This window comes from Acidovorax sp. Leaf73 (assembly GCF_916855635.1).
In the GTDB taxonomy this organism is placed as follows: Bacteria; Pseudomonadota; Gammaproteobacteria; order Burkholderiales; family Burkholderiaceae_C; genus Acidovorax; species Acidovorax facilis.
Window position 1 is genome coordinate 225,587 of record NZ_CAKASI010000008.1, and the last position, 57,094, is coordinate 282,680.

Consider the following 57,094-nt stretch of genomic DNA (forward strand, 5'->3'; position numbering starts at 1 on the left):
ATTTATAGCTTGTTGCGCTTGTCAGTAGGGCGGTAGAGCCTGTTTTTGCATGAATCCGCCATGGCCCCCGAGGGAGGTTGGGTCGTACTTGCCATGCAACGCTGCTCAATACACCAGCCTCTCCGGCCGAATCTCCTGCAGGATGGTCGTCGCAATCTCTTCAATCGACTTGGTGGTGGTGGACAACCACCGGATGCCTGCGCGGCGCATCATGGCCTCGGCTTCGGAGACTTCCATGCGGCAGTTCTCGATGCTGGCATAGCGCGAATTGGGGCGGCGCTCGGCGCGGATCTCGGCCAGGCGGTCGGGGCTGATGGTCAGGCCAAAGATCTTGCTGCGAAACGGCACCAGGGCCGGGGGCAGCTGGCGGCGCTCGAAATCCTCGGGGATCAGCGGGTAGTTGGCGGCTTTCAGGCCACATTGCATGGCCAGGTACAGGCTGGTAGGCGTTTTGCCGCTGCGGCTCACCCCCACCAGGATCACATCGGCACCGGCCAGGTCGCGGTTGCTCTGGCCGTCGTCATGGGCCAGGCTGAAGTTGATGGCTTCGATGCGGTCTGTGTATTCCTTGCTGCGGCTCACGTCGCTGAAGCGGCCCACACGGTGGTGCGATTTGATGCCCAGCTCCTGCTCCAGCGGGTGGACGAAGGTGCCAAACATATCGAGCAGCATGCCCTTGCAGCCGTCCTGGATGACCTTGAGCACTTCCATGTTGACCAGCGTGGTGAAGACGATGGGCTTTTTGCCCTCGACTTCTCCGGTGTGGTTGATCTGCCGCACGGCCTGGTGGGCCTTGTCCACGGTGTCGATGAAGGGCAGGCGCACATGGCGCGGCTTCATCTCGAACTGGGCCAGGATGGCGTTGCCGAAGGTTTCGGCGGTGATGCCGGTGCCGTCAGAGACAAAAAATACGGTGCGCGAGTGCATGGAGCCCCTTTTTTTGGATGCGGCTTGCGCCAGCCGGGTTGCCACCCCAAAGAAGTGGTGATTGCCCGATTTGCGTCAGTCGCGTGAAAGCGTCAGCCCGCTGCCAGATGCTCGGGCCTACAATTGTCACAATTATCCAATTCTCACCATGCACCGCGTCGGCCCACAACCACAACGACAAAGCCTCAGGCCGTGCATGGCCGCCTGCCAGGAGCCATCCAGGGCCCGGCACGCAGACCCGGTTTCAACTTCTGGAGCTTTCCCATGTCTGCACTTTTCAGCCCGACCGCCCTGGTCGTACCGTTTGAAAACCTGAGAATGACCGATGTCGAGGTAGTAGGCGGTAAAAACGCCAGCCTCGGCGAGATGATCTCCCAGCTGCCGCAGGGCGTGCGTGTGCCCACGGGCTTTGCCACCACCGCCCACGCGTTCCGCGAGTTCCTAGCCTATGACGGCCTGGCCGAGCGCATCAGCGCCAAGCTCAAGAGCCTGGACACAGAAGACGTGCGCGCCCTTGCACAAGTCGGTGCAGAAATTCGCGCGATGGTCGAGGCCCAGCCCTTCCCGGCCGACCTGCAAAAGGCCATTGCCGACGAATTTGCCAAGCTGAGTGCTGGCAACCCCGCTGCCTCTTTTGCCGTGCGCTCTTCCGCCACGGCCGAGGATTTGCCCGACGCATCGTTTGCCGGCCAGCAGGAAACCTTCCTGAACGTAGTGGGCATCGACGAAGTCATGCACAAGATGAAGGAAGTGTTCGCGTCGCTGTACAACGACCGCGCCATTTCCTACCGTGTGCACAAGGGCTTCGAGCACGATGTGGTGGCCCTGTCGGCCGGTGTGCAGCGCATGGTGCGCTCCGACCTGGGCGCCGCCGGCGTGATGTTCACCATCGACACCGAATCCGGCTTTGAAGACGTGGTTTTCATCACCAGCAGCTACGGCTTGGGCGAGACGGTGGTGCAGGGCGCCGTGAACCCCGACGAGTTCTACGTGCACAAGCCCATGCTCCAGGCAGGCAAGAAGGCGCTGATCCGCCGCAACCTGGGCAGCAAGCTGATCCAGATGGTGTTCTCCAGCGCGGAAGAAAAAGCCGCCAGCGGCAAGCTGGTCAAGACCGTGGATGTGCCCACCGAGCAGCGCAACCGCTACTCGCTGACCGACGCAGACGTGGAGCAACTGGCGCGCTACGCGCTGGTGATCGAGCAGCACTACGGGCGCCCCATGGACATCGAGTGGGGCAAGGACGGCACCGACGGCCAGCTTTACATCCTGCAGGCCCGCCCTGAAACCGTGAAGAGCCAGGCCAAGGGCCAGGCCGAGCTGCGCTACAAGCTCAAGGGCCATGGCACCGTGCTGGCCGAGGGCCGCGCCATTGGCCAGAAGATCGGCACCGGCCCGGTGCGCCTGGTGCACAACATCTCCGAGATGGACAAGGTCCAGCCCGGCGATGTGCTCGTGACCGACATGACCGACCCCAACTGGGAACCCGTGATGAAGCGCGCCAGCGCCATCGTCACCAACCGGGGCGGCCGCACCTGCCACGCCGCCATCATTGCGCGGGAGCTGGGCATTCCGGCCGTCGTGGGCTGTGGCGACGCGACCGAGCGGCTGAAGGACGGCACGCTGGTCACGGTGAGCTGCTCCGAGGGCGACACGGGCAAGATCTATGACGGGCTGCTTGAAACCGAAGTGACCGAAGTGCAGCGCGGCGCGATGCCCCCCATCAAGACCAAGATCATGATGAACGTGGGCAACCCACAGCTGGCCTTTGACTTCTGCCAGCTGCCCAATGAAGGCGTGGGTCTGGCCCGGCTGGAGTTCATCATCAACAACAACATTGGCGTGCACCCCAAGGCCATCCTGGACTACCCCCAGATCGATGCCGACCTGAAGAAGGCCGTGGAGTCCGTGGCCCGTGGCCATGCCAGCCCCAGGGCGTTCTATGTGGACAAGGTCGCCGAAGGCGTGGCCACTATTGCGGCCGCCTTCTGGCCCAAGCCCGTCATCGTGCGCCTCTCGGACTTCAAGTCCAACGAATACCGCAAGCTGATCGGCGGCAGCCGCTACGAGCCCGAGGAAGAAAACCCGATGCTCGGCTTCCGTGGCGCCGCCCGCTACATCAGCGAAGACTTCGGTGAAGCCTTTGCCATGGAGTGCGAGGCGCTCAAGCGCGTGCGCAACGACATGGGCCTGACCAACGTGCAGGTGATGGTGCCGTTTGTGCGCACGCTGGGCCAGGCCGAGCGCGTGACCAAGCTGCTGGCCACCCATGGCCTTCAGCGCGGCAAGGACGATCTCAAGGTCATCATGATGTGCGAAGTGCCGAGCAACGCCATCCTGGCCGAGCGCTTCCTGGAGTTCTTCGACGGCTTCTCCATCGGCTCCAACGACCTGACCCAGCTCACGCTGGGCCTGGACCGTGATTCGGGCCTGGAGCTGCTGGCGCAGGACTTTGATGAGCGCGACCCCGCTGTCGAAGCACTGATTCATCAGGCCATCAAGGCCTGCCTGGCCCAGGGCAAGTACATCGGCATCTGCGGCCAGGGCCCCAGCGACCACCCTGACTTTGCGCAGTGGCTGGCCAAGGAAGGCATTTCGTCGATCTCGCTCAACCCCGACAGCGTGATCGCCACCTGGCAGCAATTGGCAGGCTGACGCTCCGACCGGGCTGCCATGTGCCGACTGCACCACCCGCCACTGCGTCTCTGATGCCGTGCCTGTGATGCAGCCCCCGCAGCAGCACCGGCGTTCTGCAGATGCCGAAATGGCGGGCCCGTTCCCGCCCGATCTGCACGATGTGCGGCACCTCAAGCTCAAGGCCGGCTTGCTGCTGCTATGGGCGCTGGTGTCGTTTGGTGCTACCTATTTCGCCCGGGACCTGCAAGTGCTGGTCTTTGGCGGTTGGCCCCTGGGTTACTGGATTGCGGCGCAGGGGGCAGTGCTGGTGTTCATTGGCATTGTGGTGGTCTATGGCTGGGCCATGAACCGCTTCGAACGGCAGGATGCGGAGCGCCTCGCAGCGGATGCCGTCGCCCTTTCGGACGACGCGGACCGCCCCCACGGCTGACCATGGCTGAAAACAATTCTTCCGACACCGATCGGGCCTATCTGTGGCGGTTGCACCGCATCCTGGCGCTGTATGTGACCGGGGTGCTGGCCTTTCTGGCGCTGATGACCTGGGCAGAGCACCAGGGGCTTTCGCGGCACTGGATCGGGCCGATTTTTCTGTTCCTCACGGTGATGGTCTACGCGGGCATCGGTGTCTATGGCCGAACCACCGACCCCGAGGAATACTACGTGGCGGGTCGGCGCATTCCGCCCATGTACAACGGCATGGCGGCAGCGGCAGACTGGATGAGTGCCGCATCGTTCATCAGTCTGTCGGGGGCGCTTTACCTGCAGGGTTTTTCTGGCACACCGGGGCAGGCCGGGGGGCTGGCCTATCTGCTGGGGTGGACCGGAGGCTTTTGCCTGGTGGCGATGCTGATCGCACCGCACCTGCGCGCCATGGGCCTGTATACCGTGCCCGATTTTTTCCATGTGCGTTTTGGCGGCCGGTGGCCGCGTGTGATTGCGGCGCTGGCGGCAGTGCTCTGTTCGTTCACATACGTGGTGGCGCAGATTTACGGTGTGGGGCTGATCGCTTCGCGCCTGACCGGTGTGCAGTTCGAGATCGGCATCATGCTGGGCCTGGGCGGGGTGCTGCTGTGCTCCTTCCTCGGTGGCATGCGCGCCATCACCTGGACGCAGGTGGCGCAGTATGTGGTGGTGCTGCTGGCGTTCCTGATCCCGGTGTCCTGGCTGGCGTACAAACAATTGGGCAACCCGTTGGCGCCCGCAGTCTATGGCGCGCAGATCAGCAAGATCGCCGACCTGGAAGCGCAGCTGCTCGATTCCCCCGCAGAGCATCAGGTGGTGCAGACCTACCTGCGGCGCGCCCAGGATTTTGAGGCGCGGCTGCGTGATGTGGAAGGCGCCCTGGAGCGGGAGCGCGAGAAAGGGCGGGAGCGCATTCGCGCGCTGCGCACCCAGAACGCTGATGTAGGTTTGATCGTCACGGCCAGCCGCGAGCTGGCGGCCCTGCCGCGCGATGCCGCAGCGGCGCGCGAACGCTGGACCCGCGAAATGCGCGAGAACTACGAGCGTGCGCGTCCCCTGGGCGGCTTGCCCCTGCACAGCCAGGCGTATGTGGGTGACCCGCAGGGCACGCCCGATGAGCAACGCGACTACGAGCTGACGCGCCGCAACTTCCTGGCACTCATGTTCTGCCTGATGGTGGGCACGGCAGGCTTGCCGCACCTGCTCACGCGCTACTACACCTCGCCCACGGTGTCGGCGGCGCGGGCATCGGTGGCGTGGTCGCTGTTTTTCATCGCCTTGCTGTACCTGAGTGCGCCCGCGTTGGCGGTGCTGGTGAAATTCGAGGTCATGCAAAACCTGGTGGGCAGCAGTTTCGAGGCTTTGCCCACCTGGATGGCCCAATGGGCGCGGGTGGACAGCTCGCTGTTATCGGTGGAAGACGTGAACGCTGACGGCATCGTGCAGTTTGGAGAGATCCGGCTGGGGGCCGACCTCATCATGTTGGCCACGCCGGAGCTGGGGGGCTTGCCCTATGTGGTGTCGGGCCTGGTGGCGGCTGGCGGGCTGGCGGCGGCGCTGTCTACCGCTGATGGGCTGCTGCTTACCATCAGCAACGCCCTGGTGCGCGACCTGTATTTTCAGGACGCAAAGCGCCAGGCGTCGCCGGAGCAGCGTGTGATTTTGAGCAAGTTTGCCTTGCTGTCCGTGGCCCTGTCGGCGGCATTTGTAGCGGCGCTCAAACCCTCTGAGATTCTGCCGATGGTGTCGGCGTCGTTCTCGTTGGCGGCTTCGGCCTTTGTGCCGGTGATGGTGCTGGGTATCTTCTGGCGCGGCACCACGCGGCAGGGGGCAGTGGCGGGCATGCTGGCAGGGCTTGGCGTGGCGGTGTACTACCTGCTGTCGCATGTGCCCGCCATGCGCGCGCTGCCCAGCTGGCTGCTGGCAGACGGGCTGTGGTTTGGTATTCAGCCCGTCTCGGCCGGGGTGTTTGGCGTGCCCACCGGCTTGGTAGCGACGGTGGTGGTGAGCTGGCTGACCCGGCCTGCCCCGGCGCTGCCGCGCATCCGGTCCGAGATGTAGGGGGACTTGGGTTGGCAGGCTGGAGTGCCCTGCCCGTGCGCCTGCTAATGGGTTATGCGTAAACCCCGATTACCAAGCCTGCGCAAACGTGAGAATCTGGGACGTAAAAGCTTACCTGTCGGGGTGAGCTTCGGTCACACCACAATGGTTCAGCTCAAGGAGATTCATGGTTCTCGTCAAAACGCAGGCAGGGCAGGAAGCGCTCAAGGATCGGCGCGGTAGCCTCAGCTCACGCCAGCGCTCGGCTTTTATTCTTTTTGACGGAAAGCGCTCTACGGGCGAAATACTGGCGGCCACGGCAGCCATGGGGATCACGCAGGAGGATGTCCAGGCCATGATTGCGCAGGGACTGCTGGCTCCGCTGCCGGGGCAGTCTCTGCCTGCAGCTTTTGCCACCCCGCCTGATGCGACGGCAGAGCCTGCACCTGCCACCGATCTGGGGACGGTGGCGTCGCCGCTGGAGGGCTCCGGGCGCTCACCCAAGGAGCGTTACCAGGCGGCCTACCCGATCGCCACCGAACTGACAGCGGGGCTGGGGCTGCGTGGGTTCCGGTTGAATCTGGCGGTGGAAGGGGCGGGCAGCTTTGAGGATCTGGCGGCGCTGGCACCCAAGATCCGCGAGGCGGTGGGTGACGCCAAATTCAAGCGGCTGGACGAAGCGCTTTTTGATTGAGGCCCCCGGATCCTCTCCCCCGAGAGGCGCACCAGTTTCACGCGTGAAGTGCGGGCACAAAAAAAGCGGCCCCAGGCCGCTTTGTGTTTGGTGCGTCACAGGGCGCAGTGCTCAGCGGCCGACCTTGAGCAGTTCCACATCGAACTTGAGCGTGGCGTTCGGTGGAATCACGCCGCCCGCGCCGCGTGCGCCGTAGCCGAGGGCGGCAGGAATGATCAAGGTGCGCTGGCCACCGATCTTCATGCCTTGCACGCCTTCGTCCCAGCCCTTGATGACCATGCCCGCGCCCAGCGAGAACTCGAAGGGGTCGTTGCGGTCGCGGCTGGAGTCGAACTTGGCACCTTGCTCGCCGTTGTTGTAGAGCCAGCCGGTGTAGTGCACCGACACGTTCTGGCCCTTGGTGGCTTCGGCGCCTTCGCCCACGGTGGTGTCTTCGTATTGCAGGCCGGATGCGGTGGTGGTCAGTGCCATGGGTGAAATTCCTTGTTTGCTATTAAAAAAAGAGCTATTGGCGCTTGATGGTTAAGCGCTAGCAGCATTTTTGAACCCCATTTTAACGAAAGCCCCGCGCGGAGGTCCGGCGGGGCTTTTCCCTGAGTGGGGCGGGGGGGGGGCGGTTTGGCGTCAGGTTTTTTTGGCGCGGCCAGCGACCCAGCGGGTGGCGAAGGCCTGCACGTCCGACAGGCGCTTGAGCAGGTCGGCGCCCGAGGGGGTGACGGTGTAGCCGTCGCTGCCGTGGTCTACAAAACCGGCTTCGCGCAGTTCCTTGATGCGGGTGTTGAGCGTGTTGGGGGTGATGCCCCCCACGCTGTCCTGCAGCAGGCGGAAGGTCTGGGGGTGACCGTCCTTCAGGGCCCACAGCACGCGCAGTGCGTAACGGCATTCGAGCCGCTCGAACAACTGGTTGATGGCGGCATTTTCTTTGGAGCTCATGGACGCTTCTCCTCGCGCAAGTGTTGGATCAAATATTCATTCGGGTGGGCGAATGCCGGGCCCGGTGATGCGCTGAGACTATAGCGCGGAACCCGTTTTGCTACAAGTTTGGTAGCTCAGAACGCACACCACACATGCGCTACACCCCGAAAAACCTGTGTTACAAGTCAAACTGTTGCGGTAGGGCCACGGTTCTGGGAGCCTGTAGGACTTGGAGCGTCGAAAGCGAAAACTGGCCCCAGCGAGGACAGTTTTTGCCGGATTTGCAGCCCCATAGCCCGGCTATGGCGCAAAAAAGGCGGTGTTCTCGAAGAGCGGCGAAGCCAAAAATGGACCGCTGCGGTCCATTCGCCAAGCCTGACAGGCTCCTGGACGGTCATTCCTGACGGCCCAGCCCTGCCAGGTGGCTGACCAGCAACTGTGCGGCCGGGGCCAGCGTCTGGGCGCTGCGGTAACAGATGGCGAAGCGCCGTCGGGCCCAAGGGTCGCTCAGTGGAACCACCCGGATGGGCGCAGTCTGGGCAAAAGGCAGGGCCACTTCGCGCGGCACGACACTGATGGCCAGGTTGGCCCGCACCACCCGCAGTGCCGCATCGAAGTTGGACACCAGCACCCGGTGCGCCAGCATCTTTCCCTCCACGGCCGCAGCGCGCGCCAGCAACACCTGCACGGCGCTCAGTGCGGGCATGCTGACGAATTCATGGTCCAGCACGTCGGCAAAACGCACGCTCTGGTGCTGGGCCACCGGGTGCAGCGCATGGGCCACCACGGCCAGGTGGTCGGTACGGTAGCCGCAGGTTTCCAGGCCTGTAAGGTCGGCCGCATCCCAGCAGATGCCGATGGAGGCACTGCCGTCGCGGATGCCCTGTACGACGTCCGGGCTCACGCGCTCCTCCAGGCTTACCTGGATGTCGCGGTGCGCCGGGTCTTGCAGAAAAGCGGCCACGTCGTCTGCCAGTGATTCGGCCATCACCGAGGCCGTGACCAGCATGCGCACATGGCCCCGCGTGCCGGTGGCATAGGCCGCCATGTCGCGCTCGATCTGGCCCACGCTGGCCAGCATGGTGCGCGCATGCTCCAGCAGGGTTTCGCCCGCCGGGGTGGGCACCACGCCACGGCGTTTGCGCAGTAGCAGGGGCGTGCCCACGGTGTCTTCCAGCTGCGCCAGCCGCTTGCTGATGGCCGAACCCACGATGGACTCCTGCTCGGCCACGCGTGCAATGCTGCGCTGCTCGCACACAGCGGCAAACAGGCGCAGGGTCTGCAGGTCCAGGTCGCGCATGGGCTTGTCTCCAGGTGTTTGATCTTCCTGTTTGGAATCATATGGCTTCCAGAATGTATTTTCTGATTTTTTTGGGAATTTCTAAAATCGACGGCAGAACACCACCCGCCGGAGACAACCAGTGCTGACCCCCTCTACCGCTTCCACCACCCCGGCGCGTGCCACCGTCCGCGAAGTGGGCCTGCGCGACGGCCTTCAAAGCATTGCTACCGTGGTCTCCACCGCGCATAAGATCGAATGGATCAACGCCGCCTACGCCGCTGGCCAGCGCGAGATCGAGGTGGGCTCCTTCGTGCCCGCCCGGCTGCTGCCCCAGCTGGCCGATACGGCCGAGGTGCTGGCCTACGCCAAAACCCTGCCGGGCCTGGTGGCCTCGGTGCTCGTGCCCAACTACAAAGGCGCCGAACGCGCGCTGGAGTGTGGTGCCGACCTAGTGGTGGTGCCCCTGTCCGCCAGCCACGCCCACAGCCTGGCCAACCTGCGCAAGACCCCCGACGAGGTGGTGGCCGAGGTGGCCCGCATTCGCGCGCTGCGCGACGCCAGCGGCAGCCGCACATTGATCGAAGGTGGCGTGGGCACGGCCTTTGGCTGCACCCTGCAGGGCGAGGTGACTGAGAGCGAAGTGCTGCGCCTGATGGTGGCCCTGCTGGATGCGGGGGCCGACCGTGTGAGCCTGGCCGACACCGTGGGCTATGCCGACCCTGCCGCCGTGGCCCGCCTGTTTGAAAAAGCGCGGGCCCTGGTGGGGGACCGCCTCTGCTGTGCCCACTTCCACGACACGCGTGGCATGGGCCTGGCCAACGTCTATGCCGCCTGGCAGGCGGGCATCACCCGCTTTGACGCCTGCCTGGCCGGCATTGGCGGCTGCCCGCACGCGCCGGGCGCCAGTGGCAACGTCACCACCGAAGACCTGGTGTTCATGCTGGATCGCATGGGCATCGCCACTGGCATCGACGTGACCGCGCTGCTCGCGCTGCGCCAGCGCGTGGCCGGATGGCTGGCGGGCGAGACCCTGCATGGCACGCTGTGGCAAGCTGGGCTGCCGCAGAATGCCGCACCCGCCGTGCTACGCGAAGCAGCAACGGCCTGAACCCCTTTTCGGAACGCCCTGAAAATGAACGACGACACATCCGCCTCTCCCTCTTCCCCCCGCCTGCCGCTGGAAGGCCTGCGCGTGGTGGAGTTCACCCACATGGTCATGGGCCCCACCTGCGGCATGGTGCTGGCCGACCTGGGGGCCGAGGTCATCAAGGTCGAGCCCGTGGACGGCGACCGCACGCGCCACCTGCTGGGTGCGGGCGCGGGCTTTTTCCCCATGTTCAACCGCAACAAGAAAAGCATCGCGCTCGACCTGCGCAGCCCCGAGGGCCTGGCGGCGGCGCGCAAGCTCGCGGCATCGGCCGATGTGGTGGCGCAGAACTTCAAGCCCGGCGTGATGACCAAATACGGCCTGGACTACGCGGCGCTGAGCCAGCTCAACCCGCGCCTCATCTACGTCAACCACACCGGCTTTTTGCCCGGCCCGTACGAGCACCGCACAGCGCTCGACGAAGTGGTGCAGATGATGGGCGGCCTGGCCTACATGACCGGCCGCCCCGGCGACCCGCTGCGCGCGGGCAGCAGCGTGAACGACATCATGGGTGGCATGTTCGGCGCGATTGGCGCGATGGCGGCGCTAATGCAGCGCGGCATCACCGGGCGGGGGCAGGAGGTGGACTCGGCCCTGTTCGAGAACAACGTCTTTCTGGTCGGCCAGCACATGATGCAGTACGCCGTCACCGGCAAACCTGCGGCCCCCATGCCCGACCGCATTTCGTCCTGGGCCGTGTACGACGTGTTCAGCGTGAAGGACGGCGGGCAGATCTTTTTGGCCGCGGTGAGCGATGCGCAGTGGCAGACCTTCTGCGACGCCATGGGCTATGCCGACCTGAAGGCCGACACCGGCCTGGCCACCAACAACGACCGCGTACGCGCCCGCCCCACGCTGATGCCCGTGCTGCGCGAGCGGCTGGCGCAGCACACGGCCGATGAACTGGCGGCCATCTTCGAGCGCCACGGCCTGCCGTTTGCACCCATCCGCCGGCCCGAAGAACTGTTTGACGACCCGCACCTGCAAGCCACGGGCGGACTGGCCGACATCACGCTGCCCGATGGCGAACGTGCCGGGCAGACCGCGCAGATCACGCTGATGCCGCTGCGCATGGACGGCCAGCGGCTCGATGTGCGCTTCGACCCGCCGCGCCTGGGCCAGCACACGGCCGAGCTGCTGCAGGGCCTGGGCTACACGGCCGATGAGGTGACCGCGCTGCAGGCCACCGGGGCCATTGCCTGATTTTTCCTTGACGACCGGGGCAGCCCACGCGGCGCAGACCGCAGGCCCCGGATTCCAACCCCACCACCGGAGACAACCGTGCCCCAGCCCACCCCTGCTTTTGACATGCACCGCATCGCGCCCGCTCGCCATGGCGTGCTCACGCGCCGCCAGGCCCTCGCCACCGGCGCCACCGCGCTGGGGGCTGTGGCCTGGGGCCTGCCCCGCCTGGCCCGTGCCCAGGGCGATGGCAAGCCGCTGCGCGTGATCCTGCCGCTGTCGGCGGGCTCGGGGGCCGACGGCGCCATCCGTGCCATCAGCGCCAGCCTGGCCAAGGCGCTGGGCCAGCCCGTGGTCATCGAGAACCTGCCGGGCGCGGGCGGCATCACCGGCACCACGCAGATCGTGCGGGCGCCCAAGGACGGCTCGGTGATCGGCGTGGTGTCCAACAACCACGTGGTCAACCCCAGTGTGTACAAAAACATTCCGTTCGACTCGCTCGCCGACATCACGCCCATCACCATCCTTGGCGCCACGCCCTTTGTGCTGGTGGCCCACCCCTCGGTGCCCGTCAAGACCGTGCAGGAGCTGATCGCGCTGGCCAGGGCCAAGCCCGGCGTCCTCAACTACGGCTCGTCGGGCAACGGCACCATCCTGCACCTGGCCGCAGCCATGTTCGTGGACCAGGCCAAGGTGTCGATCCAGCACATTCCCTACAAGGGCATGGGCCCGCTCATGAACGATGTGCTGGGCGGCCAGGTGCAGTTGGCCGTGGTGGCGGTAGCGCCTGCGGCAGCGCACATCAAGTCGGGAGCGCTGCGCGCCCTGGGCTTGACCACGGCCAGCCGCGTGCCGTCGTTGCCCGGTGTGCCCACCATTGCGGAGCAGGGCTTGCCGGGCTACGAGCTTGACGGCTGGATCGCCCCGGTGGGGCCTGCCGGCCTGCCCAAGGCCGAGCTGCAACGCCTGTACGCCGCCTTCAAGGCCGCGATGGAAATGCCCGAGGCGCGCGATGCGCTCATCGCCCAGGGCTACGAAATCAAGCTTACCCCTCCGGAGCCAGCAGCCGCGTTCTTTCGATCCGAGGTGGCGCGCATGGCGCAGGTCGTGAAAAACGCCCACGTGACGATGGATTGACGCGGGGCTGCGATGCGCGGCGCGTGGGTTGCCCGAAGGGCGTAATCCTGCGTCGCCCGCACGAAGTCGTCTGCCGGGTCAGGCTGCGTTCGGTCGAGCCGAAATTTGAAGATTTTTGGGCGTTAGCGCTTATGTGATAAGCGCTGGTAGCTATGTTTTTTATAGCTATTCATCAACCCTGCGGTGCCGTCAGGGCGCGCTGCCCCGCCGGGTTGTGGTGAAGGTTCTGAAGCTGCGGCTGCTGGTGGCGCAGGCGGAACACCTCCACGGCCTCCACCAGCTGGCGGGCCTGGCCGCTCAGGCTGCCGGCGGCGGCGGCGCTTTCTTCCACCAGGGCAGCGTTTTGCTGGGTGGTTTCATCCATGCGCACGATGGCCTGGGTGACGCGCAGCATGTCGGAGGTCTGGGCCGCGCTCGCCTGGCTGATTTCGTCCATGAGCGCGCTCACGCCCTGGATGGACGAGACGACTTCGCCCATGGTGCTGCCCGCGTTGCGGGCTAGGTCAGAGCCGGCCTGCACGCGCTCCACGCTGGTCTGGATCAGCGCCTTGATCTCGCGCGCGGCGCTGGCACTGCGGGTGGCCAGGTTGCGCACCTCGCTGGCCACCACGGCAAAGCCGCGCCCTTGCTCGCCGGCGCGGGCTGCTTCCACGGCAGCATTGAGCGCCAGGATGTTGGTCTGAAACGCGATGCTGTCGATGACGCCGATGATGTCGGAAATGCGGCGTGAGCTGTCTTGAATGCCCTGAACCACCGTCACCATCTGCGTTACCACGTCGCCACCGCGCTGGGCCACCGATGCGCCGCTCTTGGCCAGCTCGCTGGCACGTTGGGCGTTGGAGGCGTTTTGCTGCACGGTGGCCTGCAGCTGCTGCATCGAAGAGGTGGTTTCGTCCAGCGACGAGGCCTGCTCTTCGGTACGCATGCTCAGGTCCACATTGCCTTGGGCAATCTCGGCGCTGGCACTGGCCACGCCCTCAGCGTTGCTGCGCACTCCCGACACCACGTTTTCCAGGTTCTCCTGCATGGTGCGCAGGGCTTCCAGCAGGCGCGCGGGTTCGTCCTTGCCATCGACCTCGATGGTGGTGGTCAGATCGCCGGCCGCCACCTTGTTGGCCACCGAGACCGCCACCCGCAGCGGGCGCACTACCGAGCGTGTGAGCAGCCAGCCCGCACAGCCGCCCAGGGCTGTGACCAGTGCCAGCGCTACCAGGCTGCTGATGAGCGCACGCCGCGCGCTCAGGGCCGCCTGCTCTGCAATGGTCGCGCTGCTGGCGGCCACCTGCTCGCTCAGTGCGGTGAGCAGCTTGGCCGGGCCCTGGTCGATGTCGGCCACGTCCGCGTCACCCGCAGAGGACACAAAACCGAGCGACTGGAACACCTCAAAACCCTTTCGGTAGCCCTGTGCCATCTGCGCGTGGGCTTGGGTGAATTTCTGCAGCGCTGCCTTTTCCTGCGCATCGGTCAGTTGCGGCTCCAGCGCCTTGGCGGCGTCGGCCACCCGCTTTTCACTGGCCTGGAACGCTGCCCAGTGCAGTTCGCGCTTGCGCGAATCCTCACCCCGCAGCAGGGTGTTCTTCCACTCCTGCACCTGGGTCTTGAACTCGTTTTCCATGCGGCTCACCGCACGTTCCTGGGCCACGCGTTCCTGCACCGTGGTCTCGTAGGTGCCCAGGCTGCTGTACAGGGCCGCAATGCCGAACAGGGCAGCGCCCAGCAGGAGCGCGAGCACCAGGCCCAGTGCGGTGGCCATGCGTGCGCCGATGGAGTGGTTGGACATTTTCATCGGTCAGCTCCCAAGGTTGATCTCGGTTTTCCATCTTGCTGCACGTCGCCTGCAACCTGAAACCGGTATGGCCCGAGGGTGGCGCCCCGCAGCCGCACAGAGGCCTTGTTGCACTTCATGCCTTCAGCTTGAGCAGGTACACCATCACCCGTGCCGTGGTGAGGTCCAGTTCCATGAACTCTGCCAAATCCTTGCCTGTCAGCCAAGAGGGTTCCCAGCGATTGCTTTTGAGCGTGCGCAGCCAGGATTCATGGGCGGTGGCGGCCTCGACGGCGGCCAGCATCTCGGCCATGCGGGCGCTGGGCACCCCTTTGCCGGTGAACACGCCCCGCCAGTTGGCCATGGTGGCATCCAGCCCCTGCTCGCGGAAGGCGGGCAGGCCGAAGGCGCTGCGGCGGGACGACACGCCGATGGCGCGCAGTTTGCCTGCGGCTATCGCATCACTGAATTCGCTGTAGCCCGACAGCCCCACCGCCGCGTTGCCCGACACCAGGGCGTCCACCACTTCAGAGCCACCGGGGAAGGGTTTGTAGACCAGGTCTTCCGGCTTGGCCTTGGAGGCACGGGCCAGCACCCCGGCGAAGATGTGGTCCACCCCACCGGCCGAGCCCCCCGCCACCGGCAGGGCACGCAGGTCGGCGCGCATGGCATCGGCCAGGTCCTTGGTGTTCTTGATAGGGGATTTGGCGGCTACCGCTGCCACCAGGTAATCGCTGGTGAGCCGGGCAATGGGCTGGATGTGGCTCATGTCGACGGCGGGCTTTTGCAGCGCCACGGCACCCACCATCACCATGCCGCCCATCAGCAGGGTGTTGGGGTCGTTGCCGTATTTTTCGGCGTATTTGGCCAGGCCGATGGTGCCGCCCTTGCCGCCAATGTTCTCGTACTCGATCTGGTCCGCCGCGCCTACCGCAGCCAGGGCCACTCCCAGCGCGCGGCCCGTCTGGTCCCAGCCGCCCCCGGGGTTGGCCGGGATCACGATGCGCAGTGTGCCCGCCAGTTTGGGGGCCTTGGGGGCGGTGGGGCGGGCTGCCGTGGCGCTGGCTTGCGCCCATGCGGCCGGGGTCAAAGCGGTCCACGCCGTAGCGGCGAGTGCAGCATGTGCGAGTGCCTTGCGGCGGCTGAGGGGGGTCATGGGGTACCTCGTGAAAACGCGGGGGTGAAAAGCATGTCCTTCACGCAACCGGACAGCAGGGTCGGCTTCTCTGCGCAGCCTCGCCGCAAGAGGGCGGCTTGCAACGCTGCAGGGAAGTCTCCCAATTTTTGATTGGACGTGGTGGCAATGGTCACCATCCAAGCTGTCAGTCTGCTGTCGGGAGTATCAGGGTAAACGCGCTGGGCCTTGCGCAACGGATTGGCCATGAAAAACGCCCTGCGCCGCAATTGCGGGGCAGGGCGTTGTGCTGAACGAATGCTGGGGTTCAGTGTGCCGCTGGCTGGGCAGGGATTACAGCGAGTCGATGAAGCTGCGCAGCTTGTCCGAGCGGCTGGGGTGCTTGAGCTTGCGCAGCGCCTTGGCTTCTATTTGGCGGATGCGTTCGCGCGTCACGTCAAACTGCTTGCCCACTTCTTCCAGCGTGTGGTCGCTGGTCATCTCGATACCGAAGCGCATGCGCAGCACCTTGGCTTCGCGCGGGGTCAGGCCATCCAGGATGTCCTTGACCACGTCGCGCAGGCCGGCCTGCATGGCGGCTTCGATGGGCGCGGTGTTGGCGCCGTCTTCGATGAAGTCGCCCAGGTGGCTGTCGTCGTCGTCCCCGATCGGCGTTTCCATGGAGATCGGCTCTTTGGCGATCTTCATGATCTTGCGGATCTTGTCTTCGGGGATTTCCATCTTGGCCGCCAGGATGGACGCATCGGGCTCAAAACCAAACTCTTGCAAGTGCTGGCGGCTGATGCGGTTCATCTTGTTGATCGTCTCGATCATGTGCACCGGGATACGGATGGTGCGCGCCTGATCGGCAATCGAGCGGGTGATGGCCTGGCGAATCCACCAGGTGGCATACGTCGAGAACTTGTAGCCCCGGCGGTATTCGAACTTGTCCACCGCCTTCATCAGGCCGATGTTGCCTTCCTGGATCAGATCGAGGAACTGCAGGCCACGGTTCGTGTACTTCTTGGCAATCGAGATCACGAGGCGCAGGTTGGCCTCGATCATTTCCTTCTTGGCATCGCGCGAGGTGGCTTCACCTTCGTTCATGCGCTTGTTGATGCCCTTGAGCTCGGCCAGTGGCACCACCACGCGCGACTGCAGGTCCATCAGCTTTTGCTGCAGGTCCTGGATGGGCGGGATGTTGCGCGCAATCACGGCCGACCAGGGCTTGCCAGCAGTGGCCTGCTTTTCGACCCACTGCAGGTTCAGCAGGTTGGGCGGGAAGTCCTTGATGAACGTCTCTTGGGGCATGCCGCACTTGTCCACGATGATGCGGCGCAGCTCGCGTTCCTTCTTGCGCACATCGTCCACCTGGCCACGCACCATGTCGCACAGCTTCTCGATGGTCTTGGCGGTGAAGCGGATGGTCATCAGCTCGGCCGACAGGGCCTGCTGGGCCTTCACGTACGCAGGGGTGCCGTAGCCTTCCTTGTCGTACACCTTATGCACTTTTTCGAACAGCTCGCGCAGCTTGTCGAAGCGCTCCAGAGCCTGCTTCTTGAGTTCTTCGAGCTTCTTGGTCAGCGCCTTGGAGCCACCCTTGCCGTCGTCGTCATCGGCTTCGTCGAATTCGTCGAAGTCTTCTTCGGCCACATAGTCGTCGGCCTCGTTGGGGTTGGAGAAGCCGTCCACGATGGTCGAGATCACGACCTTGCCTTCGCGGATGTCTTCGCCCATGTTCAGGATCTCGGCGATGGTGGCGGGCGATGCGCTGATCGCCTCCATCATGGCCATCAAGCCGCCTTCGATGCGCTTGGCGATTTCGATTTCGCCTTCACGGGTCAGCAGCTCCACGGTGCCCATTTCGCGCATGTACATGCGAACCGGGTCTGTGGTGCGGCCGAACTCCGAGTCCACCGTGGACAGCGCGGCTTCGGCGGCTTCTTCCGCCTCTTCTTCGGTGGCGCCTGCGGGGGCGTTGTCCGTGATGATCAGCGCCTCAGCGTCGGGCGTCTGCTCGTACACCGCCACACCCAGGTCGTTCAGCGTGGTGATGACAGCTTCGAGGGTTTCGGCATCGACCAGCTTGTCGGGCAAGTGGTCGTTGATTTCAACGTGGGTGAGGTAGCCGCGCGTCTTGCCCAGCTTGATCAGGGCCTTCAGGCGCGCACGGCGCTTGGCCATGTCCTCTTCGGACAGGACGGTTTCGTCCAGGCCGAATTCCTTCATCAAGGCGCGTTCCTTCGCCTTGCTGATCTTCATGCGCAGCGGCTTGACCTTCTCAACCGTGGCTGCGGTTTCGGTGGTTTCTTCGACTTCACCTTCCAGGTCGGCCTCGATGTCGGACAGGTCGGTGTCGTCACCGCCTTCGTCGCCAGCGGCCGCAGCCTTGGGCTTGCGTCCGCGCTTGGCGGGGGCTTTGGCTTCGGCGGCACCAGCGGCCTTGGCAGGGCGGCCTGGGCGCTTCTTCGGGGTTTCTTCGTCGTCGGATGCTGCAGCCTTGGCGCGGGCAGGCTTTTTCTTCAGCAATTCATCGGCAGCTTTGGTCAGCTCGGCAGAACTTTTCACAGGCACAGTTTTCACTTTCTTGGCAACCGGGGCGGGCGCGGCGGCAGCTTTTGGAGAAGCAGCCTTGGCCGGGGCTTTGGCAGCGGTTTTGGTGGCAGCCTTTGCGGCGGTACCTGGAGCAGACTTGAGTGGCTTCGCGGACTTTTGAGCGGGCATGGAACAACCTCAGGATCAAAAACGGACACAAAGAAAACGCAAGCGCCTCAGGTCCCGGCGCGGGTGGCAACGCAAAGCTACGAGGGCTTTGCGCTTTGAGGGGAGGCCCTCAGGGGCAAGATGTCTGGGCGATCATTTGGTGTGCAGTCCTTGCGATGGTTGGACGGTTGTGCGCGTTTGTCACGGTGGTCCGGCTCGGAGGTGCTGCTGTCGCTCTTGCCAATAACTAACCCTACATTATACCTTTGGCGCTGATTTCAAGCCGCCTTTGCAGCCACGCCGAGTAAAACCCTGCGCTTTTGTTCCAAACCGCGGTAACGCTCCAGGGCCGTCGGGTCATCAGCCGCTTGGAGCATCAATAGCTTTTGCTGTGCCTCGATGTCCTCAATCTGCATGCGGTTGAGCAGGTCGCGCAGTTCCAGTCGCAGCTCCTGCATTGCGCCTTCGGTCTGGGCGTGCGAGCCCGTCATCACCTTGACGGCCAGCGCTTCGCATTCGTGCTCGCGCAGGCTTTCGCGCAGCACAGCCCAAGCCAAGGGGCCATGTTCATGAAACTGCGCTTCCAGCCAGCTGAACAGCGGGCCGTGGGGGGCGGGCTGCGCGCACAGGGTGGTGTGGTCGTCGTGGGTCAGCTCCTCCAGAAACGCCATGTGCGACAGCAGCAGGCGCGCAGCATGGTCCGCGCGGCTGGCCGTGGGGGTGCGTGGCAGGCGGGGCTGGGGTGGCCAGGGGGAGTCCTTGTCCTTTTTCTTCCAGTTGCTCTTCCAGTCGCCACCCTTGCGGAATGCGGGCCTGTTGTTGCCGTAGCCGCTGCCATTGCCATAGCTGCCTGGATATCCTCCGGCCGGTTCCCCTTGGGGAGGCCACGTTCCGGCATCGGGCGGGGCGTCCCAGGACGGCGGTTCGTGATCGTAGGCCGCCGGGGCCTGCCGGGCTGGGGCACTGCCTGCGCCGGGGTGGCCAGAGTAGCCAGAGTGGGAGGACCGGGGTGCCTCGCGCGACGTGGCCTGGCCCCACAGGTCGGCCAGGTCCTGGGCCTTGAGCTGGGTCAGGTCCGCCAGATCGCTGAGCACCTGGCGCTTGAGCACGCCATCGGGCAGTGCCGTCCACAGCGGGCGGGCGTTGCTGGCCATGTGGGCGCGGCCCTCGGCGGTGGCCAGATCGCAGCCATCACTTGCTGATTCAACCAGGAAGCGGCTGAGAGGCACGGCCTCGCTCACGTGCCGGGCAAAAGCGTCCGTGCCGTTGGCGCGGATGAAGCTGTCGGGATCATGCTCTGCAGGCAAGAAGAGGAATTTGATGCTGCGCGTGTCCGTGGCGTGGGGCAGGGCGCCGTCGAGTGCCTTGCGCGCAGCGCGCCGACCTGCCGCGTCGCCATCGAAGCTGAACACCACCGATTCCGTAAAGCGCAGAAGCTTTTGCACATGCTCAGGTGTGCAGGCCGTGCCCAGCGTGGCCACCGCATTCGGAAAGCCCAGCTGCGCCAGCGCTACCACGTCCATGTAGCCTTCGGTCACCAGCGCGTAGCCGTGCTCGCGGATGGCGGTGCGCGCCTCGAAAAGGCCATACAGTTCGCGCCCCTTGTGAAACACCGGGGTTTCGGGTGAGTTGAGGTACTTGGGCTTGTCATCGCCCAACACCCGCCCGCCAAAGCCGATGCATTCGCCCTTGACGTTGCGGATGGGGAACATCACCCGGTCGCGAAACCGGTCATAGCGCTTGCCGCCATCTTCGTCGTTGACGATGACCAACCCGCTCTCTTCCAGCAGCGGGTCGTCGTATTGCGGAAACACGCTGGCCAGGCTGCGCCAGCCCTCCGGTGCATAGCCCAGGCCATAGCGCTTGGCCACGGTGCCCGAGACGCCGCGGCCTTTGAAGTAGCCGATAGCGCGTTGTGATTCGCGCAGGTGGCGTCGGTAGGCGTCGGCGGCTTTTTCGAGCACATCGGTCAGCGTGGCCTGCTTCTGGCGGGCGGCGGCGGCGCGCTCTTTTTCCTGTGGGGAGATGTCGTCGTCCGGTACCTGCAGGCCCACCTGCTGGGCCAGATCCTGTACCGCCTCGACAAACCCCATACCCGCATGTTCCATGAGGAAACTGATGGCATTGCCGTTCTTTCCACACCCAAAGCAGTGGTAGAACTGCTTGGCGGGGCTGACGCTGAACGAGGGGGATTTTTCGCCGTGGAAGGGGCACAGCCCCATGAAATTGGCGCCACCTTTCTTCAATGGCACGTAGCGGCCCACGATGTCGACCACATCGACGCGGGCAAGCAACTCCTGAATGAAGGACTGTGGGATCGTCACACCCCGTATTGTCCGCGTAAACTATTTGTTACCAGATATTGCAGAAGCGGGGCTTTCGGCATGGCAGTCACGTTGCGGCACCAGGCGGTGGGTGGGGCAGGCACCCCGGCGCAGCACATGCTGCGGCGCCGGGATGTGGCTGCGCTGCTGCCGCTGGTGGCAACAGGCCTGTGGCCCACGCCCGCACAGGCGGCGCCGGTGCTGCGTGTGCTGTCCTGGCCCGGGTATGCCGATCCCGATATCGTGGCGGTTTTCGAGAAGCGCCATGGCGCCAAGGTGGAGATCACCACCGTCGCCTCTGACGATGTGCTGCGTGCCAAGCTGGCCAACCCTCAGGGAGCCGGTTTTGATCTGGTGGCCGCCAATACGGCCGAAATTGCGCGGCTGGTGGCCCGCCGGCTGCTCGCACCGTTGCCCGTGCACAACATCCCCAACACAGAGCGGCAGCTGCCGCGCTTTCGGCAACTGCATGCCATCGCTGGCATTGCGCAGGGTTCGGATGTGTATGCAATGCCCTACACCTATTCAGAGATGGGGCTGATCTACGACCGCCAGCAGATTACTACCCCGCCTGCCTCCATTGCCGTGCTGTGGGACCCCCGCTGGCGCGGGCGCGTGCTGGCATTTGACGGCAGCAGCCACGGTTTTTCGCTGGCTGCGATGTACCGGGGGATGGCGCCGTTCCATATCCCCGCCGCGCAGTTTGGCCCGCTGGCGCGGGATCTGGTGGCCCTGCGCCGCAACGTGCGCTCGTTTTACAGCCTTCCCGAAGAGTCGCTGGAGCTGTTTCGCAAACACCGCATTGCGGTCATGCATGCCAACTATGGCCAGCAGCAGCTCAAGCAGTTGCGGGATGCGGGGCTGGACGTGGGCTACGTGGTACCGCGCGAAGGGGCGTTGGCCTGGCTGGACTGCTGGGCCATCACCCGCCGGTCCACCCAGGTGGCGCTGGCCACCGATTGGATCAACTACATGCTCGACCCCTCCGTCAGCCGCGAACTGACCCGGCGCCAGGGCCTGGCCAACACGCTCGAAGAGCCGCCCGCGCTGTCGGGCGATGCCCCCGCAGGCGCTATTGTGTGGCTGGAGCCCGTGGAGGACGAGGCCCGCCGCGCGCAGCTGTGGCAGCGCATCCTGTCGGGCGACCGACCGAACCGGTTCTGAGCCATGAAAACCCGCATGAAATGGGGCATTGCGCTTCGGCTGGGGATGCTGCTCGCGTCCTTCAGTGTGTTTGCGGCCATTCTTGCGGGTTACTACACCTTTGATTCCAGCCGCGCGCGTCTGCAGGGGCGGGCCGAACAGGCGTTGCTGGCCACCACGCAGGTGCTGGCGCGCCACATGCACGCCGGCTTTGGCACCGTGGCGCGCGACACGGCTTTTCTGGCCAGTGTGGCGGCCATAGAGCAGGACAAGAACGTGCTGGCTGATGTGTTCCGTGCCAGCTTGATCACCCACCCGAGCTACCTGCAGATCCGCTTCATCGGCGTGCAGGACTTTGGCCTGGAGCTCGTACGCATCGACCGGACTGGCGACGCCTGGGTCCGCGCCAGCGAGGACGAACTGCAGGAGAAGGCCCATTTCCCCTTTGTGTTCGAAACCCTGGCGTTGGCGCCGGGCGAGGTCTATGTATCGGAGTTCGGCATCAACCACGAAGGCGCAGCCGATGCCGAGCCGCTGCCCGTGTTCAGCATGGCTTCGCCCGTGGTGCGGGGTGGCCAGGTGCGTGGCGTGGTGGTGGTGCGTGTGGCGGCGCAGCATTTCCTGCGTAGCTTCAACACAGCGCTGCCCGCGCCTTATGGTTTCTTCCTCAGCAACCGCTGGGGCGATTTTCTGGTGCACCCGGACGCCAGCCAGACCTTCGGGTTCGACCGGGGCCAGCGCATCCTGATCCAGGACAGCTTTGCGCCCGTGGCCGCACTGGTCGGGGGCCACCAGGAAGAGGTGGTGCTCAGCCTGCCGGGCACTGACGACGAAGAGGCCCGCGTCTTCTCGTTCGTGCGCATGCCCTTCGGGCGCGAGGAGGAAAAGCGGTTCATGGTGGTGGGGCTCTCGCAACCACTGGCGGCGGTCCAGGGCGAGGTGGTGAACCTGGGCAACAGCATCCTCAAGATTCTGCTGGTGCTGAGTGCCGTGGGGGTGGTGCTGGCGGCGCTGGTTTCACGCGTGGTCACCCAGCCCCTCAAAGCCATGGTGCGCGCCACGCAGGCACTGCCGCAGGGACGTCCCCACGGCGTGCTGCCGGTGGATCGCGAGGACGAGGTGGGTGAGCTGGCGCGCAGCTTTCAAGACATGGAGCAGCAGATCCTGCGCCAGATGACCGAACTCAACGCCAGCCGCGATGCCATGGCCCACCTGGCACACCACGACGCACTCACCGGCCTGCCCAACCGCCGCATGTTCGAGCAGCGCCTGGCGCAGGCGCTGGAGCTGTCGCGCCGCAGCGGGCGTGACTGCGCGCTGCTGTTTGTGGACCTGGATGACTTCAAGGCCATCAATGACGGGAGGGGTCACGCCGTGGGCGACCTGGTGCTGCAGGCCGTGGCCCGCACCATCGTGGGCGCCGTGCGCCAGGCCGACACCGTGGCCCGGCTTGCGGGTGACGAATTCACCGTGCTGTGCGAGAACGTGGATTCCGAAGATGCGGCCCTGCAGATCGCTGCCAAGCTGGAGCAGGCCTTCGAGTCTCCGCTCGACATCGAAGGTCAGCCCTTCCCGGTGCGAGCCAGCATCGGCGTGAGTCTGTTCCCGCGCGACGCGCAGGACGCGCACACGCTGCTGGCCAGCGCCGACGCGGCGATGTACCGTATCAAGCAGAGTCGCCGCCGAAGGGTTTGAGTCAGCCTGGGGCGGTAGGCTGCGTTCTGTTTACATCTCAGCACCGACCCATGACCTCCATCTTTGACCAGCACCTGCCCCGCACCGAAGCCAACTTCGCTGCCCTGTCCCCCCTGTCGTTCATCGAACGCACGGCCGAGGTCTACCCCGACCGTCTGGCCATCGTGCACGGCACGCTGCGCCAGACCTGGGCACAGACCTACGCGCGCTGCCGCCAGCTGGCCAGCGCGCTGACCCAGGCCGGCATTGGCAAGAACGACACCGTGGCCGTGATGCTGCCCAACACCCCACCCATGGTGGAGGCGCACTTTGGCGTGCCCATGGCCGGCGCGGTGCTCAACACCCTCAACACCCGGCTCGACCCGGAGGCCATCGCCTTCATGCTCGACCACGGCGAGGCCAAGGCCGTCATCGTGGACGCGGAGTTCACCGGCACCATGGCTAAGGCACTGGCCCTGCGCACGGGCACTACCCCCATCCGCGTGATCGAGGTGCAGGACGCGCTTTATGGCCCCGCCGTTCAAAGCCTGGGCGGCACCGACTACGAAGCCTTTGTGGCCAGCGGCGATGCGGCCTTTGCCTGGAGCCTGCCCGCCGACGAGTGGGATGCGATTGCGCTGAACTACACCAGCGGCACCACGGGCAACCCCAAGGGCGTGGTCTACCACCACCGGGGCGCCGCCACCAACGCCATTAGCAACGTGCTGGAGTGGGACATGCCCAAACGCGCCGTGTACCTGTGGACGCTGCCCATGTTCCACTGCAACGGCTGGTGCTTTCCGTGGACCATTGCGGCGCGTGCTGGCGTCAACGTTTGCCTGCGCCGGGTGGACGCGCAGGCCATCTTCGACGCCATCCGCAACCACGGTGTCACGCACTACTGCGGCGCGCCCATCGTGCACGGCCTGCTGGTCAACGCGCCCGATGCGATGAAGGTGGGCATCCCCGCAGGCGTCAAGGCCATGGTGGCGGGCGCCGCGCCACCGGCCTCGATGATCGAGGGCATGGAAAAAATGGGGTTCGACCTGACCCATGTGTACGGCCTGACTGAGGTGTATGGCCCCGCCACCGTGTGTGCCAAACACGAAGCCTGGGATGCCCTGGACATTGGCGAGCGCGCCCGCCTCAACGCCCGCCAGGGCGTGCGCTACCACCTGGAGCGCGATGTGCGCGTGCTCGACCCCGAGACCATGCTGCCCGTGCCACAGGACGGCGAAACCATGGGCGAGATCATGTTCAAGGGCAACATCGCCATGAAGGGCTACCTCAAGAACCCCAAGGCGACGGAAGAAGCGTTTGCAGGCGGCTGGTTCCACAGCGGCGACCTGGCCGTGCAGTACCCCGATGGCTACATCAAGATCAAGGACCGCAGCAAGGACATCATCATCTCGGGCGGCGAGAACATCTCGTCCATCGAGGTGGAAGACGTGCTCTACCGCCACCCCGACGTGCTTGCCGCCGCCGTGGTGGCCAAGCCCGACCCCAAGTGGGGCGAGACGCCCTGTGCGTTTGTGGAGCTGAAGGCCGGTGCGAAGACCACGCCCGAGGACATCGTGGCGCACTGCAAGAAGCACCTGGCGGGCTTCAAGGTGCCGCGTGCCGTGGTGTTTGGCGAGCTGCCCAAGACCAGCACGGGCAAGATCCAGAAATTCGAGCTGCGCAAGCAGGCCGGGTCGGCGGCCGCCATCAACGTCTGATCACCCGGCTCAGCCAAAACCGCACGCCAGCGTCTGCCGACCGCCCTCCAGGTTGTATTCGGACTTCCAGTAGTGCCGGTCTTCGATGGCGGTGAACTCCACGCCAGGCCCGGTCGGGTAGGCCTTCGCGAAAGGGCGGCGCAGGATCACGAGCAACTCGCAGCGGGGCGGCCAGTCCGCCACCTCGTCGATGACGTTGCCCTGCGCCAGTTCGGCCTCCAGGATCACGCGCAGCGGGGCGGCCAGCGCGGCGAGAACCTGCTGGCGGCTCATGCGCAGGGCTGGCTGGCGGCTAGGGGCCACGCCGACCGCTGGGTCGCCGCATCGTCCAGCAGCCGCTGCAGCGCCTGCACCTGCCACTGGTGCTCCGGCTCAAACGCCGAGAGGTCTTGCACCGCATACCCGCCATAGGCATACACCGTGGCATAGGCCGCGTAGCTGGCGGCCTCCAGCGCCCGGCCCGCCAGCGCGTTGGCCACGGCGTAGGTGGCCGACACGGCGGCATGGGCCGACCCGTCCAGCGACTGCGAGCCCCGGTGGTGCGAGGCCACCGCTTTCAGCCGCTCTGCTGCGTTGGCCAAAGTGGCCGCATCCACCGTGCCCGCCGTGAACGCGGCCAGCACGTCGAGGCCCTCGATGGCCTCCGGATCTTCCAGCAGATGGCGCACGCGCTGCACACAGGCCAGGCCAAAGGCCAGGCGCAGCGGGGTGTGGGCGTCGCTGGCCAGCCCGCAGTCGGCTGCCAGTTGGGTGAGAGCGGCGTTCATGGTGTGCATCCTTTCCGGCGGCTGATCCATTTACAGAGTTTTGCTATCATTTACATAGCTTTTTGCGCAATCAGGATAAGCGCCAGGGCCTGTTTTTATCAAAATCCTGGCGCTGCACAGCCGGCGCTGGAAATTGTGGCGGCCCGTGGGCCGCGCGTCCAGCCGGGCAGAGGAGGTGGCGGCTTAGCTCGCTATGCCGCAAGGCCCTCCAGCCAGACCCGTGGCGACACGCCCACCTTCTGCGCAAACACGCGCGACAGCGCCGAGGGGTTGGCGTAACCCAGCTCGTTGGCAATCGACTTCAACGACCGTCCGCCGCGCAGATGGGCCTGTGCCAGCGTCAGCCGCCAGTGCGCCAGGTAGTCGGCGGGGGTGTCGCCCACCACCGCCTTGAAGCGGGCCGCAAACGCACTGCGCGACATGCCTGCCTGCGCAGCCATCTGCGCCAGGCTCCATGGCTGGCCCGGCGCATCGTGCAAGGCGGTGAGGGCGCGGGCCAGGGCAGGGTCGGCGAGACCCGTGAGCAGGCCGGGCGGCATGTGCGCCTGCTCAGGGTGGTCCAGCAGCCAGCGCAGCAGTTGCAGCAGCACCACTTCAAACAGCCGGTCGGCCAGCACGCGGTGGCCGCAGCGCAGGCGGTCGGTTTCGGCAAACAGCAGGTCCAGGGACTGCTGCAGCCCATCCACCTTGCCCAGGGGCAGCAGCACCAGCGGGGGCAGGGCGCGGGCCAGCGGGTGGCTGGCACCACCGTCAAAGTCCAGCGCCGCGCAGGTGAAGTCCGAGCCCTCGGTGGGCGCATTGTGAAAAAAATGCTCCAGCGGTCGAGCGTAAAAGAGCAGGCTGGGCTCAGCTACCTCCAGCCGCTCCGGTGGCCCCGCCTGGGGCTGGTGCGTCACCACCATCTCGCCACGGCGCAGCACATGCAGAAACCCGCGCCCGGGCGCCGCCGCAAAGTGGGTCACGCCGCACAGCGGGCCGCTGTGGAACATGTGGGCGCGCACCCGAAAGCGCTCCAGCAGCGACGACAGCCGGTCAAACGGAGCGGGTGCCTGCGTTGGCAGAGGCGTGGTGCAGGTGTCGCGGGCATTCATGGTGATTCTGGATGATTGGGTATGAATAATGGATTTTATGTGTCCAATGGTACGAGCTGACGCTGGACACTGCAAGGGTGCTGAGAACAGGCACCCGGTGCTTAACCCGTTGACCAAGCACCGGCCCTTTAAACCAAACCGTCTTTCATGACCTTCAAGGAAATCCACACCATGTCCGCTAACTCCTCCTCCATTGCCCGCGTCCCCCTGGTTGACCGCACCGCCGCCACCGGCCCCGTGCGCACCGTGCTCGACCAGATCCACGGCGCTTTCGGTGCCACCCCCAACATGTTCCGCGCGGTGGCCAACTCTCCCGCCGCGCTGCAAAGCATGTGGGCCGCCTTTGGTGCGCTGGGTGGCGGCGTGATCGGTGCCGCACTGGGCGAGCAGATCGCCGTGGCCGTGGCCAACCGCAATGCCTGCGACTACTGCCTGGCCGCCCACACCGCGCTGGGCCGCAAGGCAGGCGTGAGCGGCGACGATTTGGCCGCCGCGCAGTCGGGCGAATCCGCCGACCCGCGCACCGCCGCCGTGCTGCGCTTTGCGCTGAAGCTGGTCAATGAACGTGGCCAGGTGGATGCCACCGATGTGCAGGCGCTGCGCGACCACGGCTGGAGCGACGAGCACATCGTCGAGATCGTGGCCCATGTGGCGCTCAACCTGTTCACCAACTACGTGAACGTGGCGCTCGCGGTGCCGGTGGATTTCCCCGGCGTCAAGCTGCGTCCCGCACGCTGAACAAAGGAGCGGCGCGTGTCTTGCCTACGGGCCGGATTGCGCGCTGCCCCCTGGCGCGGCATGTGCCGTGTCAGTGCCATGCGCTGGGGGCAGGGCAGTGGGGCCGGCACTCCCACGTGCCGGACTCCATGTGTGCGCTTTTTGCACGCGTGACCTGCCGCAAAGTCGTTTGTCGGGGCGGCGGGCCTGCCGCACCATGGCCGTTCTCTTGCCACCCTACCCCAAGGAAGCTACCGCCATGACCCCCGCCCGCGACGAGCACGCCATCGACACCCTGCCACGCCTGGAGGCCTTGCTGGGCCCACTCAGCGATGCCTCCGTCCACAAAGAGCTTCCGTATGTGCACCCCGCCTACCGCGCCATGATCGCGGCGTCGCCCTTTGCCGTGCTGGCCACCACCGGCCCTGGCGGGCTGGATGCCTCGCCGCGTGGTGACCCGGCGGGTTTTGTGCAGCTGCAGGACGACAAGACCCTGCTCCTGCCCGAGCGCCGTGGCAACAACCGCGCCGACAGCCTGCGCAACATCGTGGCAGACCCGCGCGTGGCGCTGCTGTTTCTCATCCCCGGCGTGGGCGAAACCCTGCGCGTCAACGGCCACGCGCGCATCAGCGTGGCGCCCGACCTGCTGGTGCGGTTCGTGGTCAACGGCCAGTCGCCCAAATGCGTGATCGTCGTTGATGTGCAAGCCGTGTACTTCCAGTGCGCCCGCGCCATACAGCGCTCGCGCCTGTGGAGCGCTGTACCGCCTGGCACCCCGCGCACGGTGCCGACCCCCGGCGCCATCCTCGCGTCCATCACGCAGGGCCGGTTTGACGGCGCCACCTACGACCGCGAACTGCCCGCGCGCCAGCAAGCCACGTTGTATTGATGGACAAGGTGTGTGCGGGCCAAGGTGCTCCTGTGCCCGAGTGCGCCTGCGAACCAACCTGCACAATGGACACGGCTGGCTCACCAGCCCCTTAAAACGAATTGCGTGTCTGCGACGTACCGAAGCCGTCCAGGCGGAGTTCGTCGAACCCTTGTGCAGCGCTCCGACAAGCTCGGCGTGAGCAGATTGTTGAACGCAGCCGATAGCAGTGGAGGTGCAATGGATTCCGTGCTGTTGATCGTAGCCCTGGGCGCCGTAGCCGCCGGGTTTGTGCAGGGCCTGTCGGGCTTCGGCTTTGGCATGGTCGCCATGTCGTTCTGGGCCTGGACGCTGGAACCCCGCCTGGCCGCCGTGCTGGCCGTGTGCGGCGCGCTCACGGGCCAATTGGTGGCAGCGGCCACCGTGCGCCGGGGTTTTGACCGGGCGCGCCTGCTGCCCTTTGTGCTTGGCGGCCTGGCGGGCATCCCCATCGGCGTGGCTGTGTTGCCCCGCCTGGACATGGATGCGTTCAAGGTCATCCTGGGCACGCTGTTGGTGCTGTGGTGCCCGGCCATGCTGATGGCCAAACAGCTGCCCCGCATTACCCGGGGCGGCCGCGTGGCCGACGCGGTGGTGGGCCTGGCCGGTGGGGTGATGGGTGGCCTGGGCGGCTTCACCGGCGTGCTGCCCACCCTGTGGTGCACCTTGCGCGGTCTGGACAAGGACGTGCAGCGCGCCATCATCCAGAACTTCAACCTGGCCATGCTGCTGGTGACCTTCATCACCTACCTGGCCACCGGCCTGGTCACCCGCGAAGCGCTGCCCCTGCTGGCCATTGTGGTACCCGCCATGCTGGTGCCCACGCTGCTGGGCGCCAAGCTGTACCACGGCATCAGCGAGGCAAGGTTTCGGCAGATTGTGTTGGGGATGCTGACGCTGTCGGGGGTGGCGATGTTGATGGCGGGGGTGCCGAAGGTGCTGGGGCGGCTGGGGTGATGGATGCTCGGAATTCGGCCCCTGTCTCTCTGACTATGCCACCCGCTTTGTGGCCTCAATCAGTGCTTCTGACAGGCTGTAGATTTCATCAAGGCTGGAAATTGGATATCTAGTTTCCTTCTTATCTGCATCAAGAATGCCGATGTATTTCTGAGCCCTATTGAAGTGCAATCGGCAAATGGGCTTTCTGTTGTTGTCGTCCAGCAGAATTCCAAAGTAGCTCTGGGTATCTCGGTGGCCTATGCGGTGCGACTCCACTGCGGTGCGAACGATTGATTTCACAACGAAGAAACCTTCCAGTTCTTCCTCTGTAGTCACCACTCTCAATTCGTCGTCGGCTTCCAAAGGCTCGTTGGAAGGAGAGGGTTCGGGTGGTGCAGGGTTAAAGGCCAGAGGCATGGTGGCCCCAACACCGGTTATTGCCGACTTTAGGCGGTCATTTACGAGGTCTCCGGTGAACTGAGCAATGGCCTTTTGGAGCAAGGGTTGAAACTGCTCCCGGACTTTCGCGTTGATCATCCCGTCATAAACGCGTGAAATGAAGAAGCGCAAAAACTCATCCCCTGGCGCAGCAAACTGAGCGGCGATCTCGCGCTTGATCTGACCGATGTACTTCAGTTCACCGGCTGCGCTGATGATGGATTCCACATCAAATGTAGATTTTGTGAGCTTGGCCAGCTCCGGCGCTGCGTGCTCATCGAGGTCCAGCAGATCAAGCTCCAAAAAAGGTTTCTCATCCATTTTGTTTGGAGCATCCAAGTCGGTGAAAAATTTGTAGACCCGACCATTGGTAAGAATCGAAATGCGCGCCGTGGTGACATGGAAATACCTGAACAACTGGCTTGCATGATTCACGTTGAGCGGTTCGCCAATCTTCTTGCACTCAATGAGCATCTGAATCTGTCCATCCTTCAAGATGGCGTAGTCGATTTTTTCACCCTTCTTTGTACCGACATCACAGATGAATTCAGGCACGACTTCTGTGGGGTCAAAAACGTCGTATCCAAGGACGTTCTTGATGAATGGCATCACGAAGGCATTTTTGGTTGCCTCTTCCGTGGCAATTGATGAGGCTTGCTGACGGATCTTCGCGGCGAGCGCATTCAGACTTTCCATGTACTCCATATTCCCTCCTTGTGTTTGGAGGAATCATGCTATCCGAACTCGGTCAAAAAGCGCCCCTAAAAGAGCGTTCTGGGGTTCCAATTGCAGAACGCTCTCATTTTGATAGCTTCTACCGTTTTCACAGAAAGCGGTAACAAAATTTTATGCTTGAAATTGGGAGATCAATCCCCCATCACCACCCCTTCACGCCGTGGGTCGGCCCCGCCCATCCACAGCTTCTTGCCGTGTGCCTGGCCACGCGTAATGGCCTGCAACCCACTCGTCATATTCATCTCGCGCACCTCGGCGCCGCGTGCGCGTAGGGCTTCGACGGTGGCGGGCGGGAAGCGCTTTTCTTCCAGCAGTGTGGGGCCGTTCATCGAGCCGAAGTTGGGCAGGTTGATGGCCTGCTGGGGCATCAGGCCCCAGTTGAGCACGCCGTAGAGCGTCTTGGCGGTGTAGTGGATGATGGCCGCGCCGCCGGGGCTGCCGCCGCTCATCAGCAGCTCGCCGGTGGCCTTGTCGAACACGAGGGTGGGTGCCATGGACGAGCGGGGGCGTTTGCCGGGCTGCACGCGGTTGGCGATGGGCTGGCCCTGGGCGTCGGTGGGGGCAAAGCTGAAGTCGGTCAGCTCGTTGTTGAGCAAGAAGCCTTTGACCATTTGCCGTGCGCCGAACTGGTCTTCGATGGTGGTGGTCATGGCCACGGCGTTGCCAAAGGCATCGACGATGCTGATGTGGCTGGTGCCGTATTCGGGCTGGTCGGGCATGGGGGCGTAGCTGGTCTTCACGGCGGCCGGGTTGCCGGGCTGGGCGACCTTCATGCTTTGCGTGCCGATGAGCTTGGCGCGCTCGGCCAGGTAGGCGGGGGCGATCAGGCTGGTCCAGCTGCCGCCGGGGGGCTGCACAAAGTCAGGGTCGGCCACGTACAGCGCACGGTCGGCAAAGGCCAGGCGGGCGGCCTCGGTGTACAGGTGCAGCCAGTCGGCGGATGGGATGCCGTCTTGCAGGGGCTTGGCGGCAGCGTCGGTGTTTTTCAGGATGCCCAGGATCTGCCCAATGGCAATGGCGCCCGAGCTGGGCGGCGGGAAGCCGCAGATGCGGAAGTCTTTGGCCTGCACCTGGTAGTCGTGGCACAGCGCTTCGCGCTTTTTGGGTTGGTAGCCGGCCAGGTCGGCCATGCTGAGTTTGCCGGGGTTGGTGGGGTGTTTTTGCACCTTGTCCACGATGGCCTGGGCGATTTCGCCTTCGTGCAGTGCCTTGCTACCTTCGGTGGCTATACGGCGCAGCACGGCGGCCAGCTCGGGGTTGCGCAGGTTCACACCCACATCACGTGCGTCGCCGTCGGCCTTGTAGAAATAGGCGGCAGCCACCGGGTCCTTCTTGAGGTGCGGGTCGGCCTTGACCAGGGTGTTGAGCCGAGCGCTGATTTTGAAGCCGCCTTCGGCCAGGGTGATGGCGGGTTGGAACAGCGTGGCCCAGGGCAGCTTGCCGTGCTGCTTGTGCGCCATCTCCAGCATGCGCACGGTGCCGGGCACGCCGACCGAGCGGCCGCCCACTACGCCATCGTAGAACTGCACGGGTTTGCCGTCGGCGCCGAGAAAGAGTTTTTCGTCCGCAGCGGCGGGGGCAGTCTCGCGGCCGTCGTAGGCCTCCACGGTTTTGCCGGTGCTGTGCAGCAGGAAGGCGCCGCCGCCGATGCCGCTCGATTGCGGCTCCACCAGGGTCAGCACCATCTGCACGGCAATGGCTGCGTCGATGGCGGAACCCCCGGCCTTAAGGATCTGGTAGCCCGCATCCGTGGCCAGCGGGTTGGCGGCGGCCACGGCAAATTTCTCGGTGGCCCAGCCGGGCTTTTCGGTGTAGCCGGACGAGCCTTCGGGCTGGGCGGGCACGGTGTAGGCGAACTGTGACGGGGCGCTGGCGCAGCCTGCCAGCAGCACGGCCGAGGCCAGCAGGCTCAGGCTGAAGGTGATGGCACGAGGGGAGGGGAGGGGGTGCGTGGTGGTTTTGGGCATGGACAACTCCTGGGTGGCGAGAAGCGAAGGGGCGAAGAAGTGGCCATGGTACGCGGACCGGCCGGAGCGACGCCGGGGCGTTACATCGCGCTACAGGCTCCGGAAATTTGGGTGTTTTTAGCCTCTAGCGCTTATCCATAAAGCGCTAATAGCTATAAATATAATAGCATTTAAGCAGCCGTCATGCTGGCTTGGGCCCGGGCCGCCCGTCTTCCACCACAAAGCGGGCGAGCGTGGTGGCGGCACTGTCCGCGCGCAGCGGGTCGTCCAACACGCGCAGGGTGGTGGTCCAGCGCGTGGGCGTGATGTCTGCCAGCCCATAGCCGCGCTGGTCGCAGCGGGCCAGCAGCACATGCGGGTTGTGCCGGGCGATGGCGTCCACCTTATCTTGTGTGGTGCCCGAGCGAGAGCTGATGGACGTGCCGCAGAACTCGCTGGCCACCACGGGCGACTCCGGGCGATCGGGATTGGCGTGCACTCTGCACACATAGTTCTGGTGGATGTCGCCGCCCAGCAGCACGGTGTTGCGCGGGGCGTGCTGTGCCACGGCCTGCAGCAGGCGCGCGCGGGCTGCGGGGTAACCGTCCCAGCTGTCGGCGGACGTAACGCCCGACGGGTAGTGGCGCGGCGAAAACAGGGTTTGCTGTGCCAGCACGCTCCAGCGGGCGGCGTCTTTGGTGTGTGCGTCGGCGGCCAGGCCGGTGTCCAGCCACTGCTCTTGCGCTGCGCCCAGCAGCGTTCGGGCGGTGCTGGCCAGGTCGGCGCAGTCTGCCGCGCGCACAGCGCCCGCGCTGGCGGACTGGGGCGTGCGGCAGGCCTGCCAAGTGCGGTACTGGCGGCTGTCCAGCAGGTGGATGTGGGCCAGGCGCCCCCAGCGAAGGCGGCGGTAGACCTGCAGGGCGTCCCAGCGGGTGCCGGAGGCGGGGCCGTACAGGCTGGCGGCGCGCAGCGGCATGTTTTCGTAGAAGGCTTGCCATGCGGCGCCTCGCAGCGTCAGAAAGCTGCCATCGTCGCCCTTACCGGTACCACTGGCGTAGTCGTTCTGCACCTCGTGGTCGTCCCAGGTCACGGCCCAGGGGCAGGCAGCGTGGGCGGCTTGCAGGGCGGGGTCGCTTTTGTGCAGCGCGTAGCGGTCGCGAAAGTCCGCCAGCGTGGTGGCGTGGCGCAGGTTGTGGGTGCGCGCCAGGTCTGTGGTGGTTTTGGGCGAGGCGTACTCGTAGATGTAGTCGCCCAGAAACAGCACCAGGTCGGGCTGGTCGGCCACCAGATGGTGCCAAGCGGCGTAGTGACCGTGTTCCCAGCGCTGGCAGGAGGCAAACGCCAGGCGCAGCGCGTCTGGCAGGTCACCGGGGGCTGGGGCTGTGCGCGTGCGGCCGGTGGCGCTGATGGCATCGCCCAGCATGTAGCGGTAGTGGTACCAGCGGCTTGGTGCCAGGCCCTGCAGCTCCACATGCACGCTGTGGCCGAGCGCAGGCAGGGCGGTGGCTTCGCCTTTTTGCACGATCTGTGCAAAACGCACATCGTGCGCCACCTCCCACCGCACGGTGTGGGCCGCTTGCATCAGCGCCGAGTCTGCTAGCGCCAGCCGTGTCCACAGCACCACGCCGTCAGGCGCAGGGTCTCCACTGGCCACGCCCAGCGCGAAGGGGTTGCTCTGTAGTGCTGGTGCGTTGCTCCATGCCCAGCGGGGCAGTTGGGTGGCAGCGGCGGCCAGGATGGCCTTCCGCAAAAATGCGCGTCTCTGCTCTGGATTCATTGCGGGGCGCTGGATAGGTGCGCTGCGCTTAGAACCGGCGCGGCCCAGGCCAGCGGCCACCGCGCAAGGGCCGCCAAGCTGCGGATGCGGCGCTTCGCTTGCGTGCGCTGGTGGCGTCCCCCTCCCGAAGGAGAGGGGGAAGGCGCCGAAGGCGACTCAGGGGGTGCTTCACCCTATGCCGCCATGACCCGGTTCTTGCCTGATCGCTTGGCCAGGTACATCGCCTGGTCGGCGCGGCGGATGGCGTCGGGGCTGCCTTCGCTGTCGTGCAACTGGGCCACACCAGCGCTGAACGTGATGAGCACCTTCTCGCTGCCCTGCAGGAAGAAGCGTGTGGTCAGCTCGCGCTGCAGCCGCGTCATCGCGGCCACGCCGCTTTCTACCGAAGTGTCGGGCAGCACCAGCACGAACTCTTCGCCGCCATAACGCGCCAGCAGGTCCTGTGGCCGCATGACTTCGCGTGTGACTTGGGCCAGGTGCACCAGGGCCGCATCCCCGCCCGAGTGGCCCAGGCGGTCGTTGATGGTCTTGAAATTGTCCACGTCCAGCAGCGCCAGGCACAGCGGCGAGCCCAGGCGGCGCGCGCGGGCGATTTCGCGCTCCATGGCTTCGTCCAGGCCCTTGCGGTTGAGCGAGCCGGTGAGCGGGTCGTGCCGGGCCTGGGCGCTGGCGCGGTCCAGCTCCTCCTGCAGCTTGGCGACTTCGGCGCGCTTGGCTTCGGTGCGTTCGCGCAGGTCGTGCAGTTCGTCGTGCGCCACGCGGCTGTCCAGCGCCATCGAGCGGGTTGCGGTCATCACTTCCTGCAGCACGGGGGCGATTTCTTCGAGGGTGTTGGCCTTGCCGATCAGGTCGGCGCAACGGGCCATCGTGCCCTGGTAGGTGGTGCTGGATGCGGTGATCTTGGCCAGGCGTTCGATGAAGGTGGCCAGCATGTCCTTCATCTGCTCCTGCGCTTCCACGGTGCGCGCCTTGGCCTCGGTCTGCTTGAAGATCACGTCCTTGAGCCGGCGCTGCACATCGTCCAGGCGGCGCAAAGTGAGCGGCGGCGTGGATGCTGCCATCAGCGCCTCGGCCTGGCCGTGCAGCCAGCGGTCTTCCACGCTGAGCACGGCGATGTTCTCGAACACCATGTGCAACAGCTCCAGCAGGCTGGAGCGGATGGCGGCCTGGTCTTCGGTGGCAAAAGACAGCCGGTAGGTGAAGTTCCCCAGCATGAGCTGGACGGTGGAGATGGGCGGTGCGGGCTCTTTCAGAAAGGCGATGAGCTTTTGCGCCATCTCGATCACGCGGGCATCGTCTTCGCCCAGCGCGGGCAACGTGTTGTCGATCAGGCGGGCGAGCATCTGCGCAAACTCGTCCGGCAGGACGCCGGGGTTGCCGGGGGCGGTGGTGCTTGCAGCGGTCTCTACCGGGGCTGCAGCCGCCGCCGGGCTCAGCCCCAGGTTGGCGTAACCGACCAGCACACTTTGTAGCGAAGTCCAGTCTTTGTTGTTGACGGCGCGCTCAAATTGCCCCAAGAGCCGTTTCTGGGCCGGTGTCTGCCCTGGCAGCACCCGCAGGATGTGGTGCAGTTGGCCGTCCGGGAACGGCTGGGGGCTGCGGGTTCCTGCGATCTCGTCGTACAGCGCCAGGTAGTTGTCGGGCGTTGGGGGCAGGCGGCGGGTGGCTAGCTGCTTGAGCGTCTCGCGCGCAATTTCGGAAGGTGGTCGGTCGGCCATGTGCGGACACCAGTGTCAGAGGAGAGCAGGAGGTGCGAGTGTGACACAGCGGCCGCTTTCTGAGGGGCTGGCTCTGCCAAGCCTTGTGGCCTGGCAGGCGCAGGCATCAGTTCACCATCACGAGCTTGCCCATCACCCCCCGTGAACCCATGTGTGCGTAGGCGGCGGGCAGCTCGGCCATGGGCATGGTGCGGTCGATCACGGGCTTGATCTTGCCCTGGGCGTACCACTGCGCCAGCTCGCCCATCATGGCGGCGTTGGCCTTGGGCTCGCGCTTGGCGAAGTCGCCCCAGAACACGCCCACGATGGAGGCGCCCTTGAGCAGCGCCAGGTTGAAGGGCAGGGCCGGGATGGGGCCGGAGGCAAAACCCACCACCAGGTAGCGGCCGCGCCAGGCAATGGAGCGGAACGCGGGCTCGGCAAAATCGCCACCCACAGGGTCATAAATCACGTCGGGGCCCTTGCCGTCGGTCAGCGCCTTGATGGCGTCGCGCAGGTTGTCCTTGCTGTAGTTGATGGTGGCATCGGCCCCAATGGAGGTGCACAGCGCACATTTTTCATCGCTGGAGGCCGCTGCAATCACGCGCGCGCCCATGGCCTTGGCGATCTGGATGGCGGCCGTGCCCACGCCCCCGGCGGCGCCCAGCACCAGCACGGTCTCGCCCGCCTTGAGCTGTGCGCGGTCTACGAGGGCATGGTGCGAGGTGGCGTAGATCATGATGAACGCCGCAGCGTCCACGTGCGAAAAGCCATCCGGCAGCGGCATGCACAGGGCTGCCGGGGCGATGGTGTGGGTGCCGAAACCGCCGGTGCCCGACAGGCAGGCCACGTTCTGGCCGACCTTGAGGTGGGTGACGCCTTCGCCCACGGCTGCCACCACGCCTGCGTACTCCGAGCCGGGGACGAAAGGCAGGGGCGGTTTCATCTGGTACTTGTTCTGCACGATCAGCAGATCGGGGAAGTTCAGGCTGGCCGCCTTGATCTCGATCAGCACCTCGCCCGCCTTGGGCGTGGGCGTGGGCAGTTCGGTCCAGGCCAGGGCGTCAACGCCAGTGGGGTTGGTGCAAAGCCAAGCGTGCATGGGAAAAGTCTCCTGTCAATGTGGTCAGCATGATAGGCGGGGCACCCGGGCGCACGATGTCCCACGAGCGACGGAGGGCGGGCCGTTGGGTGTGGGCGGGTGCCCCACCTACAATCCGTTGCAAGCTCTACCGCAACCCATGAAAATTCTGATCTCCAACGACGACGGCTACCAGGCTCCGGGCATCGTGGCGCTGCACGATGCCCTGAAAACCCTCGACGGGGTGGAGGTTGAAGTCGTCGCGCCCGAGCACAACAACAGCGCCAAGTCCAATGCGTTGACCCTGCATTCGCCACTGTATGTGCACAAGGCCCACAACGGCTTCCGCTATGTGAACGGAACGCCGGCCGACTGTGTGCACATCGCCCTGACGGGGCTGCTGGGCTACCGGCCCGATCTGGTGGTGTCGGGCATCAACAATGGCGCCAACATGGGCGACGACACCATTTATTCTGGCACCGTGGGCGCCGCGATGGAGGGTTATCTGTTTGGCATTCCGGCCATTGCCTTCTCGCAGGTGGACAAGGGCTGGGGCGAGATCGAGGCTGCAGCGGCCAAGGCGCGGGAGATTGTGGAGCAGATGCGCGCCCAGAACCTGGTGACCGATACACCCTGGCTGCTGAATGTGAACATTCCCAACATGCCGCTTGCGGCGCTGCAGCCCATCAAGCTGTGCCGCCTGGGACGCCGCCACGCGGCCGAGCGCGTGATCGTGCAGGAAAGCCCCCGGGGTGAGGCGATGTATTGGATTGGTGGCGCGGGAGCCGCCAAGGACGATGCAGAGGGCACGGATTTCCATGCCACGGCGCAGGGCCATGTGTCCATCACTCCACTGAAGGTGGACCTGACCGACCATGACAACCTTGGCTACTGGGCGCAAACGGCGTCCCGGCTTGCGGCAGGGGCGGCTGGCGCCCCGGAGCTTTGATGCAGCGCCGCCCTGGATTCCCGGCCCGGCTGCCCGGATCGGGTCCTGCGGCAGTCCGGGCCACGCCGGTGGCTCCCGCTGCGCGCAATCCAGTGGCAGCACCCCCTGTGGGCGTTGGGCTGGATTCTGCGGCGGTGCGCGCGCGCATGGTGCAAAAGCTGGCGGCAGGGGGCATCACATCGGCTGCGGTGCTGCAGGCCATGGGCACCGTGGAACGCCACCGTTTTGTGGACAGCGCCCTGGTCAACCAGGCGTATGAGGACACCAGTCTGCCCATTGGTCTGGGGCAGACCATCTCAAAGCCCAATGTCGTCGCCCGCATGTGCGAATTGCTCCTGGGCGCCGAAGGCGCACGCACCGATGGGCTGGGGCGTGTGCTGGAGATCGGCACGGGCTGCGGCTACCAGGCCGCCGTGCTGAGCCACCTGGCGCGCGAGGTCTACACCCTGGAGCGCCTGCGTGGCCTGCACGACAAGGCGCGCAACAACCTGCGCCCATTTCGGCTGGCCAATGTGCACCTGCTGTTCGGTGACGGCATGCTGGGCTATGCCAAGGGTGCGCCTTACGCGGCCATCATCGCCGCAGCCGGTGGTGACGCTGTGCCCCAGGCCTGGTGCGACCAATTAGCCGTGGGCGGCAGGCTGGTTGCGCCCATGGCGCTTGCGGGGGGGCAGCAGATGTTGCTTGTGATCGACAAAACCCCACACGGATTGAAACAAAGCGTGCTGGAGCCTGTGCATTTTGTCCCTCTAAAATCGGGGATTGCCTGAAGGGAATTGCTTATGTTCGTATCGCGTGGTCTTGTGGTTGGGTTTACTGTGGCACTGGCGGGTTTGGCGCTCAGTGGCTGCGGCACCCGGCTGAACAAGGCTCCAGTGGAAGACCGAGGCACATCCTCCTCCTCTGCTCCTTCATCCTCTGCACAGCCAGGTGTGGTGGTTGGCACCCCCATCAAGCCACTGCCAGGTGCCGAAAATGCGGGCAAACCTGGCTATTACACAGTCAAGCCTGGAGATACCCTGATCCGAATCGGGCTGGAGTCCGGCCAGAGTTGGAAAGACATTGCGCGCTGGAACAACCTTGACAACGCAAATCTGATCGAAGTGGGCCAGGTTTTGCGTGTAGCGCCACCGGTTGCTGCTTCGCAGGCGGTCGCGTCGGACAGCGGCGTGGTTACCCGTCCTGTCACTTCTTCCTCCATCACGCCTGCAGCACCTGCGAGCACGCCAGCCCCTGCGGCCAGTGCCGCGAAACCTGCAACATCGGCGGCTTCTGGCCCTGTGGTGGCCGTTGCCCCCGCCACGCCTGCCGCACCCGCTGCAGCGGCCGAGGATGACATGGCGTTCATCTGGCCTGCGCCTGGCTCGTTGATTGCCGGTTTTGACGAGGCACGCAACAAGGGCTACGACATTGCTGGCAAGGCAGGTGATCCGGTCCTGGCCGCCGCCGATGGCCGCGTGGTGTATGCGGGCGCTGGGCTGCGCGGATACGGCAACCTTGTCATCCTCAAGCACAACAACACGTTTTTGACGGCATATGCCCATAACCAGACCTTGCTCGTCAAGGAAGATCAGGCCGTGCGCAAGGGGCAAAAAATCGCCGAGATGGGCAGCACCGACGCCGATCGCGTCAAGCTGCACTTTGAAATCCGCCGCCAGGGCAAGCCGGTGGATCCATCGCGTTACCTGCCTCCCCGTTGAGCCCGGCTGTGGCTCAACCGCCTCTGGGCGCATCTGGCAGTGCGGATGAACCGGCCGGAGCCGCAGATGACTTGCTGAGCGAGGAGTCTGAAGGACTGGCGGACGAATCCGGGAGCGAGCTACGCTCCACGCAGATCGGCGCCGGGCAGCACGCCGCCCGGCTGGACAAGGCACTGGCCGATCTGGTGCCCGAGTTCTCCCGCAGCTATCTGCAGCAATTGCTGGTGCAGGGGTTGGTCAGCCTCAATGGCAAACCGGTCACGAAGTCGGCGACCCGGGTGAAGGTGGGCGATCAGGTGGTGCTGGAAATGCGGCCCACGCTGCAGAGCCAGGCGTTTCGGCCCGAGCCCATGCACATTGAGGTCGTCCATGAGGATGCGCATCTGCTGGTGGTGAACAAGCCCGCTGGTCTGGTGGTCCACCCCGCGCCGGGGAACTGGAGTGGCACCTTGCTCAACGGCTTGCTCGCCCGCGACGACAAGGCATTGACCGTGCCACGCGCTGGCATCGTGCACCGGCTCGACAAGGATACGAGTGGCTTGATGGTGGTTGCCCGTGATCGTGCCACCATGGACGCGTTGGTTGCACTGATTGCGGAGCGCAAGGTACAGCGCCAGTATTTGGCCATGGCCCACGGCGCCTGGTCGGGACCCAAGACGCGAACTGTGGATGCTCCCATCGGCCGGGATCCACGCAACCGCCTGCGCATGGCGGTGGTGGACTTGGCACTCCATGCTGGCAAGTTGGCACGGACCGATATCCGCTGCCTGGCTGGTACGGACGACGGTTGCTGGGTGCAATGCACCCTGCACACGGGGCGCACCCACCAGATCCGGGTGCACATGGCATCTCTGAAGCACCCACTGGTGGGGGACAGCCTCTATGGGGGAGCTCCGCTCGGGGCGATGCAGCGGCAGGCCCTTCATGCCTACCGCCTGGCCTTTGTGCATCCCGTCACGGGCCAGGCGCTGGAATTCCATGCTCCTGTGCCCGAAGACATGCGCCAAGCCCTCTCCTTGTGGGGGCTGGGCTACAATGCGCCCTGACGGCCAGACTGGCCCCAGCCCGAAGACGGAATCCCGCCGGGCTTCTGCGTCGCGCCAGCGCCCTTGCACAGCGCGCCATTGATTGCCCCTGCTGTTGATGTGCCACCCGTTGCAACGCGTGGCACTTTTCCAGGAATCGCTGAACCATGAACACGGTGGATGCCAAACGGGTCCTCGAAACTGCGCTGATCTGCGCGCAGCAGCCTGTGCCCCTGCGCGAGCTGCGGGTGCTTTTCAATGACGCTCTGGGGTCGGACACGCTCAAGTTGCTGTTGCAGGAGTTGCAGCTTGAATGGACGCAGCGGGGTGTAGAGCTGGTGCAGGTGGCCACGGGCTGGCGTTTTCAGAGCCGTCCCGAAATGCGTGAATACCTCGACAGGTTGCACCCCGAAAAGCCTCCGCGCTATTCGAGGGCCACCATGGAGACACTCGCGATCATTGCGTATCGCCAGCCGGTTACGCGCGGCGACATCGAGGACATCCGGGGGGTAACGGTCAATAGCCTGATCGTCAAGCAGTTGGAAGACCGGGGCTGGGTCGAGGTCATTGGTCACCGGGAAACGGTGGGGCGCCCCGCGCTGTTTGCAACCACCCGGCAGTTCTTGGATGACATGGGTTTGCAGTCGTTGGACCAATTGCCGGTGCTTGACGACCCCTCAGGCAATGCGAATGTGCTGGAAGCAATGGCCGCTGCAGCGCAAGGAGTGATAGAGCCGGAATCAACGCCTGAGGCCGAGGCTGAACTGCTGGCTGTGGCGATGGATAGTCAGCCATCAGCGTCTTTGGAGGCTGTTGCCGCCAGTGGGCAGTCGCTGCGTGTGGATGATTTTTTTCAGAGTGCGGAGACGGATCTCCGTGATGACGATGCCGATACCCCGGGTGGTATCCAGGGAAATACTTGATGAACGATTCGACCCCCGAAATCCCGGCCGATCTGCCGGATGCTGATCCTTCAGCGACAGCCGCAGTGCCCAAAAAAGCCGCTGTCAAACGTGCCCCGCGCAAGAAAAAAGTCGAGCCAGCGCAAGCCGTGGAAGTGCAGGATGCTGTGGACGTGCGCGTTTTGGATGCTGCTGAGGCACCTGCCCTGGCCGGGGCGTTGCCGCATGGGTTGAGCCAGCAGGATGTACCTGTCGCTCCTGTGGTTGCGCATGAGCCTGCAATTCCAGAGGCAGAGGCGGGGGCGTCTGACGCCACCCCCGAACCTCGCCATAGCGAGCGCCAGAATCGTGGGGACGGGCGGGCTCGGCAGCCGCGCCTCGACGGCGCTGGGCGCGATAAGCGCAAGGTGGGAGCTCCTGCGGTTCAGGGATACCAGTTTGAAGATGTGGTGTCGGGCCGCTTCGATGAGGATGATGCCTCCGCAGAGATGGTTCCGGCTAAGCGGGTGCTTCTGCCCCAGGTGGAAACCCCCAAGCTTCACAAGGTGCTGGCGCAGGCGGGACTTGGCTCGCGCCTGGAGATGGAGCAACTTATTCTGGAAGGGCGCATCTCCGTCAACAACGAGCCAGCCCACATCGGCCAGCGCATCCAGTTCGGCGATCAGGTCAAGGTCAATGGCAAACCCATCCGCTACCGCATAGACCCGCCGCCAGCGCGGGTGATTGCTTACCACAAGCCTGTGGGGGAGGTGGTGACCCATGACGATCCCCAGAACCGGCCCACCGTCTTTCGCAAGCTGCCCCGGCTCATGCAGGGCAAATGGCAGTCGGTCGGGCGCCTGGATCTGAATACCGAAGGCCTGCTGCTGTTCACCAGCTCGGGAGAGCTGGCCAACAAGCTCATGCATCCTCGTTTTGGGCTGGAGCGCGAATACGCTGTGCGTGTGCTCGGCGCCCTCAGCAATGAGGAAAAGCAGAAGCTGCTCGATGGCGTGCGCCTGGACGATGGCATGGCGTCGTTTGGTTCCATCGAAGATGGTGGAGGCGAAGGTTCCAATTGCTGGTACCGGGTCACCATTTCCGAAGGGCGCAATCGCGAGGTGCGCCGCATGCTCGAATCTGTGGGCCATGCGGTCAGTCGGTTGATCCGCATTCGTTACGGTGCCATGGTGCTGCCACGGGGTCTCAAGCGCGGTGCCTGGCTGGAACTGGATGAGGGCGACATCCGGGCCCTGGTGCAGGCGGCGGGCGCCGGGCGTCCGGAAGCAGCGGAAGCTCGTTCGGATGACGGGTCGGGCGCTGGTGGCGGACGGGGTGGCAACAAGCGCAACCGGGGGCGCAATGGTCCCCGCGTGGGCGACGGTCCGCGTCGCGACATGTCGCAGGGTGCGCCCGGTGGTCCCCGAGGGCAGAAACCCCGCCGTGATGGGGGGCAAGGGTTCGACCGTGGCAACAATGCAGGTGGTGGAGACCGCCCGCGCGGCGCGGCGCAGCCCGATCCGATGAAAACATCGGTGGGCTATATCGGCATGGACAGTCTCTCGCGGCATCGCCAGGACAAACGCCGCCCTGGTGGCGGAGGTCCACGTCGGGGCGGGGGCGGGCGCTAGGCGCTGTGCTGCCCCGGGCTCCCCGGTTAGAATCGAGGGCTTTGTCCGGTGGACAAACGAATCACAGCAACATCAATTCAGGAAATCAATATGGCAATCGAACGCACTCTCTCCATCATCAAGCCCGACGCAGTGGCAAAGAACGTCATCGGTCAGATCTATGCACGCTTCGAAGCGGCTGGTCTCAAGGTCGTGGCTGCACGTATGGCTCACCTGTCGCGCCTGGAGGCCGAGCAGTTCTACGCTGTGCACAAAGAGCGTCCTTTCTTCAAGGATCTGGTGGATTTCATGATCTCCGGTCCTGTGATGATCCAGGCCCTGGAAGGTGAAAACGCGATTCTGAAAAACCGCGAACTCATGGGCGCCACGGACCCCAAGAAGGCAGAAGCCGGCACCATCCGCGCCGACTTCGCGGACAGCATCGATGCCAATGCAGTGCATGGCTCCGACGCTGCAGAAACCGCCCAGGCAGAAGTGGCTTTCTTCTTCCCTGGCCTGAACATTTACTCGCGCTGATATGGGTGTCCCCATGCCTGTTCCCGCACACGTGGGATACCTGCGCCATGGGGACGACTGCGTTCGGCCCACCCCGGGGAGGGCGCATTGACCACCAATCTTTTGGAATTTGATCTCGACGGGCTGGCGGCTTTCTGCCAGCAGTTGGGTGAAAAGCGGTTTCGCGCCACGCAGTTGTTCCGGTGGATTCATCAGCGCGGCGCCAGTGACTTTGACGCCATGAGTGATCTGGCAAAGGCCTTGCGCGACAAGCTCAAAGGCTGTGCTCGCGTCGAGGCCTTGCCCGTCATCTCCGAACATGTCTCCTCAGACGGCACGGTCAAGTGGCTGTTTGACGTGGGGGATGGCAATGCGGTCGAGGCGGTTTTTATTCCCGAAGATGATCGCGGAACCCTGTGTATATCCTCGCAGGCTGGCTGCGCTGTGGGTTGCCGCTTCTGTTCCACGGGGCACCAGGGCTTCAGCAGAAATCTCACCACGGGGGAGATCGTTGCACAGCTTTGGTTTGCTGAGCATTCCCTGCGCCAGCGCCTCCAATCTGAGGACCGCGTCATTTCGAACGTGGTGATGATGGGGATGGGGGAGCCGCTGCAGAACTACTCGGCCCTCGTTCCGGCCTTGCGCGTCATGCTGGACGACCATGGGTATGGTTTGTCACGCAGGCGGGTCACCGTTTCAACGTCGGGCGTGGTTCCGATGATGGACCGCTTGTCCGTGGATTGTCCTGTGGCTCTCGCGGTGTCTCTGCATGCGCCGAATGACCCCTTGCGCGACAACCTGGTGCCGCTGAACCGCAAATATCCCATTGAAGAATTGCTGGCTGCCTGCAATCGATATCTGGCGCATGCGCCGCGCGACTTCATTACGTTTGAATACTGCATGCTCGATGGTGTCAATGACCAGGTTGAGCACGCACGGCAGCTGATCGAACTCGTCAAGCCCGCCCGTGGTGTGGGTGTGCGCTGCAAATTCAACCTGATTCCTTTCAATCCGTTTCCCGCGTCAGGGCTGTTGCGTTCGCCACAAAATCAGGTGCTGGCTTTCGCCAAAGTCTTGAGTGAAGCGGGTATCGTCACGACCGTGCGCAAGACCCGCGGAGATGACATCGACGCTGCTTGTGGTCAGCTCGCAGGCGATGTCAAGGACCGCACAAGGGCTGCCGAGCGCATGGCAAAGCAGCGGACAATCGTGCTCAAACCGGTGACTTGATCAACAAGCAATCGGCATACTTCAAGGAGGCTCTACATGGTGAGATTGGTTGGACGCTGGCAGCAATGGGGCCGCTGGACTCTCACGGCATGTGGCGTGGTGGCCTGCGTGGCTGCGCTTCAAGGGTGTGCAACCAATAGTGGCATGCAGACCGCCGACGCCAACGCGGGAATGATCACACCGTCTGATGAGCCAGAGACGCGGCGTCGCGCCCGTATCCGTCTGGAGCTTGCTTCCAACTATTTTGAGAATGGTCAGACGGCCGTGGCGCTCGATGAAGTCAAGCAGGCGCTGGCAGCTGATCCCACCTACGCAGATGCCTTCAATCTTCGTGGCCTCATCTACATGAGGTTGAGCGATTTTGCCCAGGCGGATGACAGTTTTCGCCGGGCATTGGCACTGCGGGGCGGGGATCCCAATCTGCTGCACAACTACGGTTGGTTGTTGTGCCAGCAGCAAAAGTACGCCGAGGCGAATCAGCACTTTGGTCGGGCCCTCGCAAATCCTGCATACACAGCACGCAGCAAGACCTTGATGGCCCAAGGTCTGTGCCAATCAGGCGCTGGCCAGTTTGCGGAGGCCGAGCAGTCGCTGCTGAAAGCTTATGAACTGGATGCGGCAAACCCTGTGGTCGGTTATCACCTCGCGGCGCTTTTGTTGCGTCGCAATGAATTGACCCGGTCTCAGTTCTATATCCGGCGGCTCAACAACAGCCAGTACGCCAATTCCGAGTCATTGTGGCTGGGGATCAAGGTTGAGCGCGCTTTGGGTGATTCCGTGGCCATGAAGCAACTGGCTGACCAGTTGCGCAAGCGTTTCCCGGACTCACGGGAGTTGGGTGCATACGAGCGTGGGGCTTTCAATGAGTGAGGTTTTGGAAAGTGGTGGGGTAACAGCGGGTAGTTTGCTGAGGGAGGCGCGACAAGCGTCTGGTATGCACATCGCTGCCTTGGCTGTGGCACTGAAAGTGCCAGTCAGCAAGCTGGAGGCGCTGGAGGCGGATAACTATGAGGCCTTGCCCGATACAGTGTTTGTGCGTGCGCTTGCCTCCAGCATGTGCAGAACTCTCAAGTTGGACCCAGCCCCCATTCTGTCGCTGTTGCCACAAAGTAAAAGCCCTCGCTTGGCTACAGACAGTGCGGGATTGAACGCTCCGGTGAAAGGCAGTATCGGGAAGTCGTCTTCCTCATCGGCTTCATTTTCCTCCGGCTCCACCTCACGGTCCGTAACGGTGGTGGTTTTGGCGCTGCTGGTGGGGGCACTGATCCTGGTCTTTTTCCCCAGGCAGCAGGACGGTGTAACGAGCCCGCTTGTTGCCCCCGCGTCGATCCAACCGCCGGCTAATGTGGTCGAGCAGCAGGCCGCCCCTGCTGTCACGGGTGCGTCGGATGCAATCCCCGCTGCTGCCCAGCGCATCCCCGACGTTTCTCTGCCGTCAGTGGCAGGTCGTACAGACGCGGCTCCCGCCATTGCGGCTGCCGCTACTAACAACGCTGCGTCAGCCCCAGTGGAGGCGGCAAGCGCTACAACGCCACCGGCCGGGGCATTGGTGCTGCGCGCGCGCAGCGAATCCTGGGTGCAGGTGCGTGATTCCGCTGGCACCGTGGCGTTGCAAAGGAATCTTGCGGCGGGTGAGTCGGTGTCTGTCGCAGGCCAAATGCCGCTGGCCGTGGTGATTGGTCGTGCCGACGTGACAGAGGTATTTGTGCGCGGAAAGCCTTTTGACTTGACGCCTGTGTCCCGTGAGAACGTAGCTCGCTTCGAGGTGAAATGATGGAACGGTTACCTTGTGAGATGGAGCCCATTGCGGTGGCGTCCCCCTTGCCACGACGGTCCCGCCAAGCCAGGATTGTGTGGGGATCGCGCGTGGTGACCGTGGGCGGGGATGCTCCGGTGCGAGTGCAGTCCATGACCAACACAGACACCGTGGATGCCATTGGCACGGCCATTCAGGTCAAGGAACTGGCGCAGGCCGGCTCGGAGTTCGTCAGGATCACGGTGAACACCCCTGAGGCCGCAGCGGCAGTACCCTACATTCGTGAACAATTGGACCGTATGGGAGAAAGCGTCCCCTTGGTGGGGGACTTTCATTACAACGGGCACCGGCTTCTTACGGATTTTCCTGAGTGCGCACAGGCGCTCTCCAAGTACCGCATCAATCCCGGCAACGTAGGCAAGGGCGACAAGAGGGATCGGCAGTTCGGCCAGATGATCGATGCAGCCATTCGCTGGAACAAAGCCGTGCGTATTGGTGTGAATTGGGGCAGCCTTGACCAGGACTTGCTGGTTGATTTGATGGATGCCAACAGCCGCCGTGCTACTCCTTGGGAAGCACGCCAGGTGATGTACGAGGCGTTGATTACCTCGGCCATTGAATCTGCGCGCCGGGCCGAAGAAATGGGCCTTGATGGCAACCAAATCATCTTGTCCTGCAAAGTTAGCGGTGTGCAGGACCTGATTTCTGTGTACCGTGAACTGGCACGCCGCTGCGACTACCCTTTGCACCTGGGACTCACGGAAGCAGGCATGGGAACCAAAGGCACAGTAGCGTCGGCTGCTGCGTTGTCTGTGTTGCTGCAGGAAGGTATTGGTGACACCATTCGCGTGTCTCTGACGCCCCAGCCCGGTGAAGCGCGCACACAGGAGGTCGTGGTGGCCTCCGAGATACTGCAGGCTCTGGGCTTGCGTGTATTTGTTCCCAGTGTCACGGCGTGTCCTGGCTGTGGTCGCACTACCAGCACCACTTTCCAGGACCTCGCCAAGCAGATTGATGATTTTCTGCGTGCCCAGATGCCTGTATGGCGCGTTCGCTATCCTGGCGTCGAAAACTTGCGTGTTGCGGTGATGGGATGCATTGTCAATGGGCCTGGTGAGAGCAAGCACGCGGACATCGGCATCAGCCTGCCTGGTACGGGGGAGGCGCCAGCAGCCCCTGTGTTCATTGATGGCGAGAAGGCGATGACGCTGCGGGGTGACAACATCGCCCATGAATTCCACCAAATTGTCGAGCAGTACATCGAAAAGCGTTTTGGCGCCGCTGCTGTGACTTTGGCCTGAGCGTTGCTCGCCTTACCCTGATTGATACTGAGCCGCTATCTTGAGATAGTGGGTGATGTCCTTCGAATAGTTGCCAGATAGAGAAAAGAACAGTTGTGAGTAACGAAAAAAGCGCTTCGTCGACCAAGCCGGAAAAGCTGGTGGCCGTGAAAGGCATGAACGATATCCTGCCTCCTGAATCCGCCCGATGGGAGTGGCTGGAGTCCAAGGTCCGCACCCTTATGGCTCGATATGCCTATCGCAACATCCGTACGCCGATTGTTGAGCCCACGGCGCTGTTTGTTCGTGGCCTCGGTGAGGTCACGGACATTGTCGAAAAAGAGATGTACTCGTTCGAGGATCGTCTCAATGGCGAGCATCTCACTTTGCGTCCCGAAGCGACTGCAGGGGTGGTTCGCGCAGTTGCTGAGCATTCCATGCTGTATGACGGAGGCAAGCGCCTCTACTACATGGGGCCCATGTTCCGCCATGAGCGTCCGCAGCGCGGGCGGTATCGCCAGTTTCACCAGATTGGCGCTGAAGCGCTCGGCTTTCCTGGTGCGGAGGTCGATGCGGAGTTGATTCTTCTGGCCCACTCGCTGTGGCGCGAACTGGGGTTGCAGAACGTGCGCCTGGAACTGAACAGCCTGGGTGAACCGCATGAACGCAAGGCGCACCGAGCGGCGCTGATTTCGTACCTGGAACAGCATGTCGAGGTGCTGGATGAGGAGGCGCGTCGGCGTTTGCATAGCAATCCGTTGCGCATTCTGGATACCAAGAACCCCGCTATGCAGGCCGTGGTGGAGGCTGCGCCTCGATTGATTGATTTTCTGGGGCCAAAGTCGCTCGCGCACTTTGATGCAGTGAAGTCCATTCTGAGCGCCAATGATGTGGCCTGGACCGTGAACCCCCGGCTGGTTCGAGGCATGGACTACTACAACCTTACGGTCTTTGAGTTTGTCACTGATCAGCTGGGGTCGCAGGGCACCATTTGTGGCGGTGGTCGCTACGACTATCTGATAGAGCAGATCGGTGGCAAGGCAGCCCCGGCGGTGGGTTGGGCGTTAGGGGTTGAGCGTGTGCTTGAACTGCTCAAGGAGCAGACCAGCACGGTCTCAGCCCTTGTACCTGATGTCTATGCCGTGATCCCCTCTGTGGCGGCGCTGCCCGTGGCTGTGACCACCATCGAGCGCCTGCGACAGTTGGGCCTCAGTGTGCAGATGCATGCTGCGCCTGCAGGGGGCGAGGGTATGGGCAGCATGAAATCCCAATTCAAGAAGGCAGATGGGAGTGGCGCGCAGCATGCGCTGGTCTTTGGGGAGGATGAGCTGTCCCGGGGGATGGTTGTCGTCAAGTCATTGCGCGATGGTGTGGGTGCGCAGTCTGACCATCCGCTAGATTCCCTGGCCGATTGGGCCTCCAACCTACAATCCAACCGCTAAACAGAACACATTCCATGGCAAATCACCTTGATCTCGAAGAACAAGAGCAGCTTGATCAGCTCAAGCATTTCTGGAACACCTGGGGCACCCTCATCAGCTCCGTGCTGATTTTGGTGGCAGGCTCCTTGGTCGCCTGGAACGGATACCAGTATTGGCAGAACCGGCAGGCGAGCCAGGCCGCAGCGCTCTACGATGCTGTAGACGTGGCTGCCCGAGCGGGTGACCAGGCGCGCATGGCTCAGGCGTTTGCCGACCTCAAGGCCAAGTATGCGGGCACTACCCAGGCCAGTCAGGCGGGGCTTGCATTGGCCAAGACCATGGTTGAGGCAGGCAATGCTGATGGCGCCAAGGAGGCGCTTGCCTGGGTGGCTGAGCAGTCGGGAGATGATGGTCTCAAGGCATTGGCCAAGGTCCGCTTGGCCAGCGTGCTGATGGATCAAAAAAACTACGACGACGCCCTCAAGCAGTTGTCTGGAAGCGCTCCTTTGGAGTTTGAAGCGGTCTTTGCGGATCGTAAGGGAGACATTTATCTACTGCAGGATAAGCGTGCGGAAGCTATTGCGGAGTATTCCAAGGCCTATAAGTCCTTCGAGGAGGGGGTGGAGTACCGTCGTCTTGTGGAGGTAAAGCTCGGTGCTCTGGGTGTTTCTCCACAAGGTGTTGCAGTAGCTGCCGCCGGATCCATTGATGGGGTGAAATAGCCATGGCATTCATATGTGGAGACGGCGCAAAGGGCAGAATGTTCGGCCTGCGGTGCATTTCTTCAGCGGTTCTGGTTGCCACATTGGCTGGATGCTCGCTGTGGAACAGCGGGAGCTCCAAGCCGATGCCGGCAGATCTGGGGGCCAATGTTGCGGTGCTGGGTGTGCGGCAGGCTTGGACTGCGCGCATTGGCAGCGTTGCTGGATTGCCGCTTGATGTCAATTCCGCAGGCAATGTGGTGACTGTTGCCTCCTCCGACGGGGTTGTGGCGGCCATCGATGCCCGAACCGGTGGCGACGTTTGGCGTTTAGCGCTTTCAGAGCCTTTGTCTGCGGGGGTAGGTAGCGACGGAAAATCGGCTGCGGTTGTTTCCCGCAGCAACACCTTGATCGTTCTGGATGCTGGCCGCGAGCGGTGGCGCCAATCATTGGCTGCGCAAGTATTCACCCCCCCGCTCGTTGCGGGTGGGCGTGTATTTGTGCTTTCGGCCGATCGTTCTTTGGCGGCATTTGATGCGGTGTCGGGCCGCAAACTCTGGAGTCAGCAGCGCCCCGGTGAGCCTCTGGTTTTGCGCCAGGCGGGCGTTTTGCTGGCTGTTGGAGATACCTTGGTTGCGGGGTTTTCCGGCCGTGTCGTAGGTCTGAATCCAGACAATGGCAGCGTTCGTTGGGAGGCTCCTTTGGCAAGTGCGCGGGGAACCAACGATGTTGAGAGACTGGTGGAGTTGGTTGGGCGTACTAGCAGAGTAGGTGATTCCATCTGTGCACGTGCCTTCCAGACGGCTGTGGGTTGTGTCAATGCTGCCAGAGGCGCAGTGACTTGGACGCAACCCGCCAGTGGTGCCGATGGCGTGCATGGAGACGGGGAGGCTCTGTTCGGTGCTGAGGGCAATGGCACGGTCATGGCGTGGCGTCGCAGCGATGGTTCGCGTCTGTGGGCCACCGACAGGCTCAAACACCGCAAACTGACGGCGCCCTTGTTGTTGGGCCGCTCCGTCGTAGTCGGGGACGACACAGGCCTCGTTCACCTGCTATCCCGCACGGATGGTTCTCCGCTCAACCGCATCGCCACGGACGGATCTGGCATCGCCGCAGCACCCGCTGTGGCCGCAGATACGTTGGTGGTGGTTACTCGCAATGGTGGTGTCTACGGATTCCGTCCAGATTGATGGATTTTATTTAATGAAGCCAGTTATCGCCCTCGTGGGGCGTCCGAATGTCGGCAAGTCCACGCTCTTCAACCGCCTGACCAAGTCCCGCGACGCCATTGTTGCGGACTTTGCAGGGCTTACGCGTGACCGGCATTACGGCAATGGCAAGCAGGGCAAGCACGAGTACATCGTTATCGATACCGGCGGTTTTGAGCCTGATGCATCGAGCGGAATTTACAAGGAAATGGCCAAGCAGACGCAGCAGGCCGTTGCCGAAGCTGATGTGGTCATTTTTGTGGTGGATGCGCGCGCAGGTGTATCTGCGCAAGACCATGACATCGCGAATTACTTGCGCCGCCTTGGTAAACCTTGTGTACTTGTTGCCAACAAGGCCGAAGGGATGCTGGAAGGCGTGCAACTCGCGGAGTTCTATGAGCTGGGTCTGGGCGAGGTTTACCCTGTGTCTGCTGCCCATGGGCAGGGTATCCGAAGCCTGGTGGAGATTGCGCTGGAGCCGCTTCAGCTTCCTGACCCTGACGACTCTGATGTTGAATCTGACAAAGGCATCATCAAACTTGCTGTGGCAGGTCGGCCGAATGTTGGCAAATCGACGCTGATCAACACCTGGCTCGGCGAAGAGCGTCTGGTTGCGTTTGATATGCCGGGAACGACCCGTGATGCGATCACGGTACCCTTCGAACGCAATGGGCAGCGCTTTGAATTGGTGGATACGGCGGGATTGCGCCGCAAGGGAAAAGTTTTCGAGGCGATAGAGAAATTCTCGGTCGTCAAGACGCTCCAAGCCATTGAATCGGCCAATGTGGTGCTGCTGTTGCTCGACGCTACCCAGGGTGTCACTGATCAGGATGCGCACATTGCGGGGTACATCTTGGAGAGCGGGAGAGCCGTGGTTGTTGCGGTTAACAAGTGGGATGCCGTTGATGACTACCAGCGTCAGTTGCTGGAGCGGTCTATCGAGACCCGGCTCGCATTTCTGAAATTTGCGTCCTTGCATTTCATTTCTGCAAAAAAACGGCAGGGTTTGGGGCCGGTGTGGGCATCGATTGCCCAAGCCCACAAGGCGGCAACCTGCAAGATGTCAACGCCAGTATTGACGCGCCTGTTGCTAGAAGCTGTTCAATTTCAGAGTCCGAAACGCGCAGGCATGTTCCGGCCAAAGATGCGATATGCCCATCAGGGGGGCATGAATCCCCCGGTGATCATCATCCATGGTAATTCGTTGGAACACGTCACAGATGCCTACAAGCGCTTTCTGGAGGGCCGCTTCCGCAAAGAATTCGACTTGGTGGGTACACCGCTCCGGATAGAGATGAAGACATCGCACAACCCTTTCGCTGATAAAGAGGAAGCCTAAGTCAAAGGCTGGATTCCCAAAGGGCCATGCATCCTGAGGCGGGGTTGTGCTCCGTGCTGTGGTAAGGTGCTGGTTTACAACAACATTTTTGAACACGGAGAATATCGTGAGCAACAAAGGCCAGCTTTTGCAAGACCCCTTCCTCAACGCTTTGCGTCGGGAGCATGTTCCTGTTTCCATCTATCTCGTGAACGGAATCAAACTGCAGGGGCAGATCGAATCGTTTGATCAGTACGTGGTGTTGCTGCGCAATACAGTCACCCAGATGGTCTACAAGCATGCCATTTCCACCATCGTGCCGGGCCGCGCGGTCAACTTCTCTACTGCCGACACCTCTGATGCAGATAGCAACAACGCTTAAGTTGTTGTTTATGTTGCCGTTTTCGCGTCTTGCCCTGATCGGGCGAGGGGGCAATCCACTTTGCAATCGATGACCGCTTCGTCGGGAGATGGCACCCCGGTGCTTCTGGTTGGGGTTGATTTTGGTCTTCCTCACTTCGACGCCGATCTCGAAGAGTTGGGATTGCTTGCCCAGACAGCTGGTATGAAGCCTGTCGCCCGCTTGACGTGCAAACGCAAGGCACCGGATGCGGCCTTGTTTATTGGTAGTGGCAAGGCGGATGAAATCCGTACGTTGGCACAAATGCATGGCGCGGCGGAAGTCTTGTTCGATCAGTCTCTCAGTCCGGCGCAGCAGCGAAACCTGGAGCGTCACCTTGAGCTTCCAGTCAATGACCGAACGTTGTTGATCTTGGAGATCTTCGCGCAACGTGCCCGCAGCCACGAGGGCAAACTCCAGGTGGAGTTGGCAAGATTGCAGTACCTCAGCACCCGCCTTGTGCGCCGCTGGTCGCATCTCGAGCGCCAGACAGGGGGCATTGGTGCGCGCGGCGGCCCGGGTGAAAAGCAGATTGAACTGGATCGTCGGATGATTGGCGACGCTGTCAAGCGCACGCGTGAGCGCCTCGTGAAGGTCAAGCGCCAGCGGACCACCCAGAGAAGGCAGCGTGAGCGACGCGATACGTTCAATATTTCATTGGTGGGGTACACCAACGCTGGTAAGTCCACGCTCTTTAATGCGCTGGTGAAGGCTCGCGCCTACGCTGCAGACCAATTGTTTGCAACACTGGACACTACAACACGGCAACTCTATTTGGGCGATGCTGGGCGATCGGTATCCCTCTCTGATACCGTAGGGTTCATTCGGGACCTTCCTCATGGCTTGGTGGATGCATTCCAGGCAACGTTGCAAGAGGCCATTGATGCGGACCTTTTACTCCACGTAGTGGATGCCTCCAATCCGGGCTTTCCTGAACAAATGGCTCAGGTTCAAAAGGTCTTGAACGAGATTGGTGCGGCTGACATCCCCCAGATACTTGTGTTCAACAAGTTGGATTCTCTACAGGCTGAGCAGCGCCCCTCGCTTCTTGAAGACCAGTACGACGTGGATGGGCATGCCTTCCCGCGTTTGTTCGTGAGTGCTCGTTCTGGTGAAGGGTTGGATGCCCTGCGCCATGCGCTCTCGCTAAGGGTACTTGCCGCTCAAAAATGCATGACCCCTGATGCCGCCATTGAATTGCCAGGGGCCGCGCCCTGATTGGGCACAATGCCAGCATTACCAATGCCATCCAGAGAACCAGAGACTTTGCGCATGAATTTTCAAAATCGCACCCTACGCTGGGCTTCGCTGCCAGAACGTATTCGGGGCATGTTCAATCTGAATGACCCTCGGTGGGGGCGCGGCGACGATAACAAGGCAGACGACGGTGCACGTCCGGAGGAGCGTCCTGCTGCGCCTCCTCCAGCCGGAAATCGGGGCGGCGATCAGCGGCCTGGCAATGGACAGCCGCCCGACCTTGATGAGCTTTGGCGCGATCTCAATAAGAAGCTCGGAGGTTTTTTTGGCTCCAAGAACGGCGGTGGCCGTGGTCCGGGCAACGGTGGTAGTTCGGGGGGGGGCTTCCAGCCAGATATGAAGAGCGCTGGTGTGGGCGTGGGGCTGATCGCTGGGATTGTCTTTGTGATCTGGATGGGAACAGGGTTTTTTATTGTTCAGGAAGGTCAGCAGGCGGTCATTACCCAGTTTGGCAAGTACAAAAGCACCGTGGGTGCAGGTTTTAACTGGCGTTTGCCGTACCCCATCGAGCGCCACGAACTGGTATTTGTCACCCAGATTCGGTCAGCCGATGTGGGGCGAGACAGCATCATCAAGAGCACCGGTCTGCGTGAGTCGGCCATGCTCACGGAAGATGAAAATATCGTCGAGATCAAGTTCGCGGTCCAGTACCGCTTGAGTGACGCCCGCGCGTGGCTGTTTGAAAGCAAGAACCCTTCGGATGCGGTGGTTCAAGCTGCGGAGACGGCAGTTCGGGAGGTGGTCGGGAAGATGCGCATGGATACGGCATTGGCCGAAGAGCGTGATCAGATCGCTCCCCGTGTCCGCACACTCATGCAAACCATCTTGGATCGCTACAAGGTAGGTGTCGAGGTGGTGGGTATCAATTTGCAGCAAGGTGGTGTCCGTCCACCTGAGCAGGTTCAGGCCTCCTTTGACGATGTCCTCAAAGCGGGGCAGGAGCGTGAGCGGGCCAAGAATGAAGCCCAAGCCTATGCCAACGATGTGATTCCACGTGCAGTGGGGTCCGCATCGCGCTTGAACGAAGAAGCTGCAGCCTACAAGGCTCGGATTGTTGCCCAGGCACAAGGTGATGCCCAGCGGTTTTCTTCGATTCTGGCAGAGTATCAGAAGGCTCCACAGGTGACCCGCGACCGCATGTATCTGGAGGCGATGCAGCAGATTTATGGCAACGTAACCAAGGTGCTGGTTGAATCACGGCAGGGTTCTAACCTGTTGTATTTGCCACTGGACAAGATCATGCAAAGTGTCGCCAGCGGAGGGGGGGCATCGGATGCTCCCGCTGCAAATACGACGGCCCCCGTTGCAGTCCCTGCAGCCCCTTCGACCACTTTTTCGAATGACCCCCGCGCGCGCGACAGCAGTCGCACACGCGATCGTGAATCTCGCTAGGAGCAACTCGTGAACAGAGTCGGATTTATTGCATCTACCCTCTTGGTGGTGCTGGCCCTGATGAGCTCCATGCTTTTTGTGGTGGACCAGCGCCAGTTTGGTGTGCTTTACGCATTGGGGCAGATCAAGGAAGTGATCACAGAGCCAGGCTTGAATTTCAAGCTGCCCCCGCCTTTTCAAAACGTGTCGTACATCGACAAACGCCTTTTGACACTGGATAGCAGTGACACGGAGCCCATGTTGACTGCGGAGAAGCAACGGGTGGTCATCGACTGGTATGTGCGGTGGCGCATCTCCGAGCCAACGGAGTACATCCGCAACGTTGGACTGGATGAGAGTGCCGGAGCGATGCAACTCAATCGCGTGGTGCGCAATGCGTTCCAGGAGGAAATCAACAAGCGCACCGTCAAGGAGCTTCTTTCCCTGAAGCGGGAAGCGCTGATGGCGGATGTGAAGCGTGAAGTGCTGGAGACCGTTCGCGGCGCCAAGCCGTGGGGTGTGGATGTTGTCGATGTTCGCATTACCCGCGTCGACTACGTAGAGGCGATTACGGAATCGGTGTATCGGCGCATGGAGGCCGAGCGCAAACGCGTGGCCAATGAACTCCGTTCTACGGGTGCGGCGGAAGGTGAAAAAATTCGTGCTGATGCAGACCGCCAGCGTGAGATCACTATTGCCAATGCCTACAGGGATGCTCAGAAGATCAAAGGCGAAGGTGACGCCGAAGCCGCGCGCATTTATGCCGAGGCGTTTGGGCGGGATCCGCAGTTTGCGCAGTTCTACCGGAGCCTGGAAGCCTACAAATCCAGCTTCAACAAGAAGAGCGATGTAATGGTTCTGGACCCCTCGTCATCAGAGTTTTTCAAGACATTCCGAGGTGGAAACTCTGCGGCTATGCCTGCAGCACCCCGGAAGTAGTCCCCTGCTGATTTTCGACATCCTGCCGCTGTGGATTCGGAAAGCCTCTGGGCAGCGCTCGCCTTGGTGCTGGTGATTGAGGGACTACTGCCATTTCTTTCGCCTCAGAGTTGGCGACGTGCAGTCGCTCAGATTGCGCTGCTGCAGGATGGACAGATTCGGTTTTTCGGTTTGCTGGCAATCGTTGCTGGCGTGTTGATGCTCTGGTTCTGAACAGCGCCAGAGCCGGTAGCGGGTGGAGTCTCTCTGGGCTCTTCGCCGCTCCCGGTAGAATCACGGTTTTAACAGCCTCCCCTTTTTTCCATGTCTGCTTGGGTCCTTCCGGATCACATTGCCGATGTCTTGCCGTCCGAAGCACGGCACATCGAAGAATTGCGTCGCGGGCTGCTTGATACAGCCCGCTGCTACGGCTATGAGCTAGTCATGCCCCCGTTGCTGGAGCATCTTGAATCCCTGCTGACAGGTACGGGAGAGGCCCTCGATCTCCAGACCTTCAAGCTCGTGGACCAGCTCTCAGGGCGATCCATGGGGCTTCGAGCGGACACTACCCCCCAGGTCGCTCGAATTGACGCG

Annotated in this window: 50 protein-coding genes (1 of these 50 only partly in view); 34 read left to right on the forward strand and 16 right to left on the reverse strand. The window is 63.3% G+C overall.

Annotated elements, in window-relative coordinates:
- Positions 1-105 precede the first annotated feature (105 nt).
- A complete protein-coding gene (locus LPA35_RS24305) occupies positions 106-927 on the reverse strand; it encodes a pyruvate, water dikinase regulatory protein (protein WP_228899620.1) in 822 nt (273 codons plus the stop codon).
- 264 nt (positions 928-1,191) lie between these two features.
- On the opposite strand from LPA35_RS24305, the gene ppsA reads away from it, so the two are divergent.
- The 4 genes from ppsA (at position 1,192) to LPA35_RS24325 (ending at position 6,760) form a co-directional block, all read left to right on the forward strand.
- The gene (ppsA, locus tag LPA35_RS24310) at positions 1,192-3,582 is read left to right on the forward strand and encodes a phosphoenolpyruvate synthase (protein WP_228899624.1); all 2,391 of its coding nucleotides are present in this window, start codon (positions 1,192-1,194) and stop codon (positions 3,580-3,582) included.
- 67 nt (positions 3,583-3,649) lie between these two features.
- Positions 3,650-3,994 carry a DUF4212 domain-containing protein gene (locus LPA35_RS24315; RefSeq protein WP_121422795.1) on the forward strand — a complete coding sequence of 115 codons (345 nt, stop codon included), beginning with the start codon at positions 3,650-3,652 and terminating at the stop codon, positions 3,992-3,994.
- A 2-nt stretch (positions 3,995-3,996) separates the two neighbouring features.
- Positions 3,997-6,087, forward strand: a complete 2,091-nt coding sequence (locus LPA35_RS24320) for a VC_2705 family sodium/solute symporter (protein ID WP_121420625.1) — start codon at positions 3,997-3,999, stop codon at positions 6,085-6,087.
- Between the two features lie 166 nt (positions 6,088-6,253).
- Positions 6,254-6,760 (forward strand): hypothetical protein, encoded by a 507-nt coding sequence (locus LPA35_RS24325; protein ID WP_228899626.1) that lies wholly within the window; start codon positions 6,254-6,256, stop codon positions 6,758-6,760.
- A gap of 111 nt (positions 6,761-6,871) precedes the next feature.
- On the opposite strand, the gene LPA35_RS24330 is transcribed toward LPA35_RS24325, so the two are convergent.
- The 3 genes from LPA35_RS24330 to LPA35_RS24340 all read right to left on the reverse strand — a co-directional run bounded on the left by LPA35_RS24330 (position 6,872) and on the right by LPA35_RS24340 (position 8,975).
- Positions 6,872-7,231 carry an FKBP-type peptidyl-prolyl cis-trans isomerase gene (locus LPA35_RS24330; protein WP_055398683.1) on the reverse strand — a complete coding sequence of 120 codons (360 nt, stop codon included), beginning with the start codon at positions 7,229-7,231 and terminating at the stop codon, positions 6,872-6,874.
- Positions 7,232-7,384: 153 nt separating this feature from the next.
- On the reverse strand, positions 7,385-7,693 hold the full coding sequence (locus LPA35_RS24335) for a helix-turn-helix domain-containing protein (protein WP_228899627.1): 309 nt from the start codon (positions 7,691-7,693) through the stop codon (positions 7,385-7,387).
- Between the two features lie 376 nt (positions 7,694-8,069).
- A complete protein-coding gene (locus tag LPA35_RS24340) occupies positions 8,070-8,975 on the reverse strand; it encodes a LysR family transcriptional regulator (protein WP_228899629.1) in 906 nt (301 codons plus the stop codon).
- Between the two features lie 124 nt (positions 8,976-9,099).
- Here LPA35_RS24340 and LPA35_RS24345 point away from each other — a divergent pair, with 124 nt between their 5' ends.
- From LPA35_RS24345 to LPA35_RS24355, 3 genes are all read left to right on the forward strand, one after another.
- The gene (locus tag LPA35_RS24345) at positions 9,100-10,065 is read left to right on the forward strand and encodes a hydroxymethylglutaryl-CoA lyase (protein WP_228899732.1); all 966 of its coding nucleotides are present in this window, start codon (positions 9,100-9,102) and stop codon (positions 10,063-10,065) included.
- Between the two features lie 24 nt (positions 10,066-10,089).
- On the forward strand, positions 10,090-11,307 hold the full coding sequence (locus LPA35_RS24350; RefSeq protein ID WP_228899631.1) for a CaiB/BaiF CoA-transferase family protein: 1,218 nt from the start codon (positions 10,090-10,092) through the stop codon (positions 11,305-11,307).
- Positions 11,308-11,412: 105 nt separating this feature from the next.
- A complete protein-coding gene (locus LPA35_RS24355) occupies positions 11,413-12,423 on the forward strand; it encodes a tripartite tricarboxylate transporter substrate binding protein (RefSeq protein ID WP_228899733.1) in 1,011 nt (336 codons plus the stop codon).
- Positions 12,424-12,595: 172 nt separating this feature from the next.
- On the opposite strand, the gene LPA35_RS24360 is transcribed toward LPA35_RS24355, so the two are convergent.
- The 4 genes from LPA35_RS24360 to dnaG form a co-directional block, all read right to left on the reverse strand.
- A complete protein-coding gene (locus tag LPA35_RS24360; protein WP_228899637.1) occupies positions 12,596-14,209 on the reverse strand; it encodes a methyl-accepting chemotaxis protein in 1,614 nt (537 codons plus the stop codon).
- Between the two features lie 115 nt (positions 14,210-14,324).
- Positions 14,325-15,344 (reverse strand): tripartite tricarboxylate transporter substrate binding protein, encoded by a 1,020-nt coding sequence (locus LPA35_RS24365; protein WP_055398679.1) that lies wholly within the window; start codon positions 15,342-15,344, stop codon positions 14,325-14,327.
- Between the two features lie 312 nt (positions 15,345-15,656).
- Positions 15,657-18,026 carry an RNA polymerase sigma factor RpoD gene (rpoD, locus tag LPA35_RS24370; RefSeq protein WP_228899644.1) on the reverse strand — a complete coding sequence of 790 codons (2,370 nt, stop codon included), beginning with the start codon at positions 18,024-18,026 and terminating at the stop codon, positions 15,657-15,659.
- 257 nt (positions 18,027-18,283) lie between these two features.
- Positions 18,284-20,329 (reverse strand): DNA primase, encoded by a 2,046-nt coding sequence (gene dnaG / locus LPA35_RS24375; RefSeq protein WP_228899647.1) that lies wholly within the window; start codon positions 20,327-20,329, stop codon positions 18,284-18,286.
- A gap of 60 nt (positions 20,330-20,389) precedes the next feature.
- Between dnaG and LPA35_RS24380 the strand changes: the two genes are divergently transcribed.
- From LPA35_RS24380 to LPA35_RS24390, 3 genes are read left to right on the forward strand one after another with little or no spacing between them, the layout of a single operon-like run.
- Positions 20,390-21,493, forward strand: coding sequence for a PotD/PotF family extracellular solute-binding protein (locus LPA35_RS24380; protein WP_228899650.1), 1,104 nt, complete (start codon positions 20,390-20,392; stop codon positions 21,491-21,493).
- 3 nt (positions 21,494-21,496) lie between these two features.
- Complete coding sequence (locus LPA35_RS24385; protein ID WP_228899653.1) at positions 21,497-23,167, forward strand: diguanylate cyclase domain-containing protein; 1,671 nt, start codon at positions 21,497-21,499, stop codon at positions 23,165-23,167.
- Between the two features lie 50 nt (positions 23,168-23,217).
- The gene (locus tag LPA35_RS24390) at positions 23,218-24,864 is read left to right on the forward strand and encodes an acyl-CoA synthetase (RefSeq protein ID WP_228899665.1); all 1,647 of its coding nucleotides are present in this window, start codon (positions 23,218-23,220) and stop codon (positions 24,862-24,864) included.
- A 9-nt stretch (positions 24,865-24,873) separates the two neighbouring features.
- Here the strand turns inward: LPA35_RS24390 and LPA35_RS24395 are convergent, their stop codons facing one another.
- The 3 genes from LPA35_RS24395 to LPA35_RS24405 all read right to left on the reverse strand — a co-directional run bounded on the left by LPA35_RS24395 (position 24,874) and on the right by LPA35_RS24405 (position 26,722).
- A complete protein-coding gene (locus LPA35_RS24395) occupies positions 24,874-25,137 on the reverse strand; it encodes a hypothetical protein (RefSeq protein ID WP_228899666.1) in 264 nt (87 codons plus the stop codon).
- Positions 25,134-25,631 (reverse strand): hypothetical protein, encoded by a 498-nt coding sequence (locus LPA35_RS24400; RefSeq protein WP_228899667.1) that lies wholly within the window; start codon positions 25,629-25,631, stop codon positions 25,134-25,136. Before LPA35_RS24400 ends, LPA35_RS24395 begins: the two co-directional genes overlap by 4 nt.
- 191 nt (positions 25,632-25,822) lie before the next feature.
- The gene (locus LPA35_RS24405; protein ID WP_228899668.1) at positions 25,823-26,722 is read right to left on the reverse strand and encodes an AraC family transcriptional regulator; all 900 of its coding nucleotides are present in this window, start codon (positions 26,720-26,722) and stop codon (positions 25,823-25,825) included.
- Positions 26,723-26,914: 192 nt separating this feature from the next.
- Between LPA35_RS24405 and LPA35_RS24410 the strand changes: the two genes are divergently transcribed.
- From LPA35_RS24410 to LPA35_RS24420, 3 genes are all read left to right on the forward strand, one after another.
- Positions 26,915-27,460, forward strand: coding sequence for a carboxymuconolactone decarboxylase family protein (locus tag LPA35_RS24410; protein ID WP_228899735.1), 546 nt, complete (start codon positions 26,915-26,917; stop codon positions 27,458-27,460).
- 238 nt (positions 27,461-27,698) lie between these two features.
- A complete protein-coding gene (locus LPA35_RS24415) occupies positions 27,699-28,328 on the forward strand; it encodes a pyridoxamine 5'-phosphate oxidase family protein (RefSeq protein WP_228899669.1) in 630 nt (209 codons plus the stop codon).
- 219 nt (positions 28,329-28,547) lie between these two features.
- Entirely contained in the window at positions 28,548-29,303 is a 756-nt protein-coding gene (locus LPA35_RS24420) for a sulfite exporter TauE/SafE family protein (protein WP_228899673.1), read from the forward strand.
- Positions 29,304-29,336: 33 nt separating this feature from the next.
- Here the strand turns inward: LPA35_RS24420 and LPA35_RS24425 are convergent, their stop codons facing one another.
- From LPA35_RS24425 to LPA35_RS24445, 5 genes are all read right to left on the reverse strand, one after another.
- Positions 29,337-30,428 (reverse strand): type I restriction endonuclease, encoded by a 1,092-nt coding sequence (locus LPA35_RS24425; protein WP_228899676.1) that lies wholly within the window; start codon positions 30,426-30,428, stop codon positions 29,337-29,339.
- A gap of 161 nt (positions 30,429-30,589) precedes the next feature.
- A complete protein-coding gene (locus LPA35_RS24430) occupies positions 30,590-32,425 on the reverse strand; it encodes a gamma-glutamyltransferase family protein (RefSeq protein ID WP_228899677.1) in 1,836 nt (611 codons plus the stop codon).
- 181 nt (positions 32,426-32,606) lie between these two features.
- Positions 32,607-34,181, reverse strand: coding sequence for an alkaline phosphatase (locus LPA35_RS24435; protein ID WP_228899679.1), 1,575 nt, complete (start codon positions 34,179-34,181; stop codon positions 32,607-32,609).
- Positions 34,182-34,354: 173 nt separating this feature from the next.
- Positions 34,355-35,899: a GGDEF domain-containing protein gene (locus LPA35_RS24440; protein WP_121420607.1), complete on the reverse strand. Its 1,545-nt coding sequence runs from the start codon at positions 35,897-35,899 to the stop codon at positions 34,355-34,357.
- 106 nt (positions 35,900-36,005) lie between these two features.
- Positions 36,006-36,980, reverse strand: coding sequence for an NADPH:quinone oxidoreductase family protein (locus tag LPA35_RS24445; protein ID WP_008905961.1), 975 nt, complete (start codon positions 36,978-36,980; stop codon positions 36,006-36,008).
- 139 nt (positions 36,981-37,119) lie between these two features.
- Between LPA35_RS24445 and surE the strand changes: the two genes are divergently transcribed.
- The 21 genes from surE to LPA35_RS24550 all read left to right on the forward strand — a co-directional run.
- The gene (gene surE / locus LPA35_RS24450; RefSeq protein WP_055398666.1) at positions 37,120-37,908 is read left to right on the forward strand and encodes a 5'/3'-nucleotidase SurE; all 789 of its coding nucleotides are present in this window, start codon (positions 37,120-37,122) and stop codon (positions 37,906-37,908) included.
- Positions 37,908-38,678, forward strand: coding sequence for a protein-L-isoaspartate(D-aspartate) O-methyltransferase (locus tag LPA35_RS24455; protein WP_121505917.1), 771 nt, complete (start codon positions 37,908-37,910; stop codon positions 38,676-38,678). Before surE ends, LPA35_RS24455 begins: the two co-directional genes overlap by 1 nt.
- Positions 38,679-38,690: 12 nt before the next feature.
- Positions 38,691-39,608, forward strand: coding sequence for a peptidoglycan DD-metalloendopeptidase family protein (locus LPA35_RS24460; RefSeq protein ID WP_121420604.1), 918 nt, complete (start codon positions 38,691-38,693; stop codon positions 39,606-39,608).
- A gap of 8 nt (positions 39,609-39,616) precedes the next feature.
- Positions 39,617-40,654 carry an RluA family pseudouridine synthase gene (locus LPA35_RS24465; protein WP_369801356.1) on the forward strand — a complete coding sequence of 346 codons (1,038 nt, stop codon included), beginning with the start codon at positions 39,617-39,619 and terminating at the stop codon, positions 40,652-40,654.
- Positions 40,655-40,800: 146 nt separating this feature from the next.
- Positions 40,801-41,556 (forward strand): SMC-Scp complex subunit ScpB, encoded by a 756-nt coding sequence (gene scpB, locus LPA35_RS24470; RefSeq protein WP_228899682.1) that lies wholly within the window; start codon positions 40,801-40,803, stop codon positions 41,554-41,556.
- Positions 41,556-43,145 (forward strand): pseudouridine synthase, encoded by a 1,590-nt coding sequence (locus tag LPA35_RS24475; protein WP_228899684.1) that lies wholly within the window; start codon positions 41,556-41,558, stop codon positions 43,143-43,145. The genes scpB and LPA35_RS24475 overlap by 1 nt, the downstream gene beginning before the upstream one ends.
- Positions 43,146-43,235: 90 nt before the next feature.
- A complete protein-coding gene (gene ndk, locus LPA35_RS24480; RefSeq protein ID WP_008905954.1) occupies positions 43,236-43,661 on the forward strand; it encodes a nucleoside-diphosphate kinase in 426 nt (141 codons plus the stop codon).
- Positions 43,662-43,748: 87 nt separating this feature from the next.
- Complete coding sequence (gene rlmN / locus LPA35_RS24485) at positions 43,749-44,870, forward strand: 23S rRNA (adenine(2503)-C(2))-methyltransferase RlmN (protein ID WP_121505919.1); 1,122 nt, start codon at positions 43,749-43,751, stop codon at positions 44,868-44,870.
- 36 nt (positions 44,871-44,906) lie between these two features.
- Positions 44,907-45,740, forward strand: a complete 834-nt coding sequence (pilW, locus tag LPA35_RS24490; RefSeq protein WP_228899687.1) for a type IV pilus biogenesis/stability protein PilW — start codon at positions 44,907-44,909, stop codon at positions 45,738-45,740.
- A 64-nt stretch (positions 45,741-45,804) separates the two neighbouring features.
- Positions 45,805-46,644 (forward strand): RodZ domain-containing protein, encoded by an 840-nt coding sequence (locus LPA35_RS24495; RefSeq protein ID WP_228899691.1) that lies wholly within the window; start codon positions 45,805-45,807, stop codon positions 46,642-46,644.
- A gap of 20 nt (positions 46,645-46,664) precedes the next feature.
- Complete coding sequence (ispG, locus tag LPA35_RS24500) at positions 46,665-47,927, forward strand: flavodoxin-dependent (E)-4-hydroxy-3-methylbut-2-enyl-diphosphate synthase (protein ID WP_199726978.1); 1,263 nt, start codon at positions 46,665-46,667, stop codon at positions 47,925-47,927.
- Positions 47,928-48,082: 155 nt separating this feature from the next.
- A complete protein-coding gene (gene hisS / locus LPA35_RS24505) occupies positions 48,083-49,348 on the forward strand; it encodes a histidine--tRNA ligase (protein WP_228899738.1) in 1,266 nt (421 codons plus the stop codon).
- Positions 49,349-49,362: 14 nt separating this feature from the next.
- Positions 49,363-50,049, forward strand: coding sequence for a tetratricopeptide repeat protein (locus LPA35_RS24510; RefSeq protein ID WP_228899694.1), 687 nt, complete (start codon positions 49,363-49,365; stop codon positions 50,047-50,049).
- Positions 50,050-50,087: 38 nt separating this feature from the next.
- Positions 50,088-51,218, forward strand: coding sequence for an outer membrane protein assembly factor BamB (gene bamB, locus LPA35_RS24515; protein ID WP_228899696.1), 1,131 nt, complete (start codon positions 50,088-50,090; stop codon positions 51,216-51,218).
- A gap of 13 nt (positions 51,219-51,231) precedes the next feature.
- Positions 51,232-52,575: a ribosome biogenesis GTPase Der gene (gene der, locus LPA35_RS24520; RefSeq protein ID WP_228899703.1), complete on the forward strand. Its 1,344-nt coding sequence runs from the start codon at positions 51,232-51,234 to the stop codon at positions 52,573-52,575.
- A 106-nt stretch (positions 52,576-52,681) separates the two neighbouring features.
- Positions 52,682-52,936, forward strand: coding sequence for an RNA chaperone Hfq (gene hfq / locus LPA35_RS24525; RefSeq protein WP_010464175.1), 255 nt, complete (start codon positions 52,682-52,684; stop codon positions 52,934-52,936).
- 69 nt (positions 52,937-53,005) lie between these two features.
- Positions 53,006-54,172, forward strand: coding sequence for a GTPase HflX (hflX, locus tag LPA35_RS24530; RefSeq protein ID WP_228899706.1), 1,167 nt, complete (start codon positions 53,006-53,008; stop codon positions 54,170-54,172).
- A gap of 54 nt (positions 54,173-54,226) precedes the next feature.
- Complete coding sequence (hflK, locus tag LPA35_RS24535; protein WP_218301790.1) at positions 54,227-55,603, forward strand: FtsH protease activity modulator HflK; 1,377 nt, start codon at positions 54,227-54,229, stop codon at positions 55,601-55,603.
- Between the two features lie 9 nt (positions 55,604-55,612).
- Complete coding sequence (hflC, locus tag LPA35_RS24540) at positions 55,613-56,521, forward strand: protease modulator HflC (RefSeq protein ID WP_055398652.1); 909 nt, start codon at positions 55,613-55,615, stop codon at positions 56,519-56,521.
- A gap of 30 nt (positions 56,522-56,551) precedes the next feature.
- The gene (locus tag LPA35_RS24545) at positions 56,552-56,734 is read left to right on the forward strand and encodes a DUF2065 domain-containing protein (protein WP_218301789.1); all 183 of its coding nucleotides are present in this window, start codon (positions 56,552-56,554) and stop codon (positions 56,732-56,734) included.
- Positions 56,735-56,824: 90 nt separating this feature from the next.
- A protein-coding gene (locus tag LPA35_RS24550; RefSeq protein WP_228899710.1) for an ATP phosphoribosyltransferase regulatory subunit crosses the window boundary here: on the forward strand, positions 56,825-57,094 show its 5' end (the start). The gene runs 879 nt beyond the window's last position; only the first 270 of its 1,149 coding nucleotides appear in the window; it begins with the start codon at positions 56,825-56,827; its stop codon lies off the right edge, out of view.

What these genes read in the sequence shown, in the direction of transcription:
- LPA35_RS24305 (WP_228899620.1), bottom strand. Translation starts at nt 927, where the DNA reads ATGCACTCGCGCACCGTATTTTTTGTCTCTGACGGCACCGGCATCACC.
- ppsA (WP_228899624.1), top strand. Translation starts at nt 1,192, where the DNA reads ATGTCTGCACTTTTCAGCCCGACCGCCCTGGTCGTACCGTTTGAAAAC.
- LPA35_RS24315 (WP_121422795.1), top strand. Translation starts at nt 3,650, where the DNA reads ATGCAGCCCCCGCAGCAGCACCGGCGTTCTGCAGATGCCGAAATGGCG.
- LPA35_RS24320 (WP_121420625.1), top strand. Translation starts at nt 3,997, where the DNA reads ATGGCTGAAAACAATTCTTCCGACACCGATCGGGCCTATCTGTGGCGG.
- LPA35_RS24325 (WP_228899626.1), top strand. Translation starts at nt 6,254, where the DNA reads ATGGTTCTCGTCAAAACGCAGGCAGGGCAGGAAGCGCTCAAGGATCGG.
- LPA35_RS24330 (WP_055398683.1), bottom strand. Translation starts at nt 7,231, where the DNA reads ATGGCACTGACCACCACCGCATCCGGCCTGCAATACGAAGACACCACC.
- LPA35_RS24335 (WP_228899627.1), bottom strand. Translation starts at nt 7,693, where the DNA reads ATGAGCTCCAAAGAAAATGCCGCCATCAACCAGTTGTTCGAGCGGCTC.
- LPA35_RS24340 (WP_228899629.1), bottom strand. Translation starts at nt 8,975, where the DNA reads ATGCGCGACCTGGACCTGCAGACCCTGCGCCTGTTTGCCGCTGTGTGC.
- LPA35_RS24350 (WP_228899631.1), top strand. Translation starts at nt 10,090, where the DNA reads ATGAACGACGACACATCCGCCTCTCCCTCTTCCCCCCGCCTGCCGCTG.
- LPA35_RS24355 (WP_228899733.1), top strand. Translation starts at nt 11,413, where the DNA reads ATGCACCGCATCGCGCCCGCTCGCCATGGCGTGCTCACGCGCCGCCAG.
- LPA35_RS24360 (WP_228899637.1), bottom strand. Translation starts at nt 14,209, where the DNA reads ATGAAAATGTCCAACCACTCCATCGGCGCACGCATGGCCACCGCACTG.
- LPA35_RS24365 (WP_055398679.1), bottom strand. Translation starts at nt 15,344, where the DNA reads ATGACCCCCCTCAGCCGCCGCAAGGCACTCGCACATGCTGCACTCGCC.
- rpoD (WP_228899644.1), bottom strand. Translation starts at nt 18,026, where the DNA reads ATGCCCGCTCAAAAGTCCGCGAAGCCACTCAAGTCTGCTCCAGGTACC.
- LPA35_RS24380 (WP_228899650.1), top strand. Translation starts at nt 20,390, where the DNA reads ATGGCAGTCACGTTGCGGCACCAGGCGGTGGGTGGGGCAGGCACCCCG.
- LPA35_RS24385 (WP_228899653.1), top strand. Translation starts at nt 21,497, where the DNA reads ATGAAAACCCGCATGAAATGGGGCATTGCGCTTCGGCTGGGGATGCTG.
- LPA35_RS24390 (WP_228899665.1), top strand. Translation starts at nt 23,218, where the DNA reads ATGACCTCCATCTTTGACCAGCACCTGCCCCGCACCGAAGCCAACTTC.
- LPA35_RS24395 (WP_228899666.1), bottom strand. Translation starts at nt 25,137, where the DNA reads ATGAGCCGCCAGCAGGTTCTCGCCGCGCTGGCCGCCCCGCTGCGCGTG.
- LPA35_RS24400 (WP_228899667.1), bottom strand. Translation starts at nt 25,631, where the DNA reads ATGAACGCCGCTCTCACCCAACTGGCAGCCGACTGCGGGCTGGCCAGC.
- LPA35_RS24405 (WP_228899668.1), bottom strand. Translation starts at nt 26,722, where the DNA reads ATGAATGCCCGCGACACCTGCACCACGCCTCTGCCAACGCAGGCACCC.
- LPA35_RS24415 (WP_228899669.1), top strand. Translation starts at nt 27,699, where the DNA reads ATGACCCCCGCCCGCGACGAGCACGCCATCGACACCCTGCCACGCCTG.
- LPA35_RS24420 (WP_228899673.1), top strand. Translation starts at nt 28,548, where the DNA reads ATGGATTCCGTGCTGTTGATCGTAGCCCTGGGCGCCGTAGCCGCCGGG.
- LPA35_RS24425 (WP_228899676.1), bottom strand. Translation starts at nt 30,428, where the DNA reads ATGGAGTACATGGAAAGTCTGAATGCGCTCGCCGCGAAGATCCGTCAG.
- LPA35_RS24430 (WP_228899677.1), bottom strand. Translation starts at nt 32,425, where the DNA reads ATGCCCAAAACCACCACGCACCCCCTCCCCTCCCCTCGTGCCATCACC.
- LPA35_RS24435 (WP_228899679.1), bottom strand. Translation starts at nt 34,181, where the DNA reads ATGAATCCAGAGCAGAGACGCGCATTTTTGCGGAAGGCCATCCTGGCC.
- LPA35_RS24440 (WP_121420607.1), bottom strand. Translation starts at nt 35,899, where the DNA reads ATGGCCGACCGACCACCTTCCGAAATTGCGCGCGAGACGCTCAAGCAG.
- LPA35_RS24445 (WP_008905961.1), bottom strand. Translation starts at nt 36,980, where the DNA reads ATGCACGCTTGGCTTTGCACCAACCCCACTGGCGTTGACGCCCTGGCC.
- surE (WP_055398666.1), top strand. Translation starts at nt 37,120, where the DNA reads ATGAAAATTCTGATCTCCAACGACGACGGCTACCAGGCTCCGGGCATC.
- LPA35_RS24455 (WP_121505917.1), top strand. Translation starts at nt 37,908, where the DNA reads ATGCAGCGCCGCCCTGGATTCCCGGCCCGGCTGCCCGGATCGGGTCCT.
- LPA35_RS24460 (WP_121420604.1), top strand. Translation starts at nt 38,691, where the DNA reads ATGTTCGTATCGCGTGGTCTTGTGGTTGGGTTTACTGTGGCACTGGCG.
- scpB (WP_228899682.1), top strand. Translation starts at nt 40,801, where the DNA reads ATGAACACGGTGGATGCCAAACGGGTCCTCGAAACTGCGCTGATCTGC.
- LPA35_RS24475 (WP_228899684.1), top strand. Translation starts at nt 41,556, where the DNA reads ATGAACGATTCGACCCCCGAAATCCCGGCCGATCTGCCGGATGCTGAT.
- ndk (WP_008905954.1), top strand. Translation starts at nt 43,236, where the DNA reads ATGGCAATCGAACGCACTCTCTCCATCATCAAGCCCGACGCAGTGGCA.
- pilW (WP_228899687.1), top strand. Translation starts at nt 44,907, where the DNA reads ATGGTGAGATTGGTTGGACGCTGGCAGCAATGGGGCCGCTGGACTCTC.
- LPA35_RS24495 (WP_228899691.1), top strand. Translation starts at nt 45,805, where the DNA reads ATGCACATCGCTGCCTTGGCTGTGGCACTGAAAGTGCCAGTCAGCAAG.
- ispG (WP_199726978.1), top strand. Translation starts at nt 46,665, where the DNA reads ATGGAGCCCATTGCGGTGGCGTCCCCCTTGCCACGACGGTCCCGCCAA.
- hisS (WP_228899738.1), top strand. Translation starts at nt 48,083, where the DNA reads ATGAACGATATCCTGCCTCCTGAATCCGCCCGATGGGAGTGGCTGGAG.
- LPA35_RS24510 (WP_228899694.1), top strand. Translation starts at nt 49,363, where the DNA reads ATGGCAAATCACCTTGATCTCGAAGAACAAGAGCAGCTTGATCAGCTC.
- bamB (WP_228899696.1), top strand. Translation starts at nt 50,088, where the DNA reads ATGTTCGGCCTGCGGTGCATTTCTTCAGCGGTTCTGGTTGCCACATTG.
- der (WP_228899703.1), top strand. Translation starts at nt 51,232, where the DNA reads ATGAAGCCAGTTATCGCCCTCGTGGGGCGTCCGAATGTCGGCAAGTCC.
- hflX (WP_228899706.1), top strand. Translation starts at nt 53,006, where the DNA reads ATGACCGCTTCGTCGGGAGATGGCACCCCGGTGCTTCTGGTTGGGGTT.
- hflK (WP_218301790.1), top strand. Translation starts at nt 54,227, where the DNA reads ATGAATTTTCAAAATCGCACCCTACGCTGGGCTTCGCTGCCAGAACGT.